Origin of the sequence: Pseudomonas syringae group sp. 26L6, from assembly GCF_032587815.1 — a bacterium.
Taxonomy (GTDB): domain Bacteria; phylum Pseudomonadota; class Gammaproteobacteria; order Pseudomonadales; family Pseudomonadaceae; genus Aquipseudomonas; species Aquipseudomonas amygdali.
Window position 1 is genome coordinate 55308 of sequence record NZ_JAWHPJ010000011.1, and the last position, 54467, is coordinate 109774.

The 54467-nt window shown below is 58.0% G+C and carries 61 protein-coding genes (2 of these 61 cut by a window edge); 25 read left to right on the forward strand and 36 right to left on the reverse strand.

From position 1 onward, the window contains the following. The 3 genes from RYA97_RS05145 to RYA97_RS05155 form a co-directional block, all read left to right on the forward strand. Positions 1-118 carry the 3' end of an ROK family transcriptional regulator gene (locus RYA97_RS05145; protein ID WP_005745972.1) on the forward strand. The gene continues 1013 nt to the left of window position 1, outside the view, so the window shows 118 of its 1131 coding nt (coding positions 1014-1131); its start codon lies beyond the left edge, outside the window; its stop codon occupies positions 116-118. A 292-nt stretch (positions 119-410) separates the two neighbouring features. Further along, positions 411-1232, forward strand: coding sequence for a phosphate/phosphite/phosphonate ABC transporter substrate-binding protein (locus RYA97_RS05150; protein ID WP_010195080.1), 822 nt, complete (start codon positions 411-413; stop codon positions 1230-1232). A gap of 31 nt (positions 1233-1263) precedes the next feature. Further along, positions 1264-4173, forward strand: a complete 2910-nt coding sequence (locus RYA97_RS05155) for a putative bifunctional diguanylate cyclase/phosphodiesterase (protein ID WP_044295467.1) — start codon at positions 1264-1266, stop codon at positions 4171-4173. Positions 4174-4344: 171 nt separating this feature from the next. Here the strand turns inward: RYA97_RS05155 and RYA97_RS05160 are convergent, their stop codons facing one another. Then, positions 4345-4584, reverse strand: a complete 240-nt coding sequence (locus RYA97_RS05160; protein ID WP_016982339.1) for a hypothetical protein — start codon at positions 4582-4584, stop codon at positions 4345-4347. A 229-nt stretch (positions 4585-4813) separates the two neighbouring features. After that, positions 4814-7120, reverse strand: coding sequence for a TonB-dependent receptor (locus tag RYA97_RS05165; RefSeq protein WP_016982340.1), 2307 nt, complete (start codon positions 7118-7120; stop codon positions 4814-4816). A gap of 411 nt (positions 7121-7531) precedes the next feature. Here RYA97_RS05165 and RYA97_RS05170 point away from each other — a divergent pair, with 411 nt between their 5' ends. Further along, complete coding sequence (locus tag RYA97_RS05170) at positions 7532-8380, forward strand: ureidoglycolate lyase (protein ID WP_002555446.1); 849 nt, start codon at positions 7532-7534, stop codon at positions 8378-8380. A gap of 49 nt (positions 8381-8429) precedes the next feature. Here RYA97_RS05170 and RYA97_RS05175 read toward each other — a convergent pair whose 3' ends face one another. Continuing rightward, complete coding sequence (locus RYA97_RS05175; RefSeq protein ID WP_005745968.1) at positions 8430-9248, reverse strand: alpha/beta fold hydrolase; 819 nt, start codon at positions 9246-9248, stop codon at positions 8430-8432. 277 nt (positions 9249-9525) lie between these two features. Between RYA97_RS05175 and RYA97_RS05180 the strand changes: the two genes are divergently transcribed. The 3 genes from RYA97_RS05180 (at position 9526) to RYA97_RS05190 (ending at position 13790) form a co-directional block, all read left to right on the forward strand. Continuing rightward, positions 9526-11829: a mechanosensitive ion channel family protein gene (locus RYA97_RS05180; RefSeq protein WP_316891980.1), complete on the forward strand. Its 2304-nt coding sequence runs from the start codon at positions 9526-9528 to the stop codon at positions 11827-11829. 154 nt (positions 11830-11983) lie between these two features. Next, a complete protein-coding gene (locus tag RYA97_RS05185; RefSeq protein ID WP_002555443.1) occupies positions 11984-12868 on the forward strand; it encodes a sugar nucleotide-binding protein in 885 nt (294 codons plus the stop codon). After that, positions 12861-13790, forward strand: coding sequence for an NAD-dependent epimerase/dehydratase family protein (locus RYA97_RS05190; protein WP_005745965.1), 930 nt, complete (start codon positions 12861-12863; stop codon positions 13788-13790). Before RYA97_RS05185 ends, RYA97_RS05190 begins: the two co-directional genes overlap by 8 nt. A gap of 284 nt (positions 13791-14074) precedes the next feature. Here the strand turns inward: RYA97_RS05190 and RYA97_RS05195 are convergent, their stop codons facing one another. The 5 genes from RYA97_RS05195 to RYA97_RS05215 all read right to left on the reverse strand — a co-directional run bounded on the left by RYA97_RS05195 (position 14075) and on the right by RYA97_RS05215 (position 18032). Beyond that, positions 14075-14761: an OmpW/AlkL family protein gene (locus RYA97_RS05195; RefSeq protein WP_004666334.1), complete on the reverse strand. Its 687-nt coding sequence runs from the start codon at positions 14759-14761 to the stop codon at positions 14075-14077. Between the two features lie 103 nt (positions 14762-14864). Further along, complete coding sequence (locus tag RYA97_RS05200) at positions 14865-15389, reverse strand: DUF3299 domain-containing protein (RefSeq protein ID WP_002555440.1); 525 nt, start codon at positions 15387-15389, stop codon at positions 14865-14867. A gap of 8 nt (positions 15390-15397) precedes the next feature. Continuing rightward, complete coding sequence (locus tag RYA97_RS05205) at positions 15398-16663, reverse strand: ABC transporter permease (RefSeq protein ID WP_316891981.1); 1266 nt, start codon at positions 16661-16663, stop codon at positions 15398-15400. A gap of 1 nt (position 16664) precedes the next feature. Beyond that, positions 16665-17375: an ABC transporter ATP-binding protein gene (locus RYA97_RS05210; protein ID WP_316891982.1), complete on the reverse strand. Its 711-nt coding sequence runs from the start codon at positions 17373-17375 to the stop codon at positions 16665-16667. Between the two features lie 69 nt (positions 17376-17444). After that, positions 17445-18032: a DUF2796 domain-containing protein gene (locus RYA97_RS05215; RefSeq protein ID WP_005753216.1), complete on the reverse strand. Its 588-nt coding sequence runs from the start codon at positions 18030-18032 to the stop codon at positions 17445-17447. A gap of 280 nt (positions 18033-18312) precedes the next feature. Between RYA97_RS05215 and RYA97_RS05220 the strand changes: the two genes are divergently transcribed. Continuing rightward, the gene (locus RYA97_RS05220) at positions 18313-18735 is read left to right on the forward strand and encodes a nuclear transport factor 2 family protein (RefSeq protein ID WP_004655855.1); all 423 of its coding nucleotides are present in this window, start codon (positions 18313-18315) and stop codon (positions 18733-18735) included. A 61-nt stretch (positions 18736-18796) separates the two neighbouring features. Next, on the forward strand, positions 18797-19150 hold the full coding sequence (locus tag RYA97_RS05225; protein ID WP_004655852.1) for a hypothetical protein: 354 nt from the start codon (positions 18797-18799) through the stop codon (positions 19148-19150). 54 nt (positions 19151-19204) lie between these two features. On the opposite strand, the gene trxA is transcribed toward RYA97_RS05225, so the two are convergent. From trxA to RYA97_RS05240, 3 genes are all read right to left on the reverse strand, one after another. Next, on the reverse strand, positions 19205-20077 hold the full coding sequence (trxA, locus tag RYA97_RS05230; protein WP_316891983.1) for a thioredoxin: 873 nt from the start codon (positions 20075-20077) through the stop codon (positions 19205-19207). 273 nt (positions 20078-20350) lie between these two features. Then, positions 20351-21004, reverse strand: a complete 654-nt coding sequence (locus RYA97_RS05235; RefSeq protein WP_316891984.1) for a class I SAM-dependent methyltransferase — start codon at positions 21002-21004, stop codon at positions 20351-20353. After that, the gene (locus RYA97_RS05240; RefSeq protein ID WP_002555432.1) at positions 21001-21450 is read right to left on the reverse strand and encodes a hypothetical protein; all 450 of its coding nucleotides are present in this window, start codon (positions 21448-21450) and stop codon (positions 21001-21003) included. Before RYA97_RS05240 ends, RYA97_RS05235 begins: the two co-directional genes overlap by 4 nt. Before the next feature lie 176 nt (positions 21451-21626). On the opposite strand from RYA97_RS05240, the gene nrdR reads away from it, so the two are divergent. From nrdR to RYA97_RS05285, 9 genes are all read left to right on the forward strand, one after another. After that, a complete protein-coding gene (nrdR, locus tag RYA97_RS05245; RefSeq protein WP_002555431.1) occupies positions 21627-22091 on the forward strand; it encodes a transcriptional regulator NrdR in 465 nt (154 codons plus the stop codon). A gap of 41 nt (positions 22092-22132) precedes the next feature. Next, positions 22133-23233, forward strand: a complete 1101-nt coding sequence (gene ribD, locus RYA97_RS05250) for a bifunctional diaminohydroxyphosphoribosylaminopyrimidine deaminase/5-amino-6-(5-phosphoribosylamino)uracil reductase RibD (RefSeq protein ID WP_316892014.1) — start codon at positions 22133-22135, stop codon at positions 23231-23233. 47 nt (positions 23234-23280) lie between these two features. Further along, entirely contained in the window at positions 23281-23943 is a 663-nt protein-coding gene (locus tag RYA97_RS05255; RefSeq protein ID WP_002555429.1) for a riboflavin synthase, read from the forward strand. Positions 23944-23964: 21 nt separating this feature from the next. Further along, positions 23965-25056, forward strand: a complete 1092-nt coding sequence (gene ribBA / locus RYA97_RS05260) for a bifunctional 3,4-dihydroxy-2-butanone-4-phosphate synthase/GTP cyclohydrolase II (protein ID WP_005745957.1) — start codon at positions 23965-23967, stop codon at positions 25054-25056. Between the two features lie 129 nt (positions 25057-25185). Next, a complete protein-coding gene (ribE, locus tag RYA97_RS05265) occupies positions 25186-25662 on the forward strand; it encodes a 6,7-dimethyl-8-ribityllumazine synthase (RefSeq protein ID WP_002555427.1) in 477 nt (158 codons plus the stop codon). Next, complete coding sequence (nusB, locus tag RYA97_RS05270; protein WP_002555426.1) at positions 25659-26156, forward strand: transcription antitermination factor NusB; 498 nt, start codon at positions 25659-25661, stop codon at positions 26154-26156. The genes ribE and nusB overlap by 4 nt, the downstream gene beginning before the upstream one ends. Before the next feature lie 16 nt (positions 26157-26172). Next, complete coding sequence (gene thiL, locus RYA97_RS05275) at positions 26173-27138, forward strand: thiamine-phosphate kinase (RefSeq protein ID WP_316891985.1); 966 nt, start codon at positions 26173-26175, stop codon at positions 27136-27138. Positions 27139-27272: 134 nt separating this feature from the next. Beyond that, positions 27273-27890, forward strand: a complete 618-nt coding sequence (ribA, locus tag RYA97_RS05280; protein WP_004655834.1) for a GTP cyclohydrolase II — start codon at positions 27273-27275, stop codon at positions 27888-27890. Then, the gene (locus tag RYA97_RS05285) at positions 27887-28306 is read left to right on the forward strand and encodes a hypothetical protein (protein ID WP_004666326.1); all 420 of its coding nucleotides are present in this window, start codon (positions 27887-27889) and stop codon (positions 28304-28306) included. Before ribA ends, RYA97_RS05285 begins: the two co-directional genes overlap by 4 nt. 53 nt (positions 28307-28359) lie before the next feature. Here RYA97_RS05285 and RYA97_RS05290 read toward each other — a convergent pair whose 3' ends face one another. The 5 genes from RYA97_RS05290 to RYA97_RS05310 form a co-directional block, all read right to left on the reverse strand. Continuing rightward, positions 28360-28932 (reverse strand): HupE/UreJ family protein, encoded by a 573-nt coding sequence (locus RYA97_RS05290; RefSeq protein WP_002555422.1) that lies wholly within the window; start codon positions 28930-28932, stop codon positions 28360-28362. A 25-nt stretch (positions 28933-28957) separates the two neighbouring features. Continuing rightward, a complete protein-coding gene (gene ureG / locus RYA97_RS05295; RefSeq protein WP_003368915.1) occupies positions 28958-29575 on the reverse strand; it encodes an urease accessory protein UreG in 618 nt (205 codons plus the stop codon). Positions 29576-29596: 21 nt separating this feature from the next. After that, on the reverse strand, positions 29597-30271 hold the full coding sequence (locus RYA97_RS05300; RefSeq protein ID WP_002555420.1) for an urease accessory protein UreF: 675 nt from the start codon (positions 30269-30271) through the stop codon (positions 29597-29599). Next, complete coding sequence (gene ureE, locus RYA97_RS05305; RefSeq protein WP_316891986.1) at positions 30268-30768, reverse strand: urease accessory protein UreE; 501 nt, start codon at positions 30766-30768, stop codon at positions 30268-30270. Before ureE ends, RYA97_RS05300 begins: the two co-directional genes overlap by 4 nt. Before the next feature lie 185 nt (positions 30769-30953). Further along, positions 30954-31586 (reverse strand): TetR family transcriptional regulator, encoded by a 633-nt coding sequence (locus RYA97_RS05310; RefSeq protein WP_002555418.1) that lies wholly within the window; start codon positions 31584-31586, stop codon positions 30954-30956. Between the two features lie 223 nt (positions 31587-31809). Between RYA97_RS05310 and RYA97_RS05315 the strand changes: the two genes are divergently transcribed. Further along, positions 31810-33876, forward strand: coding sequence for an AsmA family protein (locus RYA97_RS05315; protein WP_316891987.1), 2067 nt, complete (start codon positions 31810-31812; stop codon positions 33874-33876). A gap of 304 nt (positions 33877-34180) precedes the next feature. Here the strand turns inward: RYA97_RS05315 and RYA97_RS05320 are convergent, their stop codons facing one another. The 7 genes from RYA97_RS05320 to osmE all read right to left on the reverse strand — a co-directional run bounded on the left by RYA97_RS05320 (position 34181) and on the right by osmE (position 38462). Next, positions 34181-34720: a bacterioferritin gene (locus tag RYA97_RS05320; RefSeq protein ID WP_004655820.1), complete on the reverse strand. Its 540-nt coding sequence runs from the start codon at positions 34718-34720 to the stop codon at positions 34181-34183. 461 nt (positions 34721-35181) lie between these two features. After that, positions 35182-35556: a hypothetical protein gene (locus RYA97_RS05325; protein ID WP_316891988.1), complete on the reverse strand. Its 375-nt coding sequence runs from the start codon at positions 35554-35556 to the stop codon at positions 35182-35184. Between the two features lie 84 nt (positions 35557-35640). Then, positions 35641-36012, reverse strand: coding sequence for a hypothetical protein (locus tag RYA97_RS05330; protein ID WP_029241045.1), 372 nt, complete (start codon positions 36010-36012; stop codon positions 35641-35643). 70 nt (positions 36013-36082) lie between these two features. After that, positions 36083-36460, reverse strand: coding sequence for a hypothetical protein (locus tag RYA97_RS05335; RefSeq protein WP_016982348.1), 378 nt, complete (start codon positions 36458-36460; stop codon positions 36083-36085). Continuing rightward, complete coding sequence (locus tag RYA97_RS05340; protein ID WP_316891989.1) at positions 36457-37431, reverse strand: hypothetical protein; 975 nt, start codon at positions 37429-37431, stop codon at positions 36457-36459. The genes RYA97_RS05335 and RYA97_RS05340 overlap by 4 nt, the downstream gene beginning before the upstream one ends. Before the next feature lie 9 nt (positions 37432-37440). Further along, the gene (locus tag RYA97_RS05345) at positions 37441-37929 is read right to left on the reverse strand and encodes an Hcp family type VI secretion system effector (protein ID WP_004655811.1); all 489 of its coding nucleotides are present in this window, start codon (positions 37927-37929) and stop codon (positions 37441-37443) included. Positions 37930-38123: 194 nt separating this feature from the next. Beyond that, entirely contained in the window at positions 38124-38462 is a 339-nt protein-coding gene (gene osmE / locus RYA97_RS05350) for an osmotically-inducible lipoprotein OsmE (RefSeq protein WP_002555413.1), read from the reverse strand. A gap of 279 nt (positions 38463-38741) precedes the next feature. Between osmE and RYA97_RS05355 the strand changes: the two genes are divergently transcribed. Next, entirely contained in the window at positions 38742-38975 is a 234-nt protein-coding gene (locus tag RYA97_RS05355) for a hypothetical protein (RefSeq protein WP_005732119.1), read from the forward strand. Here RYA97_RS05355 and RYA97_RS05360 read toward each other — a convergent pair. Then, positions 38972-39853: a DMT family transporter gene (locus tag RYA97_RS05360; RefSeq protein ID WP_002555411.1), complete on the reverse strand. Its 882-nt coding sequence runs from the start codon at positions 39851-39853 to the stop codon at positions 38972-38974. The genes RYA97_RS05355 and RYA97_RS05360 overlap by 4 nt on opposite strands. A 152-nt stretch (positions 39854-40005) precedes the next feature. On the opposite strand from RYA97_RS05360, the gene RYA97_RS05365 reads away from it, so the two are divergent. Next, on the forward strand, positions 40006-40296 hold the full coding sequence (locus tag RYA97_RS05365) for a PsiF family protein (protein ID WP_005732120.1): 291 nt from the start codon (positions 40006-40008) through the stop codon (positions 40294-40296). A gap of 188 nt (positions 40297-40484) precedes the next feature. Further along, positions 40485-41495 carry an AI-2E family transporter gene (locus tag RYA97_RS05370; protein WP_002555409.1) on the forward strand — a complete coding sequence of 337 codons (1011 nt, stop codon included), beginning with the start codon at positions 40485-40487 and terminating at the stop codon, positions 41493-41495. Positions 41496-41634: 139 nt separating this feature from the next. Here RYA97_RS05370 and RYA97_RS05375 read toward each other — a convergent pair whose 3' ends face one another. Continuing rightward, the gene (locus tag RYA97_RS05375; RefSeq protein WP_002555408.1) at positions 41635-42900 is read right to left on the reverse strand and encodes an Hsp70 family protein; all 1266 of its coding nucleotides are present in this window, start codon (positions 42898-42900) and stop codon (positions 41635-41637) included. A gap of 326 nt (positions 42901-43226) precedes the next feature. Between RYA97_RS05375 and cbpA the strand changes: the two genes are divergently transcribed. Then, positions 43227-44171: a curved DNA-binding protein gene (gene cbpA, locus RYA97_RS05380; protein WP_002555407.1), complete on the forward strand. Its 945-nt coding sequence runs from the start codon at positions 43227-43229 to the stop codon at positions 44169-44171. Positions 44172-44246: 75 nt separating this feature from the next. Here the strand turns inward: cbpA and RYA97_RS05385 are convergent, their stop codons facing one another. After that, on the reverse strand, positions 44247-45377 hold the full coding sequence (locus RYA97_RS05385) for a sensor histidine kinase (protein ID WP_005753184.1): 1131 nt from the start codon (positions 45375-45377) through the stop codon (positions 44247-44249). Between the two features lie 159 nt (positions 45378-45536). On the opposite strand from RYA97_RS05385, the gene RYA97_RS05390 reads away from it, so the two are divergent. Next, entirely contained in the window at positions 45537-45932 is a 396-nt protein-coding gene (locus tag RYA97_RS05390; protein ID WP_316891990.1) for a thioredoxin, read from the forward strand. After that, positions 45929-46183: a hypothetical protein gene (locus tag RYA97_RS05395; RefSeq protein ID WP_316891991.1), complete on the forward strand. Its 255-nt coding sequence runs from the start codon at positions 45929-45931 to the stop codon at positions 46181-46183. The genes RYA97_RS05390 and RYA97_RS05395 overlap by 4 nt, the downstream gene beginning before the upstream one ends. A gap of 69 nt (positions 46184-46252) precedes the next feature. Here RYA97_RS05395 and ureC read toward each other — a convergent pair whose 3' ends face one another. From ureC to urtB, 10 genes are all read right to left on the reverse strand, one after another. Further along, positions 46253-47953 carry an urease subunit alpha gene (ureC, locus tag RYA97_RS05400; RefSeq protein ID WP_316891992.1) on the reverse strand — a complete coding sequence of 567 codons (1701 nt, stop codon included), beginning with the start codon at positions 47951-47953 and terminating at the stop codon, positions 46253-46255. Between the two features lie 331 nt (positions 47954-48284). After that, positions 48285-48593 carry an urease subunit beta gene (locus tag RYA97_RS05405; protein WP_002555403.1) on the reverse strand — a complete coding sequence of 103 codons (309 nt, stop codon included), beginning with the start codon at positions 48591-48593 and terminating at the stop codon, positions 48285-48287. Beyond that, the gene (locus RYA97_RS05410) at positions 48590-49123 is read right to left on the reverse strand and encodes a GNAT family N-acetyltransferase (protein ID WP_054076839.1); all 534 of its coding nucleotides are present in this window, start codon (positions 49121-49123) and stop codon (positions 48590-48592) included. Before RYA97_RS05410 ends, RYA97_RS05405 begins: the two co-directional genes overlap by 4 nt. A 10-nt stretch (positions 49124-49133) precedes the next feature. Further along, positions 49134-49676, reverse strand: coding sequence for an N-acetyltransferase family protein (locus RYA97_RS05415; RefSeq protein ID WP_316891993.1), 543 nt, complete (start codon positions 49674-49676; stop codon positions 49134-49136). Positions 49677-49686: 10 nt separating this feature from the next. After that, complete coding sequence (gene ureA / locus RYA97_RS05420) at positions 49687-49989, reverse strand: urease subunit gamma (protein ID WP_002555400.1); 303 nt, start codon at positions 49987-49989, stop codon at positions 49687-49689. A 302-nt stretch (positions 49990-50291) separates the two neighbouring features. Beyond that, positions 50292-51137: an urease accessory protein UreD gene (locus RYA97_RS05425; RefSeq protein WP_316891994.1), complete on the reverse strand. Its 846-nt coding sequence runs from the start codon at positions 51135-51137 to the stop codon at positions 50292-50294. 52 nt (positions 51138-51189) lie between these two features. Then, positions 51190-51888: an urea ABC transporter ATP-binding subunit UrtE gene (urtE, locus tag RYA97_RS05430; protein WP_002555398.1), complete on the reverse strand. Its 699-nt coding sequence runs from the start codon at positions 51886-51888 to the stop codon at positions 51190-51192. A gap of 96 nt (positions 51889-51984) precedes the next feature. Next, positions 51985-52845: an urea ABC transporter ATP-binding protein UrtD gene (gene urtD, locus RYA97_RS05435; RefSeq protein ID WP_004655780.1), complete on the reverse strand. Its 861-nt coding sequence runs from the start codon at positions 52843-52845 to the stop codon at positions 51985-51987. Further along, positions 52842-53921, reverse strand: a complete 1080-nt coding sequence (urtC, locus tag RYA97_RS05440; RefSeq protein ID WP_316891995.1) for an urea ABC transporter permease subunit UrtC — start codon at positions 53919-53921, stop codon at positions 52842-52844. Before urtC ends, urtD begins: the two co-directional genes overlap by 4 nt. Then, positions 53921-54467: the end of an urea ABC transporter permease subunit UrtB gene (gene urtB, locus RYA97_RS05445; RefSeq protein ID WP_316891996.1), read on the reverse strand. Its footprint extends 1043 nt past the window's final position; the window shows 547 of its 1590 coding nt (coding positions 1044-1590); the start codon falls outside the window, past its right edge; it ends in the stop codon at positions 53921-53923. Before urtB ends, urtC begins: the two co-directional genes overlap by 1 nt.

Sequence of the window (54467 nt, forward strand, 5' to 3'; positions counted from 1 at the left end):
AGCCCACCGCTACAACGCGCCACCGCCTCGGCCTCAGTTATTGCTGAGTGAGACCAATGGCGATGCGGCGGCTATCGGGGCGGCACTGGTGCCGTTGAAAGAGCGGTTTTTTGTTTGATCTGTCGTCAACAATAACTCATTGCTGGGTACTGCACGTTGCGGCCGAGGCAATGGTCATGCAGCAAAAGCCACCTCGGCCTGTCCAGTTCAAGGCTATCGCCCGGACGCGGCAGGCAGGTGTGTTGGCTGGCCGATTAATATTTCTTCATGCAGTCGGTGCTTAAGATTCAAGGTTGTCGGCCGATCATACTATATTACTGAGCTTAAGTTATTGCTCATCACCGTTGGGTAAGACGTTAGTCTGCATGTGGAGTTGACAAGTGAAGTTATGCTTGGGCTGCAAAGCTATAATGGTTGTCCTGTCGTTTGCCTTGTCAAATGTGGCCGCGTCTGAAGAACTTAAGGTTTACAACTTTTCGCCTGTCAATCAGTACAATCTTAATCTGTCAGCCAGTTTTTGGAATCCAATCATAAAGTATGTGTCCGACAAAAGCGGCGTGAATCTCACGCTGAAATTAGGTCGAACATCCTCTGATACAACAAGTTATGTGCTCGCGCAAGAAGTTGATTTCGCTTTTACTAACCATCTTTTTAGCCCGGAACGCGACAAGATGGGCTGGAAGGTGTTTGGTCGCCGTGACGCGCCTGCCCTCGAGGGGCAGATCGTGGTACCTGCCGACTCGCCCATTCATAGCCTTTCGGAGCTAGAGGGCAAGGAAGTCGTGTATCCGGGACCGGAAGCGTTCATCGCTTATAAAGTCACAAACTCGGAATTGGTGAAGAAAGGGATCAGTACTTCTACCGTGTTTGCCGGAAACATGGATGGCGCTTTCAGCCAACTCTTTAGTGGCAAGGCTCAAGCGATGGGGGCCAATTCACAGCTTGTAAGTGGCTACACTGAGAGAGAAGGTAAGTCGTTCCGCGTGCTGTGGAGTTCGGCCTCGTTCAATGACCTGGCCCTCATGGCATCCCCTCGGGTTTCTAAAAAAGAACGTGATGCGGTAGCCAACGCATTTTTTAATATGCAAAACGATCCCGACGGTAGCAGGGTTCTTCGTGAGGCGACCGAGCTGGTCCATGCACCGGCACCGATTACCTTCATTCCTGCGACGGAAGCGGATTATGCGTCCTATCGTGATTTTTATAACAGTTTGCCAGCAAAACTTAAGTAAATAATTTCAACTTTAGCTGGAGAGGCTGTTAATGAATTTCTTTAAAAGCCTGCTGCCCAAATCACTGACGTCGCGAATACTGGCGATGTTATCCATTCTAATACTGACTTTTTTGACGACAGGGCTGGGGCTATTTTATAAAAACCAGCTGCTTCAGCATATTGAAGAGATACAAGACACCGCTAACATGCTGATCGAGGTCGCCGCGCAAGCTGTAGAGGAAAGCGTCGTCATCGGCGATTACGACACCATCAAAAGGACCCTCGAAAAAACCTTGGCTCGCTCGCCGTTCAAGTCGGCCGTGTTTATTGACCTGTCGGGTGGCGTCATTCGCCTGCAGGCAGCCAGTGCGCCTGTTGGAAGGGCCCCTGCGTGGATAGAGTCCGAAGTCGCTGCGAGATTATTCGATGTCAATCGCCCGATTACGGTCGGCGGGAAAGATTATGGCGTGATGCGTCTGTCTTTTAATGCCGAGAGAATTGCTACCGAACTCTATAGCCTGGTGATTCAGGCGACACTGTTTGCAGTATTTTTTTTACTGATCAGTCTGATTTTAATGGGGTTCATGATCAAGCGTTCGCTTGCCCATCTGGGCAAACTTCATTCGTATGAGGCAGAAATCGCTTCAGGCGCAGTGGCCGCTGAAGCTATGTTGGTCGCTGATGCCCCCATGGAAATACAGGAGGCTATAAAAGCGGTAAACCGCACTGCCGCCAGTATGCGCAATCACTTTGGCCTGCGTATCGACTCGCTGATGAATACCTTGGTGCAGCATAAAAATGCCCTTGATGAAGTTTCAATCGTTTGCGAAGTTTCGGCCTCCGGACGTATCACCTACGTTAACGAACGATTCGTAAAAAGCTCGCAGCATTCGCGAGCTGAGCTTTTAGAGCTGAAGATCGATGAAGTCTGGACCGGCATGTCTTCAGCCTCTGAGCCGTGGCGATGGGTACCTGAAAATGAGGTGTGGAACGGTGAGGTCAGGCTTTCGGGGCGTACCGGTAAGGACGCATGGCATCGACGCACCATAATACCTATTCTCGATGACATGGGCGGCGTTGAAAAATATATTTGCATCGATATCGATATTACTGTTCGAAAGGAGTTTGAGGTCGCGATTCTGGATAACTCCAGAAGGCAAAACCTTATCGCCTTGTTTGGTCAGCAGGCATTGACAGAAGAAAACGTCAGTACACTGGGTGAGCTGGCAGCACTGACTGCTGCGCAAGGATTAACATTGAGCAAGGCGGCTTTATTAGTCGTTGATCGAGTGAGTCATGGGGTCATCCTCAACGCGGAGGTTGGCTTGAACCACGTGGAAGTCCGCAGTGGTTATCACAATGATTTTTTGAACGGTACTGCTTCTTCCACCGGGTGTGTCATTAATTCTGATACACCTGATAACAGGTACACGCTGCTGCCGGGTGAAACGGTGGAGGCTTGCGGTATTAGAAGTGGTCTAGAGATTGAGATATCCTGCAGGGAGGTTTTCAAGGGCGTTCTTGGGGTGTATGCCAGCACTGACTACTCCTTTACACGTGAAGATGTGAGCTACCTTCAAACACTTGCTAACCTGTTGGCCGCCGCGCTTGAGCGGTATGACGCCAAGAAAAAGCTAATCTATCTGGCCGAAAATGATTCGCTCACCCATCTGCCTAATCGCTGGTTTCTTAGCAATTATCTGCGCGAGATAATCAGTCGGAAAACGTCAGTGCCAGATGCAGTCAGCGTCATATTCATCGATTTGGACAGATTCAAAGCAGTGAATGACACCATGGGGCATTCAGTGGGCGACCAATTGCTTATACAGGCGGGTCGACGCTTGAAAGACTGCATTGATGAAAACAGTGTGGTTGCGCGGCTGGGAGGCGACGAGTTTTCTATCGTCGTTACCCATCATGTTTATTCCGAAAGCCTTATAAAAACCCTTGCGAACCATGTTGTTGAAGCGTTGGGGAAACCATTCAATCTGGGCGGTCAGGATGTATTTGTTTCAGCGAGTGTCGGTATCGCCAATTATCCGTTTGATGGACGTGACACTGGCGTTATCCTGAAGAATGCGGATACCGCCATGTACCATGCGAAAAAAAGTGGCCGTAATAACTACAAGTTTTACAACGCCACAATGAATGAAAGTTTGGTTCGGCGCTTGCAAACTGAAACGCTATTGCGGGGTGCGCTTGCTCGTAATGAGTTTATTCTACATTTTCAGCCAAAGGTCAGCCTCACCGATGGCAGGATAAGTGGTTTGGAGGCTTTGCTGCGGTGGAATCACCCGGAGCAGGGTATGGTTTCTCCGGCTGAGTTTATACCTATTCTTGAGGACACCGGCCTGATAATTCCTGTCGGCGAGTGGGTTATCCGCAACGTCTGTGAAACCATAAAAAGCTGGGAAGAAAATAATGTCAGGCAGGTACCGATCGCCATCAATCTGTCCGTCAGGCAGCTTCAGGTAAAAGGCCTGGCTGAGACCATCAAGCACATTGTTGAGGGGTACGGTATCAACCCCGCTCTTTTAGAATTCGAATTGACCGAGTCAATGCTGATGATCGATCCCGAGTCGGCGGTTAACATACTTCGAGATATAAAATCGTATGGCATAAGCCTTTCGGTCGATGATTTCGGAACGGGCTATTCGAGTTTGGCTTACTTGAAACGATTCCCTCTTGACGCCCTCAAAATTGACAGGGCGTTCATAAAAGATATAACGAGCAATCATGAGGACGCCGCTATCACCAGAGCGGTCATCGTGTTGGCGCACGAATTGGGTCTTAAAGTCATTGCAGAAGGCGTCGAAACAGTCGACCAGTTAGCGCTGCTTGTGACGTATGGCTGCGATCAAATGCAGGGTTATCTTTTTAGTAAGCCTGTCATCATTGAAGAGTGTGCTTCTATGATTAAATCGTCACGTAGTCTGAGCTTGTTGGACATACCTGCTTGAGAACCGCGAGCATGAGAGTTATTCGTAGTAAAGACTTCACCGCACTCAAGCTTGGGCAAGCAACGCCACCAATACTAGATTTCCTTTCACTGCATTTCCTTGCCTGAGTATTTGAGGGCGTGATTATCAGGAACTTCAGATTCAAGGGCAATGCTTGATAGCCAGCGGGTCCTACATCCTCAGCGCTATAGCCTCTGCCACAAGACACTCCAGTGCAAACTGCTCGGTATAGGTCATCTGAATCTGCGTGGTTTCGCCTTTGACGGTCCTTTCCCCATCCAGAATGTAGCGAATGCGCTTGTCAGTCACACCAATGCGTTTTGCGATCCACGAAGGTGTTTGTCCGATGCGCGAAATCAGCTTGTCGGCATATTCGGTGGACGGGTTATAGAGTTCTGCGTTGGGTGTCATGGGGTGTCCAGATGAAGGTCAGGCGCTGTATGTCAGGGGAGTATGCAGCACGATGGGGTATTCGTCGCCATTGAGGTTGGCAACCCACGCGGTCGTGCAGAGACAGGTACATTGCCTTCGCGAGCAAGCTCGCTCCCACAAGAGCCTGTCTCCAACAGCAAGCCGCGCGACGTAATTCAATGTAAGTGGCAGATGGGGCGATCCTTCGCCCGCTTTCAGTCAGCATCAATCAAAGTTTCACGCCCAGTGTTACAAACGCGCTGCGTGGCGTGCACACCTGCAGAATCTGCAAATTGCCCGCCGGGTCGGTCGCTGCGCTGGCGTCGGTGTTGAGGGTGGAGATGTAACGCTTGTCGAACAGGTTGACCATGTTCAGCGAGACGGTGGTGTCTTTGACGGCGCCGAGTTTGCCGAAGTCGTAGCCGAGGTTGGCGTTCGCTACCCAGTAGCCGCTGACACTGGAGTCGTTGGTGTAAGTGTAATAGCGCTTGCTGATGTAGTTGCCCTGCATGCCGGCATTCCAGTGCTCCCAATTCCAGTCCAGGTTGCTGGAATACATCAGCTTGGGCGTATCGACGACTGTTTTGCCTTTCACATGAACGGTGCTGCCGCCGCTGGCATAGTCGTCGTCATAAGTGCTGTGGTTGTAGGACATGGAGTTGGACCAGCGCCAGTGCTCGTCGGGTGTCAGGCCGAATGACAGTTCCAGGCCCCGACTGGTGACAGAGCCGACGTTGGCAACGCCGTTCTGGCAGATGACGATGCCGGTACAGTTGGTGATGGCCACCAGGCGATTGTCGAATTTGGTGTTGTAGACCGCCGCGGATACCGAATACAGCTTTGTGCTGCGGCGCACGCCCAGTTCAGCGGTTTTCGAGGTTTCGGGTTTGAGGTTCTTGAAGCCGTTCTGCGCATCCACTGCGGTCTGCGTGGTGAAGAGCGGGCTGTAACCGCCACTCGGAAAGGCCGCCATGTTTTCCGAATAAGACGTGAACACTTCATCGCTGTCATTGAGTGTGTAGGTTGCGCCCACTTGCGGCAAAAACCTGTCCCGCGCTTCCAGCGAACCGCTGGCATAACCGCCGCCTTTACCTTCGGCAGTGGAGGTGGTGACAGTGTTCTTTGCGCCGAACTCAAGCTTGAGACGGTCATCGAGCAGGGTATAGGTGTCGCGCAGGAAAAACTGTCGGGTCAGGTCGTTGTAGCTCTGGTCCAGTACCGTAGCCGCCTGCCTCAGGCCATTGGTTTTGACGATATGGTTTTGCGGAGTCGCATTGGTGGTATCGAACAGGTAACGGGCGATGTCGTTCTTGTTCGATTGAATCCAGAACCCGCCCTGAATTTCATGCTGGCCCAGAAAGTAGGTCAGCGAACTCTGGAAGCCGGTTCGATCAATGCCATACACCGTGCTGCGAATCGAGTTGCTGGGGACAGTGGTCGAGCCGCTGGTAAAGATGAACGGATAGTACGAATTGCCCCGGCCCGAGTCATGGTGGTGATAGACCGTGGCGTCCAGCACCAGATCATCGGTGAGCGAGAAATTGCCGTTGAGGATGTCCAGTTCGTCGTCGCGCAGGCTGCTGGCGTTGTAGGTCGCATCGCCTGCGCTGGTTACGCCGCCGGTGTAGATGCCGTTGGCCGCATTGACCGCGCGGGTCCAGTCCGGGGTGTAGTAACTCCAGTTGTAGCCCAGACGCTGGATGATGCTCTTCGACAGACTGGGCAGATTGGCTTCGTCGTGAGACGAGGTGCTGTGGAAAAAGCTCACGCGGTTTTCGCCGAAGTTGTAATTGACCTTGGCGTTCACAGCGTCGGATTTTTGCGGGTTGTCGTGACCTTTCCAGGCATCGGCGTCGTACTTTTCTCCCGACACATAAGCGGACAGACCGTTGTATTCGCCTGTGTCGACGCGCATGAAAGTGCGCGAGGTGTCGTAACTGCCCAGGGTCTGTGACAGTCGCGCGCCGAATTCCTTGTCCGGATTGGAACTGGTGAACTGGATGGTGCCGCCCAGATCGCTGTTCGATGCCGTGCCCAGCGAACCGATGCCTGGAGCCACTTCGCTGGCGGCGATGTTTTCCGCGATGATCGCCCGGGTGATGCTCAGACCGTTGAAGTTGCCGAAGCTCATGTTGCCAAGCGTGACGCCGTCCAGCGTGTAGCCTAGGTGGTGCATGTCAAAACCGCGCAGGCTGATGCGCTGGCTGCCTTCTTCACGACCCAGCGGGTCGCCGGACTGGAAGTTGACTCCCGGTAGCCGTTGCAGAACTTTCAATGGGCTGGTGCCTGCGGAATAAGCGCTTACGTCCTTTTGCGTGACGCGTTGCACCTGCCGGGTTTCGCCCTGGCCAATCACTGACACCGTGCCCAGTGTCACGGCAGCGGTGTCGTCGCTGGTGGGCACCGTGACTGAGGTTGGCACATCGTCATCGGCCTGAATGAACGGGCTGATCAGGCACAGTGAATTCAATGAAACCAGCAACGCAAGGCGCGTTATCGGGAATCGAGAAGCACGCGGTATCGATCGATTGTTCATGAAAAGGTTTTCCTGGGGCGTCAGGGCGCCGCGCTTGCGACGGGGAATCTGCAGGACGGTGTTAGCGTTGACATGAGTCCAGTTCGCCCTTCAAGACGTACGAGTCTGTCGTGTTTTCGAGGGGCTCGTTTCAACGAAAGGGCTCGTTTGAACTGGGGGTGATATTAATACTCACTGTGTGTATTAATTATGACCAGTGGCGTGTTATCCCGATTTTTCTGCCGGTCAATGCCGACTCGGCGTGTTGGCAGTTGGTCGTAAATTTCATTAGGCAAGGCGTCCGTTGCGATGCTATCTGTCCAGACTCAGTGGGTTCAGCCCAATCGTGAATACGTATTTCCGAAGGCCGGGCAACAGGGCATCACCCTCTGAATCCGCGGTTTGCACCTTGGACTGAAACGGGAGAACTCGATGAAATTGCTTCGTTACGGTGAAAAGGGCCAGGAAAAGCCAGGCCTGCTTGATGCTGCCTACCAGATCCGCGATCTGTCCGCACATGTCACGGACATCGCTGGCGAGGTGTTGAGCCCGGCAGGCCTTGCCAGCCTGGCTGCGCTTGATCCCGAAAGTCTGCCTTTGGTGGCGGGCCGACCGCGCATCGGGGCGTGCGTCGGGCAGGTCGGCAAGTTTATCTGCATAGGCCTGAACTACGCCGACCACGCAGCCGAGTCGCGGATGGAAGTGCCCAAGGAACCCATCATATTCAACAAGTGGACCAGCGCAATTTGCGGCCCGGACGATAACGTCGAAATTCCTCGCGGTTCGCTCAAGACTGACTGGGAGGTCGAGCTGGGCGTGATCATCGGCAAGGGCGGGCGTTATATCGACGAAGCCGTTGCCATGGAGCACGTTGCCGGTTATTGCGTGGTCAACGATGTGTCGGAGCGCGAGTGGCAGCTTGAGCGCGGCGGAACCTGGGACAAGGGTAAAGGCTTCGATACCTTTGGTCCGATAGGCCCTTGGCTGGTGACCCGCGACGAGGTTACCGACCCTCACTCACTCGACCTGTGGCTGGAGGTTGACGGTCATCGTTATCAGAATGGCAATACGCGCACGCTGATTTTCAACGTGCCGCAACTGATCGCCTACCTGAGCCGTTGCATGAGCCTGCAACCGGGTGATGTCATCTCCACGGGTACGCCGCCGGGTGTGGGCCTGGGCGTCAAGCCAGAGCCTGTCTTCCTGCGCGCAGGGCAACGCATGCGCCTGGGGATTGCGGGGCTGGGCGAGCAGAATCAGTTGACCGTTCAGGCCGACTGATTCGCTGCCTGCGGGGAGTCGGCAGCCGGCTCCCTGTTACACAAAAATATCAGCCCTGCACAAACGCCAGCAGGTCTTTGTTGAGTGTCTCGGCATGGGGCACGGCAAAACCGTGCGGCGCGCCGGGATAGACCTTCAACTCTGCACCCTTGATCAGCTCGGCGGCGCGCTTGCCTGATGCTTCGAACGGCACAACCTGATCACCATCGCCATGAATCACCAGGGTCGGCACATCGATTTTCGCCATGTCCGCACGGAAGTCGGTTGCGGAGAACGCCGTCACGCAATCCAGCGTGCCTTTGAGCGAGGCGAGCAGGGCGATATTCAAGGTCTGGGCCTGTACGCCCTCGGAAACCTTCTGTCCTTTGTTCAGGCCGTAGAACGGCGTGGCGAAATCACTGATGAATTGCGCGCGGTCTTTGAGCAGACCCTCCTTGATGCCATCGAACACTGATTTGTCGACGCCTTCCGGATTGTCGTCAGTCTTGAGGAAAAACGGTGTGACCGAGCCCAGCAAGGCCAGCTTGGCAACCCGTGCGCTGCCATGTCTGGCGATATAGCGCGTCACATCGCCGCCGCCCATGGAAAAGCCCACCAGCGTCACGTCGTGCAGATCAAGGTGCTCGATCAGCTCGGCGATATCGTCAGCGAAGGTGTCGTAGTCATAACCGGTCCACGGCTGGCTGGAACGACCGAAGCCGCGGCGGTCGAAGGCAATGGTGCGATAGCCCCGGCTGCTGAGGTATTCCATCTGGTATTCCCACATATCCGCATTCAGCGGCCAGCCGTGGCTGAACAGTACCGGCTTACCCTCGCCCCAGTCCTTGTAATAGATCTCAGTGCCATCTTTTGCGTTGAACGTGCTCATGCAGATTCCTCTCGATGTCGGGTTGATCGGGCAAGCGCTCTGGTGCACAGGCTCATGCATGCCTTCGGCAGCCGCCGATAATTCCGGCAGTTGGCGCTTTGCATAGTTCAGTCGGGAAGAATGAGCGTACTGTTCTGGCGCAATTTTTTGAAACATCGGCTCATCGTATTTCCCTGCCGGAACCGAACTTGCCGGGCATACGGGAATCAGTTCCTTGGGATCAAAGCGCGCTTTGGCCTGTGCATGGTTGTATTTGTCCATCGAAGGAGAGAACTGCGTGGCGTCTCAGCTGAAAATCTTGATCCTGTCGGGTCTGCTGTTATTCGCAGGCAGTTTAAATCTCCAGGCAGCCGATGTACCTGCGCTGCCAATGGGCGCTGCGGTGCCGACCGACGACAAAGCGGCCGAAAAGACCGATGGCAAAGCAGCTGAAAAACCTGCGGCGAAAGCGGATGACAAGGCCGCTGAAAAGGCGGATGCGAAACCGGCAGACAGTGGGGAGCCAGCAGCGGCCGAGGCCCCGGAACTTCTGGTGCAGGGCGGGTTGCTCGGTGCCATCAGTTCCAGCATTGATGACGTCCAGGAAAAGCTTAATCTTGACGACAACCTCTTCGACGCCTGGCAACTGCGCGCCGACCGTGCAGCCGACGAGCTGGAGAAGCTGGTCAACAAGCGCACCACACGTTCTCCGTGGAGTGTTGCCGGGGACTTCCTTGCCCTGTCGTTTGTCTGGATCGGCTCGTTTGCCGTTCTGACCACGTTGGGTCGTTTTCTGGCGGTGCGCTTGTGCCGAACGCCATTTGTGCGGGTGCGCGAGCGCAGTCAGGCGCTGCTCAAATACGTATTGCCGTTCACCTTGCCAGCCATCGTCTGTCTGCCATTGACTCTCTACGTCAGCCACTTCATGCCGTCTTCGGTGGGCCGTGCGCTGGCGCTGTGCTTTGCCTATGCGACCAGCAGTGGCATCGTGTCGACCTCGGTGCTGCTCTGCGTGATTGTGATGTTCAACTCCGGGCACAAGCGCGCCGCGGTACGCATGATTCGCCGCTACGCGCCGAGGCCACTGTTTGTGGTCGGTTTTCTGGCGGCGCTGAGCGATGCACTGACCAGCCCGCAGATCGCCCGCCAACTGGGCAGCAACGTCACCACCAGCGTTGCGGTGTTCACCGGGCTGTTTGCGTCGGTGGTGTTCTGCATGCTGATCATCAAGGTGCGCCGCCCGGTGGCGCACCTGATTCGTAACCGTTCCTTGAGCAGCCGCCTGCAACGGCCAGCACTGCAGCAGTCGCTGAAAATCTTCTCCAACCTGTGGCACTTGCCGATCCTGCTGATGATTCTGGTCTCGGCGATCAACCTGATCGGAGCCGGTGAAGACAGTCAGGAAGCGCTGCGTTGTGCGTTGTTCACCACCATTCTGCTGATCGCCACGGTATTTTTGAGCACAGTGTTCCAGCACCTGTTCAAACCGACCGAATCCCTGGGGCGCGGCGGGCATGTGTACAAGGCGCGCCTGCTGAGCCTGGTGTACGCGGTGTTGCGCATTGCGCTGGCCATCGGGTTCATCGAAATACTGGGGCGTATCTGGGGCTTCTCGATGTTCGAGTTTGCCCAGCGCAACACGCTGGGTCGCGTGATAAGCGATTCGCTGAGCAGTATCGGCCTGATATTTGTGGTCACCTGGCTGCTATGGGTCGTGCTCGACACGGCCATTCAGGAAGCCCTCAAACCACCGGCCAATCATCGCAGTGGCCGCCAGCCGAGTACACGAATCAAGACCATTTTGCCGCTGCTGCGCAACGCGGTGAAAATCATTCTGGTGGTGATCTGCGCGATCACCACCATGGCCAACCTGGGCATCAACGTTGCACCGCTGCTGGCGGGTGCCGGGGTTGTCGGTCTGGCCATCGGTTTCGGTTCGCAACAACTGGTGCAGGACGTGATCACCGGTCTGTTCATCATCATCGAAGACACCTTCTCGGTGGGCGATTGGGTAGTGCTCAGTACTGGCCACTCCGGATCGGTGGAAAGCCTGACCATCCGTACCGTGCGCCTGCGTGACGGCAAGGGTTTTGTCCATTCCGTGCCGTTCGGGCAGATCAAGGCGGTTACCAACCAGTCGCGGCAGTTCGCTTATGCGTTCTTCTCGGTGCAGTTCACTTACGACTCGGATATTGATGATGCGCTGGCGCTGATCCGCGAAACCGGGCAGTCGATCAGCGATGACATTCTGCTCAAGCACAACCTGCAAGGACCGCTGGAGGTGTTCGGCGTCGACAGCATGAACCTGAACGGCATGGTGTTGACCGCGCAATTCCGCACCTCTTCCGGTGGTCAGTACGCAGTGGGGCGCGCCTTCAACGAGCGCCTCAAGCGTCTTGTGGATAAAAACCCGAACGTACGTTTCGCGCAAACTTATCCACAGATGGTCATGGGGCCGGGCTTCAACAACCCGCAGGCTGGCGTTGAAGCCGAGGGGCCTCCTGCGCCCTCGGACCCTGCCGCTGCGACACCTTCTGCGCCGACACCTGCACCGCTTGGTCTGCCCAAGGGCAACAGCCCGCCGGGTCCGGCAGCTCAGTAATCAATCGGGCGGCATGAGACGGCTGCAACGCGTTGTTGCGGCGTCATTGCCCCGCCGGGCTGCGCAACTGTTGGGGGTTGGCAGGCAACGTGTTATGTTTGCAGGCGTTTTTCAATTGTTCGTTTGATTATCTGATACCGAGCCTGCTGACTCTATGCGAATGCGCCTTATGCTGTTGGGCGGCGGGAATGCCCTCGGGCAGGCGCTGATTCGTCTGGGTGCCGAGGAAGACATTGGTTTCCTCGCACCACGTCCACCGCAAGACGGCTGGGACGTGGCGAGCCTCACGCAACTGCTTGATGACACCCGCCCCGATGCCCTGATAAACCTTGCTTACTATTTCGACTGGTTTCAGGCGGAGACCGTGAGCGCAGCGCGCCTGACCCACCAGGAGCGCTCTGTCGAGCGTCTGGCCGAACTGTGTCAGCACCACAACATCACGCTGGTCCAGCCTTCCAGTTATCGTGTGTTCGATGGCTCGCGCGCGACTGCCTACAGCGAAAAAGACGAGCCAGTGCCCTTGGGTCTGCGCGGTCAGGCGCTGTGGCGTATCGAGCAAAGCGTGCGCGCCACCTGTCCGCAACATGTGCTTGTGCGTTTTGGCTGGTTGCTGGATGACAGCGCTGATGGCGTGCTTGGCCGCTTTCTTTCGCGCGCCAAAGAACCCGGAGAGCTGCTGCTGGCCGATGATCGACGCGGCAACCCGACGCCGGTCGATGATGCGGCACGGGTGATTATTTCAATCGTCAAGCAACTCGATTGCGAAGCGCCGCTGTGGGGCACGTACCACTACGCCGGGCACGAAGCGACCACGCCACTGGCGCTGGGTCAGGCGGTGCTCACCGAAGCACGTCTGCTGCACCCGCTGGCCATTGAATCGCCCACCGCACAGGCTCACGCCGCGCGTCCCGATGCAGCCGAGGAACCGCAGCACGCGGTGCTGGCCTGCAAGAAAATTCTCCACACTTTCGGCATCAAGCCCCGCGCCTGGCGGGCCGGCTTGCCAAGCCTGCTGGACCGGTATTATCGACATGTCTGACGCCCCTGTTCTGATTACGGGAGGTGCGGGTTTCATTGGCTCGCACCTGACCGATGCATTGCTTGCCGACGGGCATTGCGTGCGTATCCTCGACAACCTCTCGGCGGGCAAGCGTAGCAATCTGCCGCTCGACAACCCGCGGGTTGAACTGATCGAAGGCGACGTAGCCGATGCCGAGCTGGTCAAGCGCGCTGCGCAAGGCTGTAAGGCTGTGGTGCACCTGGCAGCGGTGGCCTCGGTTCAGGCGTCAGTTGACGACCCGGTGCGCACCCATCAAAGCAACTTCATCGGCACACTGAATGTCTGTGAGGCCATGCGCGAAGCGGGCATCAAGCGCGTGATCTTTGCTTCCAGCGCGGCGGTATACGGCAACAACGGCGAAGGCGAAGCAATCACCGAAGACACCACCAAAGCACCGCTGACTCCGTACGCATCGGACAAGCTGGCCAGCGAGTTCTACCTGGACTTCTACCGCCGTCAGCATGGTCTGGAGCCGGTGATCTTTCGCTTCTTCAACATCTTCGGCCCGCGCCAGGATCCGTCGTCGCCGTATTCGGGCGTGATCAGCATCTTTGCCGAACGCATCCAGAAAGGCCTGCCGATCAACGTGTTTGGCGATGGCGAGCAGACACGCGATTTCTTCTACGTAGGCGACCTGCTCAAGCTGCTGCTGCAGGCCCTGTCACGGGAAAGCGCCATCGAGGGCGCGATCAACGTCGGCCTGAACAAGACCACGTCGCTCAACGAGCTGCTGGCCGCGCTCTCGCAAGTGGTCGGGAAACAGCCGGAAGTGAGCTATCAGGCACCGCGCTCGGGCGATATCAAGCATTCACGGGCCAGTAACCAGCGTCTGCTGGAGCACTTCAGCATTGATGAGCCGACACCACTGGTTCGTGGGCTTGAGTTGCTGATGGGGCAATGAGCCCCGCATCGACTGTAAGTGCTGATCGTCCCCACGCTCTGCGTGGTGATGCATTTCTGGACGCTCTGCGTCCGCTCTTGAGCGTGCGGTGCCGCGCCTATTTGTGACGCAGAGCGTCACGAACTGCATGCCGACGCGGAGCATCGGCACGATAGCCAGGAGTCCGGGCGCGGGTTAAATCACGGCACGATAATCAGGAATCCAGCACGCAGAGTTCAAACCACAAAACACAAAGGCACCCGATAAGGGTGCCTTTGTGTGTGTGGCGCTTGAAGGTGTGCAGGTCAGAACTTGTAACCCACGCCCACCATGTACACCCACGGGTCGATGTCCACGTCGACCTTGGTCTTGCCGACGGCCAGGGCAGAAGGGCCGTCCACAGTCGCTTTGGTATCGATGTCGACGTACCAGACCGAGGCGTTGACCAGTACGTTGTCAGTGATCATGTAGTCCATGCCCAACTGAGCAGCCAGACCAACCGAGTCCTTGAGCTTGAGGTTGCTGAAACCCTGATCCTTGCGATTGCCGGTCAGGTCGGTATCGAAGAAGGTGGTGTAGTTGATACCCACGCCCGCATACGGTTGAAATTTCGACGAAGGTTCCATCGGGTAGTACTGCAACGACAGCGTCGGCGGCAGTTGCTTGATATCAGCCAGCTTGCCGTCCAGGCCTGGCCCCAGGCCTTTTACTGAAACGGTGTGGCTGAACGGTGTAGCAGCCAGCAGCTCGATGCCGACATGCTGGGTCAGCATGTAAGCGAAGGTCAGACCGAGCTGGTTTTCGCCATCGACAGTGGCTTTGGTGCCGGAGACCTTGGCACCGTCCAGACGGACTTCGCCGCTGTCTTCATTGGGCTGGACGTGCGCAACACCGGCGCGAACGATGAAGTCGCCAGGCTCGTAGGCATGTGCCGCGACCGGGGCGGCGATGGCAAGCGCGACAACAGACGCGCGTAGCAAGTGCTTGTTCATGGAGGCTCCAGAGATCAGTCAAAATTTATGGGCATAATGTTAAAGCGCTGTCGAGCGGCGACTTTGACTCAGCTCAATGAAATCGCTGGGAACCTCGTCATCCTTATGAATCCGGCAACTCGTAGACAAGTATCTTGTCTGCCTGCATCTGATAACCCGCTTCTGCCAGTTCGCTGGTAGACGATTTGGCCTGCATCGGTCCTTCGATCCAGTACGGCTGATACAGCTCATCGACCTTCACACCCAGCTCACTCGTGACATGCACGATCTGGTTCGCTGGCGGCGGCGGCACATGGATGCAGGCACCGAAATACGGCACCAGCAAAAACTCCGTCACTCTGCCTTCCTCACTGACCTCAAGTGGCACGATGTAGCCCGGTAAACGCACCAGTTTGCCATCCAGTGCCTTGACCACTGGCGCATGCGGAGCCAGTTGATGGGCCGCAGGCGCTGCCTCCATGGCCAGTGCATCGGACAGCTTGGACATATCGTGTATCGGAGCCGTTACCGGCTTCACCACGGGTGCATCAGGTGGAATCATGTCATTCCAGGTCAGTTCACGCGGCTCGGCGGCCCACAGTTGAGTGGAAACCGAAAGCAGCAGAGTGAGTAGCATGCGCCGCATCATGAAGGTCCTCATAAACGAATCGACAGTCCGTCGGCCAGTGACTGCCTGTAGGCTCGCCAGGCTGGCACGGTTCCCATCAACAGCGCGCAACCGAGAATGGCACCGAGCAGGGTCCATTCATATTGGCCAGGTGGCATAGACGACAGGTACAGACCGTAGTTGTCGAGCACGTAGTCTCTGGCCACGAAGATGCCGATATAGAGCAGTGCGAGGCCGCTGATGACACCCGCAAGTGCCAGGGCGAAGGCTTCAAGTATAAGCAGACTTGCGATATGCCAGGGCCGTGCGCCGACCGAGCGCAGGATGGCCATCTCCCGGCGTCGTTCATTGAGGCTGGTGAGAATCGCGGTCAGCATGCCGATCAGACCGGTCAGCACCACGAACAGCGAAATTACGAACAGTGCCTTTTCAGCGGTGCCCATCAGGCTCCACAGCTCTTGCAGCGCCACGCCGGGCAGAATCGCCAGCATGGGCTCGCCACGGTATTCGTTGATTTCGCGTTGCAGGCTGAAGGTTGAGATCTTGCTGTTCAAACCCAGCATGAAGGCGGTGATCGCAGTCGGCGTCAGATCCATATTGCGTGCCTGATCGGCAGAGATACGCTCGTTGCCTCGCGCCGGTGCGCCGTTGTGCCAATCGATATGAATGGCTTCCATGCCGCCCAGGCTGATATGCAGCGTGCGGTCCACCGGTGTACCGGTCGGCTTGAGTATGCCGACCACGGTGAACGGCTTGTCGTCATGCTTGACCAGACTGATCGCCGCCACACCGTGCGCCAGTACCAGCTTGTCGCCCAATTTATAATGCAGCGCCTTGGCGACCTCCGAGCCCAGCACTACCTCAAAGGGGTCAGTCTTGAATTCACGTCCTTCGGCCATTTCCAGATGTTGTTGGCGACCGAACTGATAGTGCTCGAAATACGCTTCGTTGGTGCCCATCACCCGATAGCCACGATGGGAGTCGCCCAGCGAAATCGGGATCGCCCATTTGACCTGTTTGCTCTGGGCAAAATGCTCAAAGCTGTCCCAGCGAATGTTGTTGGTGGCGTTACCGATGCGAAATACCGAGTACAGCAACAGGTTGATCGAACCGGAACGTGCGCCGACGATCAGGTCGGTGCCGCTGATGGTGCTGGCGAAGCTGGAGCGGGCTTCGGTGCGCACCCGCTCTACGGCCAGTAACAGGCACACCGACAGCGCAATGGCGAAGGCAGTGAGAAACGCGGTGAAACGGCGGTTGGCCAGGCTGGTCATGGCCAGACGAAACAGATACATCTCAAATCTCCACGGCGACGGCGGCGCGATTCAGGTCGCTGAGCGACAGATTGCGATCAAACAGCGGTGCCAGGCTCTGGTCATGACTGACAAACAGCAGGCTGGCCCCGGCCTCGCGGCATTCGGCGAACAGCAGGCGAATGAACGCTTCGCGAGAGTCGGCGTCCAGCGCCGAAGTGGGTTCGTCGGCGATCACCAGTTCAGGTTGACCGATAAGCGCACGGGCCGCGGCCACGCGTTGTTGCTGGCCGATGGACAGTGAGTCGGCACGTCGCGTCAGCATCGCCGGGTCTTTCAGGCCCAGGTGGGCGAGCAGGGTGGTGGTCGCTTTTTCGACGCTGCCGTGGCGTTGCTTCGCACGCTCGGCGCGGACGTTGGAAAAGTGGCAGGGCAGCTCGATGTTTTCTCGCACCGACAGAAACGGCAACAAATTGAACTGCTGAAAGATGTAGCCGGTGTGATCGACTCGGAAGCGATCACGTGCTGCCGCCGACAGTGTCGACAGGTCCTGATTCAACAGGCGAATGCTGCCGCTGACAGGTTTTTGCACGCCGCCCAGCAAGCCCAGCAAAGTGGTTTTGCCGCTGCCGCTGGGGCCTTTGAGGAACAGGGTTTCGCCGGTTTGCAGGCAAAATTCAGGGATGTCCAGTAACTGCGGATGGCCTGGCCAGTTGAAGCTCAGGTTCGATAGCTCGATCAGTGCTTGGGTCATGGGCTGACTCACGCTAGGTTGGAAATTAAAAGACCGGGCGAGGCCCGGTCGTTGTACCGCAGAGTGCAATCAGAATTTCAGCGTTGGGTTGGCTGCGATCACTTCTGCGCCCGATTGGCCGCCTGGCGAGATCAGTTGTACCTGAAGCTTCTTGGTGTCGGGAAAGGTTTTGAAGATTTGCGACAGGTCGAGCCTCTTCAGAACGGCCGGTGCGTCACAGACGAACTTGTAGTGACCGTGAATTTCGCTGTGCTCATGATGATCGGCATCGCCGCCCTGGGCGTGCTCATCGTGATCGTCATCCTTGTCGCCGAACAGCGGGCTTTCCAGTTTCACCGAGGTGGCCGAGCAATTGGCGGCATCGGCGATGCTGAACAGCGCGTTGGGCTTGAGTAGCAACTCGCGCGCCTTGGCGACTTTGGCCTTGTCTTCATCCGAAGTTGCAACGTGCTCGAAACCGACGATATTCATGGCCGGGCTGTCGAATTCAAATTCCAGCGTCTTGCCTTCCAGCACCACATCCAGACGTCCTACGCCATGCTCGTGGGCTCCCAGACTGCCGTGTTCATCGCCGTGATCATGGTCATGTACTTCGGCTGCGTGGGCAGCAACGAGTGGCAACAGGGCGAAAGGCAAGGCGAGTAGCAAACGGCGCATAGCGGACTCCGGGGACAATATTGATGAAATTTGTTATGTGATCTTATAACAAGTGCCGGTGTGCGTGGACGTGTTTTTGTTCAAGCACTGGACTATCCGGTCTTCATGGACCGTTATCTGGCGGCGTTATCTGGAATACCCTGGCCCATGCTTATGCTGAAGTAGTCTCAGCCTTTGCGTCATCAGGTCCTACTCTGAAAAATGAAAATCGCTGTACCTGCGCCGGATGCGCCGAGAGGGTTTTCATCGCCAGCCGAGTGTGACATCAGGGAAGATACTCATGAACAAGCTCCATCCGAATAGAGAAATCCTGCGTGCGGTGTACAAGGATCCAACTCGAATTACCGAATTCGCCGACGCTGACATTGTGCTGCACAAAGCCGATCAGGGCGCTGGTGGTGGCTTGTCCATAGCCATTGGCAAGGACGCAGTGCTTTCCCACGAAATCAATCTGATCAGGCGCACACGTCAGACCCTCTACATGGATGTCCACGACATCATTGCCAACGAGCACTATGGCTCGGTACTGGGAGAGATGCGCGCCAGTTGTGAGGGCCGGAAGATCATCATGCCGTTTTGCGGCCTGTGGCGGTTTCGTGATGGCAAAATTGTCGAGCATTGGGAAAATGTCTATGACGTGCGGGCGCTTGGCAACTTCATGAACGGCAAAGAGCCGGTCATCAGCCAGTGGCGTTACGGTTGATCATGGGCATGCGCGCCAGCCTGTGGGAGCATGTATGCCTGACTGTCAGCAGGTACACATCATGTTGCGTATTCGTGGAACCGTAGGCCAGTGGCCGGTGGATTTGACTCTTGAACTGGACGAAGGCGACTGGGCGCAACTGGGCGCGCAGCTCAAGGCGGCAGCTCCCGACTTATCGGCCGCCGTGGTCGAGAGCAAGCCGCTCAACCAGGACGACAGGCTGTGGCAGGTCGCACAGGAGTTGTTGCAAAAGGCCGGGCAGATGAGTGGACCGGATCTGCTGGGGCAACTGGAAGGGCTGGCCGGCAGTACCGCGGCAGGCAAGCATTTGCTGGTGCGCCTGCGTCACTCTGCGAACGTGAAGGTCGAGAGCGGCGGGGATGCGCCGCTGTACAGCTGGGTCGACGCGACGTGATCTGACCTGGTTGTTCAGTCACCGGCACCCGCGCGGTGCCGGTGGCAAGCTGGCTTAATACAGCGCGGCGAACAGCTTGCGACGGTATGCGGTCACCAGTGGATGCTCATTGCCCAGCAGGTCGAACACTTGCAGCAGCGTCTTGTGCGGCAGGCCCTCGGCGTAATTGCGATTGCGAATGAACAGTTTGAGCAGGCCATCCAGCGCGGCTTCGTACTGTTGACGCGACAATTGCTGAATCGCCAGTTGATGCACCGCTTCGTCATCCTGAGGGTTTTGCGCCAGACGACTTTTCAGTTCGGCCACATCCGGCAGGGTGGCCGCTTGTGCCAGGAACGTCAGTTGCGCCTTGGCACCCGCCAGCTCGGCTTTGTGTGCATCACCGGTAACGGCATCCAGCACTGCCTTTGCCTCGCTCAGTTCGCCACGTTCTGCCAGGCAGCGCGCATACAGAATCAGTGCTGCGGCATTGGTGTTGTCTTCGCCCAACAGCGCCTTGAGCAGTGCTTCGGCTTCGGCAAAACGGCTTTCGGCAAACAGCTCTTGCGCTTGCTTGAGTGGATCGGCGGCCGGCGGAGGCGGCATGACGACATGCTGTTCGAGAATCTTGCGGATTTCCGATTCAGGCTGGGCTCCGGCAAAACCATCCACCGGCTGGCCGTCCTTGAACAGCACCACGGTCGGCAGGCTACGAATACCGAAACGCGCAACAATGTCCTGCTCGATGTCGCAATTGACCTTGGCGAGCAGCAATTCGCCCTGATAACTCTCGGTGATTTGCTGCAGCAGGGGCATCAAGACCTTGCAGGGCGCACACCACTCGGCCCAGAAATCGACCAGTACGGGCTGGTCGAACGACTTTTCGATCACCAGTTGATCAAAGTTCGCGGCGGTTGCGTCGAAGATGTAAACAGTTTCCTGGCTCATTGCACGTCTCGAAGAATCTGAATGCCGCCAACTATAAAGCCCGCAGGGCAATGCTGAAAGCGGCGTCGGCGGTGGGGCATCATCCTTGCCCCGCACCCTCAGCGCTATCCACACATCTGCTTTTGATTCTGGCCGAAGGCCGTGGGAGCGAACGTGTTCGCGAAAGGGACGGAAAATTCTCTGGAAATTTATCGTTTGAACGACCTCCTTCGCGAACCAGTTCGCTCCTACAGAGACCGTTTAGCTGAGCGCTCCCGAGCTGTTATTTAGCGCTCACCGCGCCGCGTGATACAGACTCACATCCCGAAACTCGTGGGGTTCAGCCAGGTCCGGCAGGGTGTGCGCATGCAGCATCGTCAGGCGCTGGTAAGCAGCATGCTTGAAGTCGCGCACGCGGGAGTCTGCCACCAGTGCTTGGCGGCCCCGGGACAGAAATTGATCCAGCAGTGGCAGGTTGGCGCGGTCGTACAGCACGTCGGCAACCAGAATCAGATCAAAACGATCCGCTTCGGCGAAAAAATCCGTCGAGTAGCTTAACTGCACCTGGTTGAGTTCGGCATTGGCCCGGCAGGCAGCGATCGCCAACGGGTCGAGATCACAGGCCACCACCTCAAGTGCTCCTGCCCTGAGCGCGGCAATACCTGCCACGCCCGAACCTGCACCGAAATCCAGTACCCGCTTGCCTTCCACCCAGTACGGGTTTTCGGCCAGAAAGCGCGCCAGAGCCAGGCCGCTGGCCCAGCAGAAGCTCCAATACGGTGGCTCTTCCAGAATGCGGCTCGTTTCATCCGGGCTGAAGGCACGGTCCATGTTGGCATCGTCGATCAGCCACAGTTTCAGCTCAGTGCCCGGCAACGTTGTGACAACCAGCCGGGCGTCGCCGAGCAGTTTGCTCAGCGCGTCCTGAAGGTGTCGCGGAGCAATCATGGCGCCTTGACGAATTGCAATTGCCCCAGCGCTTGAGTGGTGGGCTGGTCGATGCGCATCGACGGCAGGTGCAGTATCAATTGCCCCGACTGACTGGCACGGCCGCGCAGTTCGACACGCCCGCCTACCGGAAAGGCTTCCGGGTTGAAGCGTAACTGGAACGGCAATGACTGGCCGTTGCCCTTCAGCAAGGTGTTGGTCAGCAGCTTCTGTGGACGACCGCGCTCGTCGATCACCAGCATCGCCAGTTCGACCTCGGCCCCGGCAGGTACGCCGAGCAGTTGCCCGCTGAGTTCACGTTGGTACGGTTGCAGCGGGCCGGGCCCGGCAGGCACTTTGATTGCCGGGGCGACGGGCGGTGCCGCAGCCGGTTTTGGCGCGTCATTGCTGCTGCACGCGGCCAGCAAGCCAATGAGGCCGAGTAGAATAACGGGGCGTAACGTCATCAAGAGCTCCACAAGACAAAAATTGAAAGGCTGAGTGACGCCATGCATGCAGTATTACCGAGCGCAGGCAATTTCACATCGCTTTAATGCGCGTCTATATACCGCAAACCCTCAGCCTTGTCTTGCCAGCAGGATGCGCTAACATGGCGCTCCTCATTCTTTCGTTGCCAGCCACCATGCACTGTCCCTTCTGCGGTGCCAATGACACCAAAGTCATCGACTCCCGCCTCGTCGCCGAAGGCGAGCAAGTACGCCGCCGACGCGAGTGTCTGGCCTGCGGCGAGCGCTTCACGACGTTCGAAACTGCCGAGCTGGTTTTGCCGCGTCTGATCAAACAGGATGGCAGTCGTCAGCCTTTCGATGAAGAAAAACTGCGCGCCGGTATGCAACGTGCGCTTGAAAAGCGTCCGGTGAGTGTCGAGCGACTTGAGGCGGCACTGGTGCACATCAAGCACAAGCTGCGGGCGACCGGCGAGCGCGAAGTCAAATCGCTGGTGGTTGGCGAACTGGTCATGGCCGAGCTGCAAAAGCTCGATGAAGTGGCCTACATCCGCTTCGCCTCGGTGTACCGCCGCTTTCAGGATCTCAACGAATTTCGTGAAGAAATCGACCGTCTGGCCCGCGAGCCGGGTAAGGAATAAGTGCATTGCTGACTGAACAGGCGGCTCTCGACGTTCATTACATGGCGCGTGCGCTGGAGCTGGCGCGTAACGGGCTCTACTCCACGCACCCCAACCCGCGCGTCGGCTGCGTTATTGTGCGTGACGGCCAGATCGTCGGTGAGGGCTGGCATGTACGGGCTGGCGAGCCGCATGCCGAAGTGCATGCCCTGCGCCAGGCCGGCGAACTTGCCAGAGGCGCGACCGCCTACGTCACCCTTGAACCGTGCAGCCATCAGGGGCGCACGCCGCCCTGTGCCGATGCGCTGGTCAACGCCGGGCTGGCGCGGGTCGTCGCGGCCATGCAGGACCCCAACCCTGAAGTGTCCGGTCGTGGCCTGTTGCGCCTGATGAATGCCGGTATCGGCGTTCAGTGCGGCGTGCTGGAAAGCGAAGCGCGAGCGCTGAACAAAGGCTTTCTCAAGCGCATGGAAACCGGACAGCCCTACATACGCGTGAAGATGGCCATGAGCCTGGATGGCCGAACCGCTATGGCCAGCGGCGAAAGCCAGTGGATCACCGGTCCCAAGGCGCGTTCCGCCGTTCAGCGTCTGCGCGCGCAGTCGAGCGTAGTGCTGACCGGAGCCGATACGGTGCTGGCCGACAAGGCCCGCCTCACCGTGCGCCCCGATGAGTTGGGTCTCAATGCAGAATTGACCGCGCTGGCCGCTGCGCGTCCGCCCCTGCGGGTATTGATTGACGGTCGTCTGCGTGTGCCGCTGGACGCGCCGTTCTTTCAGGCGGGCAATGCGCTGGTCGTGACCTGTGCTGCGGCGTCGGCGCGAGGTCGCTATCAGGAAGAAGGCCACGAAATGCTGGCACTGGCTGACAGCGCCGGTCATGTGGACCTGCGCAAGTTGATGGGCGAACTGGCCACGCGTGGCGTCAACGAAGTGCTGGTCGAAGCCGGTCCGCGGCTGGCGGGTGCCTTTGCGCGCCTCGGGCTGGTCGATGAGTTTCAGATATTCATTGCCGGCAAGTTTCTCGGCTCATCGGCCCGGCCGCTGCTCGACCTGCCGCTGGCGCAGATGAGCGAAGCGCTGGAGCTGAACATCGTGCAAATGCGTGCCGTCGGTAATGACTGGCGAGTCATCGCTCTCCCTGTGCGCGCACCCGGCGTATAATTCCCGGCTTTCGCCTTGCGCGCAGCCCTTGTTCTCCCGGAGGACCCATGTTTACCGGCATTATCGAATCCATCGGCAGCATCCGCGCCCTGACTCCCAAGGGCGGCGACGTCCGCGTTCACGTGGAAACCGGCAAGCTCGACCTGAGCGACGTCAAGCTCGGCGACAGCATTGCCGTCAATGGCGTATGCCTGACCGCCGTCGAATTGCCCGGCGACGGCTTCTGGGCTGACGTCAGTCGTGAAACCCTGACCGTAACTGCCTTCGTCGATCTGAAGAGCGGCAGCCGGGTCAACCTGGAAAAGGCCCTGACTCCGACCACGCGTCTGGGCGGTCATCTGGTCAGCGGCCATGTCGACGGCGTGGGCGAAATTGTTTCCCGTGCCGATAACGCCCGCGCCATTCAGTTTACGGTGCGTGCTCCGCGCGAGCTGGCCAAATACATCGCCCATAAAGGCTCGATCACGGTCGACGGCACCAGCCTGACGGTCAACTCGGTCAATGGTGCCGAGTTCGAACTGACCATCGTGCCGCACACCCTCAGCGAAACCATCATGGCCGACTACCAGCCTGGCCGTAAGGTCAACCTGGAAGTAGACCTGCTGGCACGTTACCTGGAGCGCCTGCTGCTGGGCGACAAGGCCGCCGAGCCTGGCCACGGCACGATCACCGAAAGCTTTCTGGCCGAAAACGGCTACCTCAAATCCTGAATTGATTGAAGGGGGTGCCGCGTGGCGCTCAACACTATCGAAGAACTGGTTGAAGACATTCGCCAGGGCAAGATGGTCATCCTCATGGATGACGAAGACCGTGAGAACGAAGGCGACCTGATCATGGCCGCCGAATGCGTGCAGCCCGAGCATATCAACTTCATGGCGCGTTTCGCCCGTGGCCTGATCTGCATGCCGATGACCCGCGAGCGCTGCGAAACCCTCAAACTGCCGCTGATGGCACCGCGTAATGGCTCCGGCTTCGGCACCAAGTTCACCGTTTCCATTGAAGCCGCGGAAGGTGTGACCACTGGTATCTCCGCAGCTGACAGGGCACGTACCGTTCAGGCTGCCGCCGCAAAAGAAGCCAAAGCCGAAGACATCGTCAGCCCGGGGCACATCTTCCCGCTGATGGCTCAGGCCGGTGGCACTCTGGCTCGCGCCGGTCATACCGAAGCGGCCTGCGACCTGGCGCGCATGGCCGGCTTCGAACCGACGGGGCTGATCTGCGAAGTCATGAACGACGACGGCACCATGTCGCGTCGCGCCGAACTTGAAGAATTTGCCCGGCAACACGACATCAAGATCGGCACCATTGCCGACCTGATTCACTACCGGATGATCCATGAACGTACCGTTCAGCGGATTGCCGAGCAGCCGATGGACAGCGAACTGGGCAGTTTCAACCTGGTGACCTACCGCGATTCGGTCGAGGGAGATGTGCATCTGGCGCTGACCCTGGGCAAGATCTGCGCAGAAGAACCAACCCTCGTGCGCGTTCATAACATGGACCCGTTGCGCGACCTGCTGATGGTCAAACAGCCCGGCCGCTGGAGCCTGCGCGCCGCCATGCGAGCGGTTTCCGAGGCTGGCAGTGGCGTTGTGCTGTTGCTCGGTCATCCGCTGGATGGCGATGTGCTGCTGGCTCACATTCGCGAAACGGCAGGGCAGCAACCGATCAAGACGCCGACCACTTACAGCACGGTGGGTGCCGGTTCGCAGATCCTTCGTGACCTCGGCGTGCGCAAAATGCGCCTGATGAGTTCACCGATGAAGTTCAATGCGATATCCGGTTTCGATCTGGAAGTTGTAGAATACGTGCCCTCCGAATAAATACCGGCAGGTCGGGGCGTGCGAAAGACGGTTTTTCGCAGCTTTTGGCCTGACAGTTGCGATTCGTGGCCTAATATCCCTCAAAGTCCGCCCCAAGGCGGGCTTGCTCTTTAATACGAGACTCACCGAATGACCTTGAAGACCATCGAAGGTACCTTCATCGCCCCACAAGGCCGCTACGCCTTGGTAGTGGGCCGTTTCAACAGCTTCGTCGTGGAAAGCCTGGTTAGCGGTGCCGTTGATGCGCTGGTACGCCACGGTGTCAGCGAAAGCGACATCACCATCATCCGTGCGCCGGGTGCGTTCGAAATCCCGCTGGTCGTGCAGAAAGTTGCCCAGCGCAGCGAATTCGCGGCCATCGTCGCGCTGGGTGCGGTGATCCGTGGCGGTACTCCGCACTTCGAATACGTTGCAGGCGAGTGCGTCAAAGGCTTGTCTCAGGTGTCCATGGAGTTCGGCGTTCCGGTCGCTTTCGGCGTACTGACCGTCGACTCCATCGAGCAGGCCATCGAGCGTTCCGGCACCAAGGCCGGTAACAAGGGCGCTGAAGCTGCTCTCTCCGCCATTGAAATGGTAAGCCTGCTGTCGCAGCTGGAGGCCAAGTGATTTCCGACGATACCGACCAGTTCAACCCGCGCGACGCCAAATCGCCGGAAGCTGCCAAGGGCAAAAGTGCCAAACGTCGCGAAGCGCGGCAGATGGCTACTCAGGCCCTTTATCAGTGGCACATGGCTGGCCATGCGTTGAACGAGATCGAAGCACAGTTTCGTGTCGACAACGATTTCAGCAATGTCGACGGCGCCTACTTCCGTGAACTGCTGCACGGTGTGGCCACCAACAAGACCGAGATCGACACCGCGCTCTCGCCTTGCCTTGACCTGACCATCGAAGAACTCGACCCGGTTGAACTGGCCGTCCTGCGCCTGTCCACCTTCGAGCTGCTCAAGCGCATCGACGTGCCTTACCGCGTTGTGATCAACGAAGGCATCGAGCTGGCCAAGGTCTACGGTTCTACTGACGGCCACAAGTTCGTCAATGGCGTGCTGGACAAGCTGGCACCGCGCCTGCGTGAAGTCGAAGTGAAGGCCCACAAGCGCTGATTCGCGCCTGACCTTTATGGGAGAGTTCGAGCTGATCCGCAATTACTTCGCCGCCGCGCCCTGTGCGCAGGTGGGCGAGGAAGTTGCCCTGGGGATCGGCGACGACTGCGCGCTGCTGGCGTTAGCGCCCGGCGAGCAGTTGGCGATCTCGACCGATACCCTGGTTGCCGGGGTGCATTTTCCTGATGTCTGCGACCCCTTTCTGCTTGGCCAGCGCGCGCTGGCGGTATCTGCCAGCGATCTGGCGGCCATGGGCGCTCGTCCTGTCGCGTTTACCCTTGCCTTGACCCTCCCGCAGGTCGATGCCGACTGGCTGCAGGCATTTGCCCGCGGCCTCAATCACATGGCGCTGGGCTGTTCGCTGCGTTTGATCGGCGGCGATACCACACGCGGGTCCTTGAGCCTCACGCTAACGGTGTTCGGCGCTGTTCCAGCCGGCTCGGCCCTGACGCGCAGCGGCGCTTGCGCCGGAGATTTGCTCTGCGTTGGCGGCGCGCTGGGTGATGGCGCAGGTGCGTTGCCGCTGGTATTGAAGCAACGCAGCACCGAGGCTTCGATTGCCGAGGCGTTGCTGGCCCGCTACTGGTCGCCGCAACCTCAGCTAGCGCTGGGGCAGGCATTGCGGGGCAGGGCGACGTCGGCGCTGGACATCTCCGATGGGCTGCTGGCTGATTGCGGACACATTGCCCGTGCATCAGGCGTCCGGCTGGTCGTCGAGCGTGACAGGCTGCCGATGTCTGATCAGTTGCTAACGTTGTTCGATCTGCCGTCTGCCCGGCAGGCTGCGCTTAGCGGTGGCGACGATTACATCCTGGCTTTCACGCTGCCGTCCGGACACCTTGCCAGCTTGCTGGATGAAGGCTGGCCGGTGCATGTGATTGGCCGGGTAGAAAAGGGCCAAGGTGTCGTTGTTGTCGACGGCGCAGGGCTGGATGTCACGCCCGATACGCGTGGCTACCAGCATTTCGACAGCGCGCAGTGAAGCGATGCACTGCGTCTATCTATCGAACTTTATGATCTAAATGCCCGAGAATTCAGCCTGAGCGTCCGCAGGAACCTGCTGTTACAATGCGAATCTTGCGAATTTCCAGTCTTCATACTGATCAGGAGCACACGGTGCCCGTCGTATTTGTCGCCGCTTCCAAACTGCCCACCCCCTTTGCAGAGTTTGCCATGCACGGCTTTATCGAGTCGGCAACCGGCCGTGAACATGTCGTCCTGAGTCTGGGCGATGTGGCGGACGGTGCGCCGGTTCTTGGCCGCGTGCATTCCGAATGCCTGACAGGCGACGCCCTGTTCAGTCAGCGTTGCGATTGCGGTTCACAACTTGAAGCCGCCCTGCGCGCCATTGCCACCGAAGGGCGCGGCGTATTGCTGTATCTGCGTCAGGAAGGGCGCGGTATCGGCCTGATGAACAAGATTCGCGCCTACGAGCTGCAGGATGGCGGCGCTGACACAGTAGAGGCCAATGAGCGTCTGGGCTTTGCTGCCGACCAGCGCGATTACGCGATCTGCCTGCCGATGCTTCAGCACCTGGGCGTTCAATCGTTGCGTCTGATGACCAATAACCCGCGCAAGGTCAAAGCCTTGACCGACATGGGCATCACGGTCGCCGAGCGTGTGCCGTTGCACACCGGACAAAACCCGCACAACCGCCTTTATCTGGCGACCAAGGCGGGCAAGTTGGGACACATGATGGGTAACGAGCATCAAAGCGAGGTCGGCCCCGCGTGACACGCAGCGAGGTGCGCCAAAAGCTGGAAATGGCGTGGTGGCGTCAACTGGGTCTGACCCTGGCGCCATTGCTGGTGGTCTGTGTGTTTTTCGGTGCCAGCGAGCCGCTCATTCCTGTGTTGGCGATACCGCTGTTCATTGCCGGGATAGGCTCGATGTTCGTCAGCCTGAAGCCCTTCGGGGCTTACAAGCGAGCGTTAACGGCTACCCAGGCTGCACTCGACACGCCGGAAGAGCCGGCAGCATGGCTCAAACTCGCTGCTGTCCGCCGTCTGGCCTTTCTCGCTGCCGGGCTGCCCGCCTGGATCGCCGCCATCGCAGTGCTGTTCGGCTTGCACCCTTTGCCGGTCTGCCTGCTGGCGTTTGCCAGCGCAGTGCTGCTCTACCTGTACCGCATTCCTGCGCTTTCCCGCTGATCGACCCTGGCTGATTTTTCCAGACGAAGTGGGTACGACCAGCGGAAATCCGATCAGCCCGCCAGCAACCACACACCCGTTGCCGCAGAAGCTGCACCTGCGATGCGCACCAGCGGTGCTGCCGCCTGAGGCAATACGCGAACCACGGCATAACCTGCCGCATGCAAGGCTGCAGTCGCTGCCACGAAGCCTGCTGCGTAAGCCCATGGGCTGGACATGTCCGGAAGCTCAAGGCCATGCGCCACACCGTGGAACAACGCAAACAGTGCTGTCGCTGCAACGGCCAGTGCCAAGGGCGGACGCACTGCCAGTGCCACAGCCAGACCCAGCGCCAGTACCGACGCGGCAATGCCGCTTTCCAGTGCTGGCAGGTTCAGACCTTCAAAGCCCAGCACGCCGCCGATCAGCATGGTGCCGACGAAAGTGCAGGGCAGCGCCCAGCGTGCGGAACCTTGCTGTTGTGCGGCCCACAAGCCGACGGCAAGCATTGCCAGCAAATGATCCAGACCGCCAATCGGGTGGCTGATACCCGCTATCAGACCGTTATCGCCATGACCGGGGTGGGCCAGCGCCAGGGTCGGGATCAGCAGCAGCGCGAGGGCGCCAAGGGCTTTTTTGTAGTTCATCGACGGGTTCCTTTTGGTTGTGAATTCAGGCGGCTGCAGTGAGCAGACCCTGGCGTTCAATGAAGGCAATGATCTGCTCCAGACCCTGACCGGTTTTCTGGTTGCTGAACACGAACGGCTTTTCGCCACGCATCCTGCGCGTGTCGCTGTCCATCATTTCCAGTGACGCGCCCACCAGCGGTGCGAGGTCTATCTTGTTGATCACCAGCAGATCGGACTTGCAGATACCCGGGCCACCTTTGCGCGGCAGTTTGTCGCCTGCCGATACGTCGATCACATAAATCGTCAGGTCGGAAAGCTCCGGGCTGAACGTTGCGGAAAGGTTATCGCCACCGGATTCGACAATGATCAGGTCCAGGCCCTCAAAGCGGCGATTGAGCTGGTCAACCGCCTCCAGGTTGATCGAAGCGTCTTCACGAATGGCGGTGTGCGGGCAGCCACCGGTTTCAACACCGATGATGCGCTCAGGGGCCAGTGCCTCGTTGCGCACCAGAAAGTCAGCGTCTTCGCGGGTATAGATATCGTTGGTCACGACCGCCAGGTTATAGCGGTCGCGCAATGCCAGGCACAGCGCCAGAGTCAGAGCTGTCTTGCCGGACCCTACCGGGCCACCGATGCCGACGCGCAGAGGTTGGCTGTTCATTGAGTTCTCCATAAAGACTGATCAGGACCGGAATAACCGGCTGTATTGACGTTCATGCGCCATGCTCGCCAGGGACAGGCCGAAGGCCGCGCTGCCAGCATGGTGGGTATCTTGTCGGGTGGCATTGACCTGCGCTTGCTGCAGTAACGGCAACAGCTCGCTGGTCAGGCGTTGCGCAGCTTGCTGGCCGAGTGGCAGGGTTTTCATCAGCACGGCCAACTGGTTTTCCAGCCAGCTCCACAGCCATGCGGCCAGCGCGTCTTGCGGGCTGATCTGCCAGGCACGTGCGGCCAGCGCCCAGCCCAGGGCCAGATGCGGCTCTGCAGTCTGTTCAAGAAAGTGGCGTGCATCGCGATCCAGCTCAGGCAGGCCATTGAGCAATTGTTGCAAGGAATAACCCATCTGCCGGCTTTCCTGATGCAGCTCGCGCGTTTCACGGCTGGCGCGGTGTTGCTCGCTGACTTGCAGCAGTTGGCCCCAGTCACCGGCCGACGCTGCTTCACAGTGGGCCAGCAGCAGGGGGGCCTCAAAGCGAGCGAGATTGAGCAGCAGCTGATCGCTGATCCAGCGCCCTGCAGTCTGCGGGTCTACCACGATGGATTGCTCCACGGCCATTTCCAGCCCTTGTGAATAGCTGTAGCCACCAATCGGCAGCTGCGGGCTGGCCAGACGCAAAAGCGCCCAGGCGCTGTTCACTTGCGCACGCCGAACTGGTGCATGCGCGGCGGATAGTTGAAATCCTCCTCGCCCGCGCGCGAATGATGATGCCCGCCGCCATAGGCACCATGTTCCGGCTGGAACGGTGCTTCGATGGTTTCGACGGTGGCACCGAGCTGATCGAGCATGGCCTTGAGCACGTAGTCATCGAGCAGGCGCAGCCAGCCGTCGCCGACTTGCAGGGCTACGTGACGATTGCCGAGATGATAGGCCGCGCGGGTCAGTTCGAAGGTACTGCTGCAAGTAACGTGCATCAGCTTTTCCGGGCGTGCGCAGACACGCACCACGCGGCCATCTTCGGCCTTTAGAAACTCGCCATCGTGCAGGGGCGATTGACCGCGTTGCAGAAACAGGCCCACGTCTTCGTTTTCCGCACTGAAGCAGCGCAGGCGACTCTTGCTGCGTGCCTCGAAATTCAAATGCAACTCGGCGGCCCATTCGGCCTGAGGTTCGATTCGGTTGTGAATCACCAGCATTAGATAGCTTCCAGCCAATTGCGATGCTTCAAATCAGAGCAAGGGGCTTGCCAACAGGGCAGGCTGTAGGAAATTGCTGGCGGAAGTGGCTGACTTTTAATTGTGCACGGCCTTGTCGCGCTCATTATTGGTGCGCAAAGAAAAAAGCGACCTGTTTTGGTGCTATCGCTGACTTCAACTGACGCTCAATCGTGACTGCCGAGCCCACGCCAGTGCCGTGCGCCGATAAAGATGAAGCGCAATTGCTGGGTAATCTTGGCCTGAGGTGTCAGGTGCGGTGCAAGCGAGGCGGGTGGAGGGTCGATCAGCTCCGGCAGCATGGCGAACACGCTTTTGACCACAAGGTCGGCGATGATCGACAGCGCGTCAGCGTTCAGGTGCTGCCATTTGGGCATTTTTGCCAGGTCGGCCGTCAGATCGGCACTGATGCCCTCGCGCAGAGCCCCCAGAGCCTGACGCACTTTAAGAGAGCCGCCATACTGTTCTCGGGCCAGAAAAAGAAACTGCGAGCGATTGGCTGCTACACGCTCTAGAAATATCTTAACTGACGCGCGAATCAGCCCGCCCATGGCGAATTCGTTGTGGCGTACCAGCCGGATGGTTTCGCGGAAGGTCTGGCCGACCTCACTTACCAGCGCCAGGCCCAGCTGGTCCATGTCTTCGAAGTGACGATAAAACCCGGTCGGCACGATGCCCGCCGTGCGTGCCACTTCCCGCAGGCTAAGGCTGCCGAAGCCGCGCCCGCTTTCCATCAACTGATGGGCAGCGTCAAGCAAGGCTCTTCGGGTCTGTTGTTTCTGTTCGGCGCGGGGCAGCATGGCTCAAACGATTCTTGGATTAGGCTGGACTGCACTTTAGCAAATGCGCTTTACCTGCGTCGAAAGGGTTTTCATTCAGACTCTTTTACGTGCGCTGCAGCGCGGGTGCTGGCCTTTGGTGCGATTTCGTATTCAAATCAAACCCTCGGCGCGTTTGTCAGTCGAACATTCATGTCGTATTCAGCGCGCCAGGGTCGGGGCGCTGTTTTCTGGAGAGTCACGCATGACGCGCAGCCGCAAGATTTTCGCCTGGACAGGTGCCACGTTGTTGGTGGTGCTGGCCATACTGGTCATTGTGCTTGTCACGTTCGACTGGAACCGCATCAAACCTACCCTCAATGAGAAAGTCAGCGAAGCGCTGCATCGCCCGTTCGCCATCAATGGTGACCTGGATGTGCGCTGGACGCGCGAGCCCGAGCTCGGTGGCTGGCGTGCCTGGGTGCCGTCGCCGCACTTCGTGGCCGATGACCTGACACTGGGTAATCCCGAGTGGTCAAAAACTCCGCAGATGGTCACTCTCAAGCACGTTGAGTTTCGTCTTTCGCTGTTGCCGCTGCTGGCTCAGCAAGTGGTCATCCCGCGTATCGATTTGACCGGTCCAGAGGCAAAGCTTGAGCGGCTGGCCGATGGTCGCGCCAACTGGGTGTTCGACCTGCCCAAATCCGACCCGAACGCTGAACCTTCCAAGTGGGTGGTGGATATCGGGGCTATCAAGTTCGACAAGGGGCTGTTGAGTTTCAATGACCAGACACTGAATGCCAATCTGGATGTGGTGATCGACCTGCTCGGCAAACCGATCCCGTTCAGCGAAATCGTTGGCAGCAAGGAAGCGCAAAAGGCCCAGGAAAAGGGCGCAGTACCTCAGGACTATGCGTTTGGTCTGGCTGTAACAGGCCAGTACCACGGTCAGAAGCTGAGCGGCACCGGCAAGGTGGGTGGCCTTCTCGCACTCAAGGATGCCAGTCAGCCTTTCCCGGTGCAGGCCGATGTGAAGGTCGGTGATACCCACGCGGTCATCGCCGGGACCCTGACCGACCCACAGAACCTGGGTGCGCTGGATCTGCGCCTCAAACTTTCCGGCGCGAGCCTGAGCAATCTGTACCCGCTGACCGGCGTGACCCTGCCGGACTCTCCGGCTTACTCCACCGATGGCCGCCTGATCGCCAAACTGCATGACCCGGCAGGAGCCAACTTTCGTTACGAAGGCTTCAACGGCAAGATCGGCAACAGCGATATCCACGGCGATCTGGGTTACGTCGCCAGCCAGCCACGGCCAAAGCTGAGCGGCGTGCTGGTGTCCAATCAGTTGTTGTTCAGCGACCTCGCGCCACTGATCGGTGCGGACTCGAATGCCGCTCAGAAAAAGCGCGGTGGCGAGAGCAAGCAGCCGTCGGGCAAGGTCCTGCCCGTAGAGGAGTTTCAGACCGACCGCTGGCGAGCGATGGATGCCGACGTGGAGTTCACCGGCAAGCGCATTGTGCAAAGCCCGGACTTACCGTTCACCGACCTGTATACCCATCTGATTCTCAACGATGGTCAATTGAGCCTGGAGCCGCTGCGCTTTGGAGTGGCAGGCGGCAAGCTGGATGCGGATATCCGCCTCGACGGCCGCAACAAGCCGTTGCAGGGCAGGGCGAAGCTGTCGGCGCGCAACTTCAAGCTCAAGCAGCTGTTCCCGACCTTTGAACCGATGAAAACCAGCTTCGGTGAGCTGAATGGCGATGCCGACATCAGTGGCCGAGGCAACTCGATTGCCGCTTTGCTCGGCACCGCCAACGGTGAAATGAAAATGCTGGTCAACGACGGCGCGATCAGCCGTGGCCTGATGGAAATTGCCGGGCTCAACGTGGGCAACTACGTGGTGGGCAAGCTGTTTGGCGACAAGGACGTGAAGATCAATTGCGCGGCTTCTGATTTCGGCATCAAGGACGGCTTGGCGACCAGTCGGCTGTTCGTCTTCGATACCGAGAACGCCATCATCTACATCAATGGCACCGCAAACATGAAGACCGAGCAACTGGACCTGCAGATCAACCCGGAATCCAAGGGCTTCCGCGTGTTCTCGTTACGCTCGCCACTGTACGTCAACGGCCCGTTCGCCAAGCCCAATGCAGGCGTGCAGTCCGGCCCGTTACTGCTGCGCGGCGCCGGTATGGTTCTGCTCGGTGCAACCGTAGGCCCGGTGGCCGGTCTGCTGGCGCTGGTCGCGACAGGCGATAGCGCACCGAACCAATGCGGCCCGCTGCTGGAGCAGATGCGCACCGGCAAGGCGCCGAAGACGGTGAAGTGATTGCACACTCAAGGATCAGCGGTGCGATGCAGATCTGCGACGCAGAGCGTCACGCAATGCATTCCGACGCTGGAGCGAGCGGAACGATAATCTCAACTATCGTGCGACGCTCCGCGTCGCATGCCGCTCTGGACGCTCCGCGTCCGGTCTTGATGTACGGTGCGATGCAGGCTTGTGACGCAGAGCGTCACGATCGGCATGCAAAGGGAGCACAGGGAACGATAGTCGTGCGTCGAACACGCATTCCAGTTGTCCACAAAAAAAGCCAGGACACAGGTCCTGGCTTTTCACTTGTCGCCGCTTGTTACAGGCCTTCGAGGATGTCCGACATGTCGTCGGCGTGCTCTTCTTCCTGAGCAAGAATCTCTTCAAAGATGCGGCGGGTGGTCGGATCGCTGTCACCGATGTACTGAATGATCTCGCGATAGCTGTCGACCGCGATGCGCTCGGCAACCAGATCTTCGTAGACCATTTCCTTCAGCGTGTTGCCCGCAACGTATTGTGCGTGGGAGTTCTTCGACAGCAGGTCCGGGTTGAATTCCGGCTCGCCGCCCAGCTGCACGATGCGCTCGGCCAGCTTGTCGGCGTGCTGTGCTTCCTGTTCGGCGTGCTCCAGAAACTCGGCTGCCGCCACGCTCGCCTTGAGGCCGGACGCCATGTAGTAGTGGCGTTTGTAGCGCAGCACACAGACCAGCTCGGTCGCCAGTGACTCATTGAGCAGGCGCAGCACGGTTTCGCGGTCAGCGCTGTAACCTTCAGTCACAGCACCATTCTCAACGTTCTGGCGCGCACGCTGGCGCAGAGTATTTACATCGGAAAGCTGTGATTGCGGTGCAGAAATCATCATTTATCTCCAGGGTTCATCAGGTTTTTCTGTCCCGCTCTGTGTGTTGCCCGGCAGGATCAGCAAAGGTTGTGAGTGCTGGAGGAGGGGAAAAGTTTTATCGGATTTTCGCCGGTGCGGACGGTTGTGACTGAATGTAAAAATATAAGAAACGAGTGCAGAACGCTGCGGTCCCAACCATGAGACCCAAATAAATCGTGGAGATACACAATGCTTAAGTTTCTGGGAAGCACCGTCGGCATCATCTTTCTGATCGGCCTGGTCGTGGTCATCGCCCTGTTCAAGCTGGTTTTCTAAGCGTCAACCTGCTGGTAGGCCTGATACTGCGCTCTGGAGGGTTCTCTGGGGCGTGGTGTACCTTCTAACCTGGGGAATGTGTTGTGATTCGTCGGGTAACTTAGGCAGATCACCACCGTCTATCCTGCGCCCGGACCTGCCTGGGTGCGCGTCATTATCATCTTTCAAGCGCGGGGAATCACAAGCTGCGTGAACCAGATCAATGCCATAAGCACCACGATCTGCGCTGTCCAGGAGATGAACAGCAGGTACTTCATGTTTTTAGGAAAGCTTCTGGATTCCTTTATATCCATAAGGCCTCGTTTCTTACCCAGGTCGGGAAAAATCAAAAACAGATACATCATCCCGCACCGCACCATTTTTCCAGGCATGCCTGCGTCGCCGTACGTGGATTTGTTGTCTGTGATGAGCTTGCAGTTGGGTAAGTGGGATTCGAAAATGTGCGTGTAATTATGTGCTACGTAGGCTGACGCGAGAATAATGATGAACAAGGCAGCGTACAAAAAAATCCCAATCAGGCCCGGCTCGATACTGGTCAAGTTCTGATCTCGCTCATGAATACTGTTCCCTTGTACGCTTTATGAAAGGGGCATGTATGCCTTCTATCCTGTCGTCATCGAGTGCTAATTCTGGCCCGGAAAAATACGAAGTGCCATCATCGCTATAAATAAAGAAAAATTTACGACTGTCGGGATTATCAAAAGTTTTTTATAAAATGCTGGGAGTTTCTCGACCTCTTTGGCATCAATGACGCCTCTCTTGGCGCTTAGCTTTGGCACCATCAGTACTATTGAAATAACGCCGCCGCGCATGACTTTTCCGAGCAGGCCGCCGCCTGACCATGCTTCTCTGATGGTCTGCACGGAGGAGCAGTTTGGTAGCTGCTCCTCTATAATTTCAACGTATTTGTGCGCAATGACGGCGGTGGCGATGAGATTTAGTATCATCGGTACCATTATGAACAGGCCGATCAGGCCTATCGGGATATTCGTCATGACCTGATCGACCTTCAACATGGCGTATGAGCGTTTTATTCAAAGTAATACTTTCTATTCGGGCAGGCTTTTAAAATCCCCAAAAATAAGCTGAAACCCTGAGTGCCATAAGGCAGAAAAACAAAAAGAACGTCACGATTGTCGGGATGAGTAAAGATTTTTTGTAAAACCCTGAAAGGTTTCTGACTTCCTTAATGTCGATAAGTCCCCTTCTGGTGCTCAGGTTGGGGGCCATGAGTATTGTTGCGATAATGCCGCCGCGCATGATTTTTCCAATCAGACCACCTCCCGACCAGGCCTCTCTAATTGTCTGTACAGAAGAGCAGTTGGGTAGTTGTTTCTCTATAGTCTCAACATACTTGTGCGCAATAACTGCCGTGGCAAATAGATTTATTATGATGAGTATCAATAGCGCTCCAAAAATGAGACCTATTAGATCACTTGTCATTCTGTAATTTCCTTGTAGAGCATTTCACCCAAATGCTCGCCGCCCCATTCGCCTGCTTCCCCCCCAGCCCACCCACCAGCAGCACCTCCAACGACGGTACAAGCCAGCGCACCTGGACCTGTTGTAATTCCGAGAGCTAAAACGCATAAGCCTGTAGCAAGGAAGCCGCCGCCCGCCCCGCCCAAGCCTGCCCCAGCTACACTGCCTACCAACGAACTACCCTTGACATATTTTGCCTTTCGACACTGTTCCTCTCGGCCTAGCGTACAGGCATTACGGATCTCAATCGCTTTAGAACCAACTTCAAGCGCGGTTCCGATGTAGGCTCCTCTCTTGATCCATTTAGAGGCTTTGGCCACTCCGGACACCTTGTCAGCGTATCCTGCGATTTCTCCTGTGTGCATGTAGCTGCTGGTTGAAAGCCCGAGCAGTCTCTTGATCGAACCTTCGTGGCGTAGCCCAGATCCATAGGACAGAAAATTACGCAGTTGTTTGTCAAGCTTTATAAAAAGCTCTGTACGTTTGGCATAGAACTCGTCTCGTTGTGTCATGGCGCCGGAGCCCATATGTTGCTGGTATAGCTTTTCGATGTCTTGAAGCGATTCCTGAATAGATTTCAGGTGTTTACTCCAGCCATCACTTGCTGCGCCTATGCCCATGGATGTGTAGGAGATCGCCTGCTTGAGCAGCTCAAAGTTCTCAAGAAAAAAGTCATCCCCACCAGCGCCATTGACCAGCAACGCCGTATGCACCTGCGCAGCCTTGGCCATCAGGAACGCTTCCTGAGCAGTGGACGATGGGGTGGACGCGTCGCCGAGGATGACTATATCGCCGGGCAGGACGACGCCGCCCGAGATGTGTGAATTGAGGGCGACGAACTTGGCCTTGCTGTTTTTTGGCAGCGCAAGGTTCGTTTTCAGAGAGTCAAAAGTCTGTGTTCTGGGGTTTATGAAGGATCGTGCTTCGGCCATGGTCGTGCCTCACGAGTACTTTTTATTATTGATCCGGTCCCAGCCGCCAGCCACGTTACCGCCTGCTGTGCCATCGACACGTTTCTGCAGGGTGTAGGTGGTTTTGATGCGGCCGTAATTGAGCTGTACGATTTCGATGGGGATGCCGGCGCTTGCGCTCTGGGTGTAGTCGGCGATGATGACTTCCTCGAGAACCACTTCGTAGTATTTGAGCTTGTCGGTGCCTGCGCGGCAGAGTACCAGCTTCACTTCCTTGAGGTGCTGGCCTGCGCAGCTGGCTTCCATGAGCTTGCAACTGGCGCTGTCGAGGTATTTGGTAAACGTGAAGTTGGTCATGGTGGTGCGACCGGATGAAGCGCCGCCCGAGGAACTGGCGGTGGCAGAGGTGCTTTGGTTGACGCCAAAGTTATAGCCGGTGATTTCGATCCACTTGCTGTACTTCTCGTCCAGCGCCTCGCCCGGGATGTCTGCGATCTGAATAAAAGCGTCGAAAGCCATATGAACCTTTCCTTGGTCATTAGTGATGCGGTGTAGTGATTTTAAGATGAGTGGCTATGACAGCAAATTTGTACACGTGTTTCAAGGCGCAAGCGGTGGTTTGAAACGCAATGTCTAATGACGGGTTTAATACTTAAACATCAAAATAGAAATGCCCGGCGCATTGCGCGTCGGGCGTCTGTAAGTTATTTCCGTTACATCGCTTTTTCGTTTTTCTCGCGTTGTTCGCAGGTCATGAAACCTTTGTTGGTCACGCGGCCGTCGCTGTTGAAGCTGACGTGGTAAACCTGTTTGTGGCCATCTTTGGCCAGGACGTAATTGTTGCAGGTGCCTGGGTTGACCTTACGCTCGATGGTGCTCGACGGCTCGCCGCCGATGGTCAGGACCTGCTGGCGCGTCATGCCGTTCTCAACCTGCTTGACCAGCGGTTCGTTGCGATAAGTGACGTAATCCACCGGGTTCTGCACGGTTGTGTTACTGCAGCCGGCCATCGTCGCCAATACAAAAGTCGCCGCGAAGATTTTCTTGTACATCGTTATTGCTCCACATGTCAGAGCCGGTCTTGGCCCGGTAGCGCTTTGAGCAGGAAACCGGGCTAAGAGTTCGAAAAAAAGATGGCGATACGGCAGTACCTCTCGCGACAATCCCTGACCGCGAGGTGGCCCTTTGAATATTCGCCAGCACGTTCCCGAAACCGCGAGGTCAATCTGATGGCACGGTCGGACATTAGGGTCCGGCCTTGAGCTCGGTCATCGGTTGTCGGACCGTAGTTCGTTAATCAGCCGCTCCTCAGTGACGGCCAGGAAGATGCGATGAGCGATAAAGAACTGTATGAAATCGAGTACACCTTACTGGGCGAGCACCACGTAGACGTCATCGAGAATCTGGATGTGCCCATCATCGAAGTGGTACACGAGCTGGCGCTCAAGCACCATGTCGAGCTGGACGATCTTGCAGTCGGTGAAGCCGGCATGGCTCACGCCGCCGGAATCACCGATGTGTCAATTCATAGTGTGGAGGGCAGTGAGGGCAGCGCGACTGCCTAACTCGTCTTTGACCGCAGCGGGGTCGTCCAGCGTTCTGCAAGGATGACGCCGCACAGGGTCAGCGCTCCGCCGAACAGGTGATAGAGCGCAAGTTGTTCGCCCAGCGTCGCCGCGGCAATCAATGCCGTGGCGATCGGCATCAGGTTAAAGAACAGCGTCGTGCGGCTGGGCCCCAGACGCATGATCGAGGTCATCCACAACCATGGCGCAAGCATGGAAGTCGGAATGGCTGCATACAGCACCATCGGAATGTTACTGGCATTCAAGCCGGTTTTTGCCGACAGGATAAAAGGCGGCAGCAATACGATAAGCGCCAGCAGAATCTGTACGTAAAGCAATTGCAGGGGCGGCAGGCACAACTGCCACTTCTTGAGCAGCGTGCTGTAGACCGCGTACGACGCTGCGGCCACCAGCACCATCGCATCGCCCCGATTGACGCCATGATCGATCAGCCCAGCGGGATTGCCCGCCGACACCACGACTACCACTCCCACGAATGACAGCACAGCGCCCAGCAGTGCGCCACGGGTCAGGCGATTGCCCAGGCAGGCTATCGACAGCCCCAGCGCCATCATGGGCACCAGCGACTGAATGATCCCCATGTTAGTGGCGGTCGTCAGGCTTGCAGCGAAATACGCCAGGCTTTGATACATCGCAGTGCCGAGCACGGCAAGAATGAAAATTTTACCCAGCACCGGTTTGATCGCGGCACGGTTCGCCCAGACAGGCCTGAGCATGAAGGGTGTGAACAGCAAGCCTGCCAGCGCCCAGCGATAAAAGCCTATTTCAGCCGGAAAGATCACTCCGGCAGACGCCTTGGTGACGGCCGTATTGATCGCCCAGATAAGGACTGTAATCAGTGGAAAAGCGTATTGCATGAGGGAATCATCGTTAAAGCGAGGCGTAATTATCCGCCTGTTGGCCGAGAATGCCAGCGGCGATGCAGTGTGCCCCGTCATGGGTCGCAACATCTGACTACACTGAATCACAGCCTGCGCCGTCCGGTGCGGTGGTTCTGGAGAGTAGATCGATGAAGAAGCTCGGTATTCCTTTATTGCTCGTTGGCTTGATGCTGTCTGCTCAGGGGTTCGCGGCGACTGCGCAGCAGAACAAAATGACCACTTGTAATGCCGACGCCAGCGCCAAATCGCTTAAGGGCGATGAGCGCAAGGCGTTCATGAGCACTTGCCTGAAAGCGGCACCAACGCCGGCAGCTACCCAGCAGGACAAGATGAAGACCTGCAATGCGACCGCCAGTACTCAGGCACTCAAGGGCGACGCTCGCAAGAGTTTCATGAGCGATTGTCTCAAGAAGAAATAATTTTCCAGCCAGAGCCATCGCTACAGACAAGGCGCGCGGGTGCAGTAAACACTGCACTTTGGCGCCGTTATCGAGCCGATCATCGGGCAGATGATTGCGCCGCACTTTTTCCGGCTTTCGGATCACTGGTTCTCGACTGAGAAGGCTGGCAGACTGCCCACCTTCCTTGTGTTGCCCGTTGAGGGTCTATGCCAACGTTTTCTGCGCGTCAGGTGTTAATAGCCAGCTGGATTCTTGTATTTGGCGGTCTGTTATTGGTGTTGCCATTCAAGTTGCTGCCCAGCCTGCTGGCCGGACTGTTGGTGTTCGAACTGGTCAACATGCTGACCCCCAAGTTGCAGCGTCTGATCTCTGGCGAACGCGCCCGCTGGCTGGCGGTAGCGCTGCTGGGTACTGTGGTGGTCAGCCTGCTGACACTGATTTTTGCCGGTGTCATCAGCTTTGTGCTGCACGAAGCCGAAAACCCCGGTGCCTCGCTGGACAAGTTCATGACCCTGGTGGATCGCGCGCGCGGTCAGCTGCCGCCGTTCATTGATGCCTATCTGCCTGCCAGTGCGGCGGAGTTTCAGGTCTCCCTTGGGCAGTGGCTGCAGAAGCACGTCGGCGAGTTGCAGTTGATCGGCAAGGGCGCAGCACACATGTTCGTTACCATGCTGATCGGCATGGTGCTGGGGGCAATCATCGCCTTGCAGCGTATTTCCGATGTCCATGCGCGCAAGCCGCTGGCGGCCGCACTGTTCGATCGTCTGTATCTGGTCAGTCGCGCATTTCGCAACATCGTTTTCGCCCAGATCAAGATTTCCCTGCTCAACACGGCGTTTACTTCGGTATTCCTGGCCATCGTCCTGCCGTTGTGCGGGATTCACCTGCCGCTGACCAAGACCCTGATCATCATGACCTTCCTGCTCGGCCTGTTGCCGGTGGTGGGTAACCTGATGTCGAATACGCTCATTTTCATTGTCGGCATGTCGATCTCGATCTGGGTAGCGCTGGCTGCGCTGGGTTACCTGATCGTGATTCACAAGGTCGAGTATTTCCTCAATGCACGCATCGTCGGCGGACAGATCAATGCCAAGTCGTGGGAGTTGCTGCTGGCGATGCTGCTGTTCGAAGCCGCATTCGGCCTGCCGGGTGTGGTGGCAGGGCCGATTTACTATGCGTATTTGAAGAGCGAACTGCAGAAGGAAGGGTTGGTCTAGGGCGCGTGGATATCTGACTGGCTAGAGTCTGCGTTGCGGCCGGAATCTGTGACGCAGAGCGTCACGAACGGCATTCCCACGCTGGAGCGTGAGGAACGATAGTTCTTTAACTACCGTGCCTGCGCTCCGAGTCATACCACTAGCCGTAACGCTTCTTCGCTTCAATCGCCAGGCCGCTGCCGATGCTGCCGAAGATGTTGCCTTCGACGTGGCGGGCGTTGGGCAGCATGGCCGAGACGCTGTTGCGCAGGGCGGGAATGCCGCTGGAGCCGCCGGTGAAGAACACCGTGTTGACCTGTTCGACACTCACGCCCGCGTCGCTGAGCAAGTTCGTCACGCTGTTGCGCACGCGCTCAAGCTGAGCGTCGATTGCCGCCTCGAACATCACCCGGCTCAGGTCCACACTCAATCCTGCTTCCACCCGGTCCATTGGCAGATGGCGGTTTTCAGCGTGGGTCAGCTGGATTTTGGTTTCTTCCACTTCCATGGCCAGCCAGTGCCCGGCGCGCTGTTCGATCAGCTTGAACAGGCGATCGATGCCACCCGTGTCTTCAATGTCATAACGCATGCTGCCCAGTGCCAGCTGCGACTTTTGCGAGTACACCGCATTGATGGTGTGCCAGGTTGCCAGGTTCATATGGTGGCTGGTCGGCATGTAGGCACCGCTTTTCATACGGCTGCCGTAACCGAACAGCGGCATCACGCCTTGCAGGCTCAGCTGCTTGTCGAAGTCGGTGCCGCCAATGTGCACGCCGCCCGTGGCAAGAATGTCCTGTTGGCGATCATCGTGCTGGCGTCGCTCGGGTGACAGGCGCACCAGCGAGAAGTCCGACGTACCGCCGCCGATGTCGACAATCAGTACCAGCTCTTCGTCTTTGATGGTGGACTCGTAGTCGAATGCCGCAGCAATAGGTTCGAACTGGAACGAAACGTCCTTGAAGCCGATCTTGCGGGCCACTTCGGCCAGTGTGTCTTCGGCTTCCTGATCGGCCTGTGCATCGTCATCGACGAAATGCACCGGGCGGCCCAGTACCACTTGCTCGAACTCGCGTCCGGCCGTGTGCTCGGCGCGTTTTTTCAGCTCGCCGATAAACAGCGCCAGCAAATCCTTGAACGGCATCGCCGTGCCCAGCACGCTGGTGTCATGCTTGATCAGCTTTGAGCCCAGCAGGCTCTTGAGCGAGCGCATCAGGCGGCCTTCATAACCTTCCAGATACTCGTGCAGCGCCAGGCGGCCATACACCGGGCGGCGTTCTTCCATATTGAAGAACACCACCGACGGTAGGGTAATTTTGTCGTCCTCCAGCGCGATCAACGATTCCACGCCGGGTCGTTGCCAGCCGACGGTGGAATTGGACGTGCCGAAATCGATGCCGCAGGCACGGGCCGGGGATTGGTCATTCATGTCTTTTACGTTCCAGTCAAAAAACGGCCGCGCAGTTTATGTCAGCGCGCGCCAATTGCGTAGCGCGACACGTCGCTTATATTTACTTGGCTGTATTTACCGTCAAGGCTTGAACTGAAGCCCATTACCCCCAATCTTGAAGGGATTCTCGGTAGACCTGGCTGTCGAACACGATGTTGTCGAGTGATCGACCCGTCTGCAAAGACGGCCGGCTATCTATAAATTTTCGACGTTAGGTAATCCAGATACCTCGTAAACAGAGGGAGCTGGGCGCGTGACGCCAGCGTATCTGGCTTTGCCGGATAATTCGGATGGGTGATCGTTACATGGATTTCAAAGACTACTACAAGATACTTGACGTTGAGCCGACTGCGGACGACAAGGCGATCAAGACCGCCTATCGCAAACTGGCGCGCAAGTATCACCCTGACGTCAGCAAGGAAGCAGGCGCTGAAGACAAGTTCAAGGAAGCGTCCGAAGCCTATGAAGTGCTCAGCAGCCCTGACAAGCGCGCTGAGTACGATGAGCTGCGCAAGTACGGTCGGCAGGGTCGTCCGTTCCAGACTCCGCCAGGCTGGCAAAGCCGGGCTGGCGCAGGCGCTGGAGGATTCGAGGAAACGGCAGACTTTTCAGAATTTTTCAGCTCCATTTTCGGCGGCCGGCCACAGCAGGGCGGCCGTACCCGCAACCCCGGGCGTACCGGGCAGGACGTTGAGATGGAGCTGGCAGTCTTCCTTGAGGAGACCTTGTCGGGTGAGTCCAAGCAGGTCAGCTTCAAGGTGCCGCAGCACAGCCCCAACGGGCAGCGCATGAGTGATATCACCAAGACCCTGAACGTGAAGATTCCTGCGGGCGTCGTCGACGGCGAGCGCATTCGTCTCAAGGGCCAGGGCGCGCCAGGAGTGGGCGGAGGTGCCAACGGCGATCTGTACCTGATCATTCGCCTGGCACCGCATCCGCTGTTCGAGGTCGAGGGCCATGATCTGGTCATCACCGTTCCACTGGCGCCCTGGGAAGCAGTGCTGGGCACCAAGGTGGCGGTACCGACGCTGAACAGCAGGATCAACCTGACCATCCGCCCGGACAGTCAGAACGGTCAGCGTCTGCGGATCAAGGGTAACGGCTTGATGAACAAGAGCGGCGAGCGGGGCGACCTTTACGCCCAGCTGAAAATCGTCGTGCCAAAGCACACCGACGAAGCAACCCGGGCGCTGTGGCAGAAACTGGCAGACAGTTCCTCGTTTGATCCCCGGGCGCAGTGGAAGGGTTGAGCGTAGCAGTCTTGCGATTCTGTCTTTTCTGAATGAGCTGATGCGCCACCCGCATCAGCACGCAATCAGCCTCGATCAGTTTTTCGGCAGCACCACATTGAAGGTCGTGCCCTCACCAATGGTCGAGGTCACAGTGATGCTGCCACCGTGGGCGTTGACCACTTCCTTGACGATGAACAGGCCAAGACCCAGGCTGGTCGATGTACTGCGTGTTTCGCTGTTTTCCTCGGTGCTGCGCACCAGCGGATCGAAGATCGTCCCGATAGCGTCTTCGGCAATCGGCTTGCCTTCGTTGTGTACCACCAATATCACCGCTTTCTCGGCACCCGTAACACTGACCGTTATCTCGTGACTGGCCGCACCGTGCTGCAGGGCATTGCCGATCAGGTTCTGCAGCATCTGGCTGATCCGCCCGGCGTCCCAGTGCCCTTTGGTGTTGCCTTCGATGTTCAGCACCGGAACAGAGTCCGGTCTCCCGGCGCAGGCTTCCTCGATGGCTTCACGGCAAGCACTGGCCAAATCCATGTATTTGCGTTCAACCGGTAGCCCGGCGCCCAGGCGGCTGCGCACGAATTCCAGCAGATCGCTGACCATCGAGCCCATATGGCGGGTGCTGGTCTGGATACGCGAAACATAGGACTGGGTCTTTTCGTCCAGCGCTATCTTGCGTGCCAGCAATTCCGTCGACATGCTGACGGCCTGCAGCGGCGCGCGCAGATCGTGACCCAGAATGGCAAGAAATATATCCCGTGAACGGCCAACCCGTTCCGCATAGGCAGCGGTGGATTCGGCAAGCGCCTCGTCGATGGCTTCGTTGAAACGAATCACGTCCTGAAAATCGGCCAGTTGCGGCGCTGCCAGGCTTTCTACCCAGAGGCGGATGACGCTGGCGCGCAGATGGCGAAATTCCGACGTCATCTGCACCAGATCAAAGCCGACCTCATGACGCAACTCGCCATGGCTGCTGGCTGCTTCGTCCAGGCTTGGCGTCTTGTTCAGCTCTTCGCCTCTGGCCTTGGCAATCTCCTCGCTTTTGCTCTGCGCGGTATTCATGTCCCGCGCAGCGGCGAGCAGGATCGACCTGGCATGATCCCGCAGCTCGGCTTTGCTCATCGTTTCTGCCGCCGGTTTCAGGGTCCTGGCGAAGTCTTCCCATTCATCGACAATGCGATCCACATGAACAACGATAAACTCGGAAAGGCGCATGGCCGACTACCTTGTTGGAGGAGCGTGACGGAAGATGGCGCATATTATCGCTTTTACATGACACGACAAACAGGGCGTTTACTGTCATTTCTGTCAGTAGACGCCCTTTTTTTGCAGGCCTATGTTCAATCAGCGATTAATTGAGTGGAGGGCTTGAGCATGAGTGTCATTACGGTTACGGACGCAACCTTTCAAAAGGAAGTTCTTGAAGCCAGCAAGATAAAGCCGGTTCTGGTCGAGTTTTCTACCAGGGCTAAAGAAAACAAACAAAAACTGCCTAATGCCAGCGCAAAAATGGACGCCGTTATAGACGAGTTGGACGCAGTTTACGCGGAGCAAGTCAAATTCGTCAGGGTCGAGATCGAGTTGGATCCGGATTTTAAGGACACTCTGAATCCGGTGACTTCGAATATGTATGCCATCAACCATGGCCCGACGACCGTGTTGATCAAAACGGTCGAAGAAATAGCCGAAATAGTCGGTGGCTATGACAGGAAGTACGTAGAGGACAAGTTGAAAGCGTTCGCGGGGATTGATAACGGGGGTGCCAGATGATCAAGGCAGAATTCGAGGTGTTTATTGAAGAGCGCATCAAGCTGGCGGCGTTGCTCCTGGCCGACGGAAAAATCAGCGCTCGGGACGATATGGCAGAAGGGAAACTGAGCGTTTTACTCACATTGCGTCGAGCATTGTCTGGCAAGGGGACTGCGAAGGATCTGGGCATGCTCGACGCCATCAACGACTCGCTTCAGTTGTTACAGATACTTAACTCAAAAGAGACATTCCTGGGGCGTCTTGAGCCTTAGGACTTTAATCCAGGTAGTACGTCGAGAAACAGGGGCTCAACAAGAGCCCCCCTACTTTCGAGCGCTTTGCTAGAACAGAAAATACCGTTGTGCCATCGGCAGCACATCGGCCGGTTCGCACCATAGCAACACGCCGTCGGCCTTGACCTGATAGGTCTGTGGGTCAACTTCGATGTCCGGCAGGTAGTCGTTGTGGATCAGGTCTTTCTTCTGCACGGTGCGACAGCCTTTGACTACGCCGATCTGCTTCTTCAGGCCCAGTGACTCCGGTACGCCTGCGTCGAATGCCGCCTGGCTGATAAAGGTCAGGCTGGTGGCATGCAGCGAGCTGCCGTAGCTGGCGAACATGGGGCGGTAGTGAACCGGTTGCGGTGTAGGGATCGAAGCGTTGGCGTCGCCCATCAGGCTGGCGGCAATGGCGCCGCCCTTGAGGATCAGGGTCGGTTTGACGCCGAAGAATGCCGCACGCCACAGCACCAGGTCCGCCCACTTGCCGACTTCGATGGAGCCCACTTCATGGCTGATGCCGTGGGTGATCGCCGGGTTGATGGTGTATTTGGCGATGTAGCGCTTGGCGCGGAAGTTGTCGTTGCCGGGACCGTCCTGCGGCAGGGGGCCGCGCTGCTTCTTCATCTTGTCGGCGGTTTGCCAGGTGCGCATGATCACCTCACCAACCCGGCCCATGGCCTGGCTGTCGGAACTGAGCATCGAAAAGGCACCCAGGTCGTGAAGAATGTCCTCGGCGGCGATGGTTTCCCGGCGTATACGGCTTTCCGCGAATGCCACGTCTTCGGCGATGCTCGGGTCCAGGTGGTGGCAGACCATGAGCATGTCCAGGTGTTCGTCGATGGTGTTACGGGTAAAAGGCCGGGTCGGGTTGGTCGAGCTGGGCAGCACGTTCGGCGAACCACAGGCCTTGATGATATCCGGCGCGTGGCCGCCACCTGCACCTTCAGTGTGGTAGGTGTGGATGGTGCGGTTCTTGAACGCGGCGAGGGTGGTTTCGACGAAACCCGACTCATTCAGCGTGTCGCTGTGGATCGCGACCTGCACGTCGTATTCATCGGCAACGCTCAGGCAGTTGTCGATGGCTGCGGGTGTGGTGCCCCAGTCCTCGTGCAGCTTCAGACCGATAGCGCCCGCCTTGACCTGCTCGATCAGCGGGCCGGGCAGGCTGACGTTGCCCTTGCCGGTGAAGCCAATGTTCATCGGAAACGAATCCGAAGCCTGGAGCATGCGCGCCATGTGCCACGGACCGGGTGTGACCGTGGTGGCGTTAGTGCCAGTGGCAGGGCCGGTGCCGCCGCCGATCATGGTCGTCACGCCGCTCATCAGCGCTTCTTCGATCTGTTGTGGGCAGATGAAGTGGATGTGCGTGTCGACGCCGCCAGCGGTGAGGATCATGCCTTCACCGGCAATGACTTCGGTGGCCGCGCCGACCGCAATGGTCACGTCTGGCTGGATGTCCGGGTTACCGGCCTTGCCGATAGCTGCGATGCGTCCATTCTTGATGCCGACGTCAGCCTTGACGATGCCCCAATGGTCGATGATCAGGGCGTTGGTGATCAGCGTGTCGACCACGTCGGCGGCCATCAATTGGCCCTGGCCCATGCCGTCACGGATGACCTTGCCACCGCCGAATTTCACTTCTTCGCCATAGGTGGTGAAGTCCTTTTCGACCTCGATCCACAGCTCGGTGTCGGCCAGGCGAACCTTGTCGCCGACGGTGGGGCCGAACATGTCTGCGTAGGCTTGTCGGCTTATCTTCATCTTTCGTACCTCGGATTCAGAGCGGCAAGCTGCAGGCCGCAAACTGTAAGTTTTTCAAAGCGACCAGCGGCGAGCTGCAAGTCGTTAGTCGTCAAAGCTTTTGATCCTCGTGCCGAGTGCCCATCGTCATACACACGTCCCGATTGGATGCCTGCATGACCGTTGCGGCGATCCGCATTGCTCACGAAGACGTTAGTCCGAACGCCCTGTTTCTGGAGGCTGTACCGGCCTCTTCGCGAACAAGTTCGCTCCTACGGCCTTCGGCCAGAATCAAAAGCAGACTTGTATGTAACGATGAACGCGGAGCGTAGGAACGGTATTCAAAAAGGCTTCAATCCAGATCGCCCATTACCCGTCCGGCAAAGCCGTAGACCTTGCGCAATCCGGCCAGGTCCACCAGCTCGACTTCACGGGACTGGCCCGGCTCGAAGCGCACGGCGGTGCCGGCCGGGATATTCAGGCGCATGCCGCGGCTGGCGGCGCGATCAAAGGTCAGTGCGTCATTGGTTTCGAAAAAGTGGAAATGCGAGCCCACCTGAATCGGCCGGTCGCCGCTGTTGGCAACCGTCAGGCTGAGGGTACGGCGTCCGGCGTTGAGTTCGATATCGCCGGGCTGGATCTGGTATTGACCAGGGATCATGTCGGTTGCCCCAAGGTTTTGAAATAAATGGCGGTCGGATGAAGGCGACCGTCCGGTGTGGCGCAGTAGCCTGGCAGTTCGCCGACGCGGGTGTAGGCCAGCGCGCTATAGAACGCTTCAGCCGCCGAGCCTGCTTCGGTGTCCAGGTGCAACAGCCCACGTTTGTGTTTCACGGCCGCCTGTTCAACGGCCTCCATCAATTGCCTGCCCAGGCCACGCCCGCGCGCCGCAGGCAGCACCATCAGTTTCTGTACTTCGGCGCGGTTCAGGCCGTTGGGCTTCTGGCACAGCGACAGTTGTGCACTGGCCAGGACGTTCTCGTTCTCGACCACCACCCACAGCAGCAGAGAGCCAGCGGCGACATCGGCTCTGAGCCCGTCGCACCAGCCGTAGGCCTGCGCCATGTCGAGGTCGGCCATGAAACCGACCGACGCGCCATCATGAACCGTATCGAACAACAATTGCGCCAGACCCTGGCGGTAATGCGCGAAGCTTTCGGCGGTGACGTGGCGCAGCTGTGCTGGATTCATGGCGTGCTCTCTAAAGGGCGGAGGGGGCTTGCGAAGCCGGTGGCTGAGCACCGGGCGACAGGTCGAGCTGCATGAAGGTCAGGTCCAGCCAGCGGCCGAATTTGGTGCCGACCTGCGGCATTTGTCCGGTGGTCTTGAAACCCAGGCGATCATGCAGGGCGATGGACGCAGCGTTACCACTTTCGATCGCCGCGACCATCATGTGCTTGTCACAGTCGCGGGCGCGCTCGATCAAGGCGGTCATCAGACGCGGGCCCAAGCGTTTGCCACGCTGGTCAGCGCGCACGTAAACCGAATGCTCGACCGTATGGCGAAAGCCTTCGAACGGCCGCCAGTCGCCAAACGACGAATAGCCGAGCACTTCGCCTGCGGTGTCGGTGGCCACCAGAATCGGATAACCCTGACTCTGGCGAGCGGCGTACCAGGCCTGGCGGTTGGCCAGATCAACCGGCTGCTCGTTCCAGATAGCCGTGGTATTGAGCACTGCGTCGTTGTAGATCTCCAGAATGCCCGGCAGATCGTCCGGCAGGGCATCGCGAATCACGTCTTGCATGATCACTCCTTCAAGCAATCGGCTGATGCACGGTGACCAGTTTGGTGCCGTCCGGGAAGGTGGCTTCCACCTGAATCTCCGGGATCATCTCCGCAATGCCTTCCATGACCTGATCGCGGGTCAGCAGGGTCGTGCCGTAGTGCATGAGGTCAGCGACGGTCTGCCCGTCACGCGCACCTTCAAGCAGTGCGGCAGAGATGTAGGCCATGGCTTCCGGATAATTGAGCTTCACGCCGCGCGCCAGACGCCGTTCGGCAACCAGTCCGGCAGTGAATATCAGCAGCTTGTCTTTTTCGCGTGGTGTCAGGTCCATGGGGCTTCCGTTTGTTTAAATTCGGTGGTTGAGCGTTCCCAGGCTTGAGCCCTCATCGTTATGTATAAGTCTGTTTTGGGTTCTGGCCGAAGGCCGTGGGAGCGAACTTGTTCGCGAAGGGGCCGGTGTAGTCGCCGAAAATGCAGCGCCTAAAACATTGTCTTCGCGAACACGTTCGCTCCCACGTCCTGCGGGCAGAAGCGCTAAAAGCCCCGATTTTCGGGCTTTTCAGAACTTATGTATCACGCTGAGTGTATCAGCGCCGAGGGTGTAGCCTGGAATGCAGAGCGTCCAGTCATCAATCAGGTGTTCCAGATTCTCGGCGTTACCGCCTCGCGTCCCAGCAGGGCAGGGCGCAGGTATTTCCAGATTTGTATCAGCCAGGCGCGCGCGTGCAATGCTTCGTCTGCCAGGCAGCGAGCCACTACAAGGCCCGGAAATTGGGTCAGATCACCGCGTACCGGGTTGGGCATCGACAGCGAGCGACAGGCCTCAAGCAGATCGCTGCTCACTTCACCGGTCAGCAGCAGGGTGGCGAATACCGTTTTGCCGTCCAGGCCGATGGGTGAGTCCAGCAGCCCGTCGCCACCGATAATGCGTTGCCGTTCGTGCCAGAGCAATGTGCCGTCGCGGCGGATATCCAGATGCGACTGAAAATGTCCCTGCTCGAAACGCTCGCCGCTGGCCGGACGGCCCAGTGCTACTACATCCCAGTAGCATAGCTTCGCGTCACCGTGCAGTTCTATGCGGGTGGTAAGTTCTGCCTGGGCATTGCTGAAGACGATGGTTTCCTGCGGCAGCCATTCCAGCGTCGCGCCGGGCTGGACATGCAGCTCCAGTTGCTGAAAGGCCGGGCTGGCGGCGCGATACCATTTCGCCGCGCCGGGGCTGGTCAGTTGTGCCCAGGCATCGGCACCGACCGTGGCTGAAATGTCCAGCCGGTCTCCCCCGGCGATACCGCCCGGTGGGTGAACGATGATGTGCTGGCACACCTGCGGTCCTTCGGCATACAGATGCTTTTGCACCCGCAGAGGCCCTTTGTGGCGACGTTGGGTCGGGCGTGTGCAGTCATCGAAACGGCCATAACCCAATTCCAGCTCGGCATGCCAGTTGGGGGTAAAAAGGGCGGTGTTGGCAGGCAGATTCATGGTGTCTTCATTGGCTTGTCGAGTGCAGCACGATAACGGATTAGCGCATTAATTAAATAGTCACCAGACCGCGAACCCCTTCGGTCTCCATGTTCTCGCCACGGCCCTGCTGGACGATTTCTCCCCGCGACATCACCAGGTATTGATCGGCCAGTTCCGCCGCGAAGTCGTAGAACTGCTCGACCAGCAGAATCGCCATGTCGCCGCGCTCGGCCAGTTTTTTGATCACTGCGCCGATTTCCTTGATCACCGAGGGCTGAATACCTTCGGTGGGTTCGTCGAGAATCAGTAAGCGTGGACGACTCGCCAATGCCCGGCCTATCGCCAATTGCTGCTGCTGACCACCGGACAGATCGCCGCCACGCCGATGTTTCATCTGCAGCAGCACCGGGAACAGCTCGTAGATAAATGCCGGCACTTCCTTGGCTTCGGAGCCCGGAAAGCGTGACAGGCCCATCAACAGGTTTTCCTCGACCGTCAGCCGGCCGAATATTTCCCGGCCTTGCGGCACGTAAGCAATCCCGGCATGCACCCGCTGATGCGTCTTGAACTGGGTGATGGCCTTGCCTTCCCATTGCACCGAGCCTTCCTTCGACGGCAACAAGCCCATCAGCACACGCAACAGCGTGGTCTTGCCTACGCCATTGCGGCCCAGCAGGCAGGTGACTTCACCGACCTTCACATCAAACGACAGACCACGAAGAATGTGGCTGCCACCGTAATACTGATGAAGCTTTTCGACCTGGAGCATGATGAATGTTCTCGTCGGTTGCAGCGTAATCGTAATGTTGGGACGCGGGGCGTCTGGACAGGTATTTCCGTGCCGCGCGCCGATCAGTTCGTTGCGTCAGCGCCCTAAATACACTTCGATTACGCGTTCGTCGGCCTGCACGTCGTTCAGCGAGCCTTCGGCCAATACGCTGCCTTGGTGCAGCACGGTGACGTGGTCGGCAATCGAGCCGACGAAGCCCATGTCATGCTCGACCACCATCAGTGAGTGTTTGCCGGCCAGGCCCTTGAACAGCTCGGCGGTGAATTCGGTTTCGGCGTCGGTCATGCCCGCCACCGGCTCGTCGAGCAGCAGCAATTGCGGATCCTGAACCAGCAGCATGCCGATCTCCAGAAACTGCTTCTGGCCGTGAGACAGCAAGCCCGCCGGGCGGTGCATGGAGGTGGTCAGGCGAATGGTTTCCAGGACTTCGCGTATCCGGTCCTGCTGTTCGCCGCTCAACCGCGCACGCAAACTGGCCCATACCGATTTGTCGGTCTTTTGAGCCAGTTCAAGGTTCTCGAACACGCTCAAGGCTTCGAACACCGTCGGCTTCTGGAACTTTCGGCCAATTCCGGCCTGAGCAATCTGCACTTCGCTCATCTGCGTCAGGTCCAGCGTTTCGCCGAACCAGGCCTTGCCGTGGCTGGGGCGGGTCTTGCCGGTGATGACGTCCATCAGCGTGGTCTTGCCAGCGCCGTTGGGGCCGATGATGCAGCGCAGCTCGCCCACGCCGATGTACAGATTCAGATCGTTCAGTGCCTTGAAACCGTCGAAGCTGACGCTGATGTCTTCCAGCGTCAGGATCGTGCCGTGTCGTGTGTTCAGCCCTTTGCCAGCGCTTTTGCCGAGGCCTACCGCATCGCGGCTGGTGCCTGCATCAGAGTTGGGTGCCAGAACCGGTTCAAGCATGAACGACGGGGTAGGAGTGGTTTTCATTGCTCGCTCCTTTTCTTCAGCAAGCCGATCACGCCTTTGGGCAGGTACAGCGTGACGATGATGAACAGCGCGCCGAGAAAGAACAGCCAGTATTCCGGGAAAGCCACGGTGAACCAGCTTTTCATGCCGTTCACCAGACCCGCGCCCAGCAATGGGCCGATCAACGTGCCACGGCCGCCCAATGCTACCCACACTGCTGCTTCGATAGAGTTGGTCGGCGACATTTCGCTGGGGTTGATGATGCCGACCTGCGGCACATACAGGGCCCCGGCCAGGCCGCACAGTACGGCGCTCAAGACCCAGACAAACAGCTTGAAGCCGCGCGGATCGTAACCGCAGAACATCAGGCGGTTTTCCGCATCACGCAACGCCGTCAGAACCCGGCCGAACTTGCTCTGCGCCAGGCGCCAGCCGATGTACAGGCTGGCAACCAGCAACACGACCGTCGCCAGAAACAGCGTTGCTCTGGTTCCTTGGGAACTGATGCTGAAACCCAGAATGCTGCGAAAGTTGGTAAACCCGTTGTTGCCGCCAAAGCCGGTCTCGTTGCGAAAGAACAGCAGCATGCCGGCAAACGTCAGGGCCTGGGTCATGATCGAGAAATACACGCCTTTGATCCGCGAGCGGAAGGCGAAGAAACCAAACACCAGTGCCAGCAACCCCGGCGCCAGGACCACCAGGCACAGCGCCCAGAGGAAATTGTCGGTGCCTGCCCAGTACCACGGCAGTTCGGTCCACGACAGGAACGTCATGAACGCAGGCAAACCATCACCTGCGGCCTGGCGCATCAGGTACATGCCCATGGCATAGCCGCCCAGTGCGAAGAACAGGCCGTGGCCCAGCGACAATAGCCCGGCGTAGCCCCAGACCAGATCCAGCGCCAGGGCGACAATGGCGTAGCAGAGGATTTTGCCCACCAGGGTCAAGGTGTAGGCTGAGACTTGAAAGCTGTTATCGGCAGGCAACAACGACAGCAACGGCAGTGCCAGCAGCACAGCCAGTATCACAATGCCTGCGGTCAGCGTGCCTTTGGGCCCGACTTTTTGCGCGGCAGTTACCATCAATGGCTGGCTCATCAGTCGATCACCCGTCCTTTCAATGCGAAGAGGCCTTGCGGACGTTTCTGGATAAACAGAATGATCAGCGCCAGGATCAGGATCTTGCCCAATACAGCGCCGATTTGCGGTTCGAGAATCTTGTTGGCGATGCCCAGCCCGAAGGCCGCCATCACGCTACCGGCCAGTTGTCCGACACCGCCGAGCACCACCACCAGGAATGAGTCGATGATGTAGCTTTGGCCAAGGTCGGGGCCGACGTTGCCGATCTGGCTCAGGGCGACGCCGCCCAGACCTGCAATGCCCGAGCCCAGACCGAATGCCATCATGTCGATGCGCCCGGTCGGCACACCGCAGCAGGCAGCCATGTTGCGGTTCTGGGTCACAGCACGCACGTTCAGGCCCAGTCGGGTCTTGTTCAGCAGCAGCCAGGTCAGCACGACCACGAACAGGGCGAAGGCGATGATCACGATGCGGTTGTAAGGCAATACCAGGTTAGGCAACACCTGAATGCCGCCTGACAGCCATTGCGGGTTGGCGACTTCAACGTTCTGCGCGCCGAAGGCC

What these genes read in the sequence shown, in the direction of transcription:
- RYA97_RS05150 (WP_010195080.1), top strand. Translation starts at nt 411, where the DNA reads ATGGTTGTCCTGTCGTTTGCCTTGTCAAATGTGGCCGCGTCTGAAGAA.
- RYA97_RS05155 (WP_044295467.1), top strand. Translation starts at nt 1,264, where the DNA reads ATGAATTTCTTTAAAAGCCTGCTGCCCAAATCACTGACGTCGCGAATA.
- RYA97_RS05160 (WP_016982339.1), bottom strand. Translation starts at nt 4,584, where the DNA reads ATGACACCCAACGCAGAACTCTATAACCCGTCCACCGAATATGCCGAC.
- RYA97_RS05165 (WP_016982340.1), bottom strand. Translation starts at nt 7,120, where the DNA reads ATGAACAATCGATCGATACCGCGTGCTTCTCGATTCCCGATAACGCGC.
- RYA97_RS05170 (WP_002555446.1), top strand. Translation starts at nt 7,532, where the DNA reads ATGAAATTGCTTCGTTACGGTGAAAAGGGCCAGGAAAAGCCAGGCCTG.
- RYA97_RS05175 (WP_005745968.1), bottom strand. Translation starts at nt 9,248, where the DNA reads ATGAGCACGTTCAACGCAAAAGATGGCACTGAGATCTATTACAAGGAC.
- RYA97_RS05185 (WP_002555443.1), top strand. Translation starts at nt 11,984, where the DNA reads ATGCGAATGCGCCTTATGCTGTTGGGCGGCGGGAATGCCCTCGGGCAG.
- RYA97_RS05190 (WP_005745965.1), top strand. Translation starts at nt 12,861, where the DNA reads ATGTCTGACGCCCCTGTTCTGATTACGGGAGGTGCGGGTTTCATTGGC.
- RYA97_RS05195 (WP_004666334.1), bottom strand. Translation starts at nt 14,761, where the DNA reads ATGAACAAGCACTTGCTACGCGCGTCTGTTGTCGCGCTTGCCATCGCC.
- RYA97_RS05200 (WP_002555440.1), bottom strand. Translation starts at nt 15,389, where the DNA reads ATGATGCGGCGCATGCTACTCACTCTGCTGCTTTCGGTTTCCACTCAA.
- RYA97_RS05205 (WP_316891981.1), bottom strand. Translation starts at nt 16,663, where the DNA reads ATGTATCTGTTTCGTCTGGCCATGACCAGCCTGGCCAACCGCCGTTTC.
- RYA97_RS05210 (WP_316891982.1), bottom strand. Translation starts at nt 17,375, where the DNA reads ATGACCCAAGCACTGATCGAGCTATCGAACCTGAGCTTCAACTGGCCA.
- RYA97_RS05215 (WP_005753216.1), bottom strand. Translation starts at nt 18,032, where the DNA reads ATGCGCCGTTTGCTACTCGCCTTGCCTTTCGCCCTGTTGCCACTCGTT.
- RYA97_RS05220 (WP_004655855.1), top strand. Translation starts at nt 18,313, where the DNA reads ATGAACAAGCTCCATCCGAATAGAGAAATCCTGCGTGCGGTGTACAAG.
- RYA97_RS05225 (WP_004655852.1), top strand. Translation starts at nt 18,797, where the DNA reads ATGTTGCGTATTCGTGGAACCGTAGGCCAGTGGCCGGTGGATTTGACT.
- trxA (WP_316891983.1), bottom strand. Translation starts at nt 20,077, where the DNA reads ATGAGCCAGGAAACTGTTTACATCTTCGACGCAACCGCCGCGAACTTT.
- RYA97_RS05235 (WP_316891984.1), bottom strand. Translation starts at nt 21,004, where the DNA reads ATGATTGCTCCGCGACACCTTCAGGACGCGCTGAGCAAACTGCTCGGC.
- RYA97_RS05240 (WP_002555432.1), bottom strand. Translation starts at nt 21,450, where the DNA reads ATGACGTTACGCCCCGTTATTCTACTCGGCCTCATTGGCTTGCTGGCC.
- nrdR (WP_002555431.1), top strand. Translation starts at nt 21,627, where the DNA reads ATGCACTGTCCCTTCTGCGGTGCCAATGACACCAAAGTCATCGACTCC.
- ribD (WP_316892014.1), top strand. Translation starts at nt 22,133, where the DNA reads ATGGCGCGTGCGCTGGAGCTGGCGCGTAACGGGCTCTACTCCACGCAC.
- RYA97_RS05255 (WP_002555429.1), top strand. Translation starts at nt 23,281, where the DNA reads ATGTTTACCGGCATTATCGAATCCATCGGCAGCATCCGCGCCCTGACT.
- ribE (WP_002555427.1), top strand. Translation starts at nt 25,186, where the DNA reads ATGACCTTGAAGACCATCGAAGGTACCTTCATCGCCCCACAAGGCCGC.
- thiL (WP_316891985.1), top strand. Translation starts at nt 26,173, where the DNA reads ATGGGAGAGTTCGAGCTGATCCGCAATTACTTCGCCGCCGCGCCCTGT.
- RYA97_RS05290 (WP_002555422.1), bottom strand. Translation starts at nt 28,932, where the DNA reads ATGAACTACAAAAAAGCCCTTGGCGCCCTCGCGCTGCTGCTGATCCCG.
- ureG (WP_003368915.1), bottom strand. Translation starts at nt 29,575, where the DNA reads ATGAACAGCCAACCTCTGCGCGTCGGCATCGGTGGCCCGGTAGGGTCC.
- ureE (WP_316891986.1), bottom strand. Translation starts at nt 30,768, where the DNA reads ATGCTGGTGATTCACAACCGAATCGAACCTCAGGCCGAATGGGCCGCC.
- RYA97_RS05310 (WP_002555418.1), bottom strand. Translation starts at nt 31,586, where the DNA reads ATGCTGCCCCGCGCCGAACAGAAACAACAGACCCGAAGAGCCTTGCTT.
- RYA97_RS05315 (WP_316891987.1), top strand. Translation starts at nt 31,810, where the DNA reads ATGACGCGCAGCCGCAAGATTTTCGCCTGGACAGGTGCCACGTTGTTG.
- RYA97_RS05320 (WP_004655820.1), bottom strand. Translation starts at nt 34,720, where the DNA reads ATGATTTCTGCACCGCAATCACAGCTTTCCGATGTAAATACTCTGCGC.
- RYA97_RS05330 (WP_029241045.1), bottom strand. Translation starts at nt 36,012, where the DNA reads ATGACGAATATCCCGATAGGCCTGATCGGCCTGTTCATAATGGTACCG.
- RYA97_RS05335 (WP_016982348.1), bottom strand. Translation starts at nt 36,460, where the DNA reads ATGACAAGTGATCTAATAGGTCTCATTTTTGGAGCGCTATTGATACTC.
- RYA97_RS05340 (WP_316891989.1), bottom strand. Translation starts at nt 37,431, where the DNA reads ATGGCCGAAGCACGATCCTTCATAAACCCCAGAACACAGACTTTTGAC.
- RYA97_RS05345 (WP_004655811.1), bottom strand. Translation starts at nt 37,929, where the DNA reads ATGGCTTTCGACGCTTTTATTCAGATCGCAGACATCCCGGGCGAGGCG.
- osmE (WP_002555413.1), bottom strand. Translation starts at nt 38,462, where the DNA reads ATGTACAAGAAAATCTTCGCGGCGACTTTTGTATTGGCGACGATGGCC.
- RYA97_RS05355 (WP_005732119.1), top strand. Translation starts at nt 38,742, where the DNA reads ATGAGCGATAAAGAACTGTATGAAATCGAGTACACCTTACTGGGCGAG.
- RYA97_RS05360 (WP_002555411.1), bottom strand. Translation starts at nt 39,853, where the DNA reads ATGCAATACGCTTTTCCACTGATTACAGTCCTTATCTGGGCGATCAAT.
- RYA97_RS05365 (WP_005732120.1), top strand. Translation starts at nt 40,006, where the DNA reads ATGAAGAAGCTCGGTATTCCTTTATTGCTCGTTGGCTTGATGCTGTCT.
- RYA97_RS05370 (WP_002555409.1), top strand. Translation starts at nt 40,485, where the DNA reads ATGCCAACGTTTTCTGCGCGTCAGGTGTTAATAGCCAGCTGGATTCTT.
- RYA97_RS05375 (WP_002555408.1), bottom strand. Translation starts at nt 42,900, where the DNA reads ATGAATGACCAATCCCCGGCCCGTGCCTGCGGCATCGATTTCGGCACG.
- cbpA (WP_002555407.1), top strand. Translation starts at nt 43,227, where the DNA reads ATGGATTTCAAAGACTACTACAAGATACTTGACGTTGAGCCGACTGCG.
- RYA97_RS05385 (WP_005753184.1), bottom strand. Translation starts at nt 45,377, where the DNA reads ATGCGCCTTTCCGAGTTTATCGTTGTTCATGTGGATCGCATTGTCGAT.
- RYA97_RS05390 (WP_316891990.1), top strand. Translation starts at nt 45,537, where the DNA reads ATGAGTGTCATTACGGTTACGGACGCAACCTTTCAAAAGGAAGTTCTT.
- RYA97_RS05395 (WP_316891991.1), top strand. Translation starts at nt 45,929, where the DNA reads ATGATCAAGGCAGAATTCGAGGTGTTTATTGAAGAGCGCATCAAGCTG.
- ureC (WP_316891992.1), bottom strand. Translation starts at nt 47,953, where the DNA reads ATGAAGATAAGCCGACAAGCCTACGCAGACATGTTCGGCCCCACCGTC.
- RYA97_RS05405 (WP_002555403.1), bottom strand. Translation starts at nt 48,593, where the DNA reads ATGATCCCTGGTCAATACCAGATCCAGCCCGGCGATATCGAACTCAAC.
- RYA97_RS05410 (WP_054076839.1), bottom strand. Translation starts at nt 49,123, where the DNA reads ATGAATCCAGCACAGCTGCGCCACGTCACCGCCGAAAGCTTCGCGCAT.
- RYA97_RS05415 (WP_316891993.1), bottom strand. Translation starts at nt 49,676, where the DNA reads ATGCAAGACGTGATTCGCGATGCCCTGCCGGACGATCTGCCGGGCATT.
- ureA (WP_002555400.1), bottom strand. Translation starts at nt 49,989, where the DNA reads ATGGACCTGACACCACGCGAAAAAGACAAGCTGCTGATATTCACTGCC.
- RYA97_RS05425 (WP_316891994.1), bottom strand. Translation starts at nt 51,137, where the DNA reads ATGAATCTGCCTGCCAACACCGCCCTTTTTACCCCCAACTGGCATGCC.
- urtE (WP_002555398.1), bottom strand. Translation starts at nt 51,888, where the DNA reads ATGCTCCAGGTCGAAAAGCTTCATCAGTATTACGGTGGCAGCCACATT.
- urtD (WP_004655780.1), bottom strand. Translation starts at nt 52,845, where the DNA reads ATGAAAACCACTCCTACCCCGTCGTTCATGCTTGAACCGGTTCTGGCA.
- urtC (WP_316891995.1), bottom strand. Translation starts at nt 53,921, where the DNA reads ATGAGCCAGCCATTGATGGTAACTGCCGCGCAAAAAGTCGGGCCCAAA.